The 56,192-nt window shown below is 71.7% G+C and carries 52 protein-coding genes and 2 pseudogenes (2 of these 54 cut by a window edge); 32 read left to right on the top strand and 22 right to left on the bottom strand.

All coding sequences use genetic code 11. From position 1 onward, the window contains the following. A protein-coding gene (locus ACIP4X_RS09010; RefSeq protein WP_358734064.1) for a D-alanyl-D-alanine carboxypeptidase crosses the window boundary here: on the bottom strand, positions 1-139 show its beginning. The gene continues 1,121 nt to the left of window position 1, outside the view; only the first 139 of its 1,260 coding nucleotides appear in the window; the start codon lies at positions 137-139; its stop codon lies off the left edge, out of view. 91 nt (positions 140-230) lie between these two features. Between ACIP4X_RS09010 and ACIP4X_RS09005 the strand changes: the two genes are divergently transcribed. From ACIP4X_RS09005 to ACIP4X_RS08995, 3 genes are all read left to right on the top strand, one after another. After that, positions 231-470: an SCO4848 family membrane protein gene (locus tag ACIP4X_RS09005; RefSeq protein WP_358734066.1), complete on the top strand. Its 240-nt coding sequence runs from the start codon at positions 231-233 to the stop codon at positions 468-470. Positions 471-548: 78 nt separating this feature from the next. Beyond that, a complete protein-coding gene (locus ACIP4X_RS09000) occupies positions 549-1,919 on the top strand; it encodes a metallophosphoesterase (RefSeq protein WP_391456148.1) in 1,371 nt (456 codons plus the stop codon). Between the two features lie 169 nt (positions 1,920-2,088). After that, positions 2,089-3,645: an ABC transporter substrate-binding protein gene (locus ACIP4X_RS08995; RefSeq protein ID WP_358734070.1), complete on the top strand. Its 1,557-nt coding sequence runs from the start codon at positions 2,089-2,091 to the stop codon at positions 3,643-3,645. 3 nt (positions 3,646-3,648) lie between these two features. On the opposite strand, the gene ACIP4X_RS08990 is transcribed toward ACIP4X_RS08995, so the two are convergent. Both ACIP4X_RS08990 and ACIP4X_RS08985 read right to left on the bottom strand, forming a co-directional pair. Further along, positions 3,649-5,100: an ATP-binding protein gene (locus ACIP4X_RS08990; protein ID WP_391456150.1), complete on the bottom strand. Its 1,452-nt coding sequence runs from the start codon at positions 5,098-5,100 to the stop codon at positions 3,649-3,651. Then, positions 5,097-5,837: a response regulator transcription factor gene (locus ACIP4X_RS08985; RefSeq protein ID WP_358734074.1), complete on the bottom strand. Its 741-nt coding sequence runs from the start codon at positions 5,835-5,837 to the stop codon at positions 5,097-5,099. The genes ACIP4X_RS08990 and ACIP4X_RS08985 overlap by 4 nt, the downstream gene beginning before the upstream one ends. Positions 5,838-5,995: 158 nt before the next feature. Here ACIP4X_RS08985 and ACIP4X_RS08980 point away from each other — a divergent pair, with 158 nt between their 5' ends. Next, entirely contained in the window at positions 5,996-8,428 is a 2,433-nt protein-coding gene (locus tag ACIP4X_RS08980) for an MMPL family transporter (RefSeq protein WP_391456270.1), read from the top strand. Positions 8,429-8,488: 60 nt separating this feature from the next. Here ACIP4X_RS08980 and ACIP4X_RS08975 read toward each other — a convergent pair whose 3' ends face one another. The 4 genes from ACIP4X_RS08975 to ACIP4X_RS08960 form a co-directional block, all read right to left on the bottom strand. Beyond that, entirely contained in the window at positions 8,489-9,229 is a 741-nt protein-coding gene (locus tag ACIP4X_RS08975) for a TetR family transcriptional regulator (RefSeq protein WP_358734076.1), read from the bottom strand. A gap of 9 nt (positions 9,230-9,238) precedes the next feature. After that, positions 9,239-9,733 (bottom strand): DCC1-like thiol-disulfide oxidoreductase family protein, encoded by a 495-nt coding sequence (locus ACIP4X_RS08970; RefSeq protein ID WP_358734112.1) that lies wholly within the window; start codon positions 9,731-9,733, stop codon positions 9,239-9,241. Between the two features lie 5 nt (positions 9,734-9,738). Beyond that, on the bottom strand, positions 9,739-10,146 hold the full coding sequence (locus ACIP4X_RS08965) for a hypothetical protein (protein WP_391456153.1): 408 nt from the start codon (positions 10,144-10,146) through the stop codon (positions 9,739-9,741). 101 nt (positions 10,147-10,247) lie between these two features. Beyond that, entirely contained in the window at positions 10,248-10,655 is a 408-nt protein-coding gene (locus ACIP4X_RS08960) for a VOC family protein (protein WP_391456155.1), read from the bottom strand. A gap of 200 nt (positions 10,656-10,855) precedes the next feature. On the opposite strand from ACIP4X_RS08960, the gene ACIP4X_RS08955 reads away from it, so the two are divergent. The 3 genes from ACIP4X_RS08955 to ACIP4X_RS08945 all read left to right on the top strand — a co-directional run bounded on the left by ACIP4X_RS08955 (position 10,856) and on the right by ACIP4X_RS08945 (position 12,253). After that, positions 10,856-11,329 (top strand): TM2 domain-containing protein, encoded by a 474-nt coding sequence (locus ACIP4X_RS08955; RefSeq protein WP_358734114.1) that lies wholly within the window; start codon positions 10,856-10,858, stop codon positions 11,327-11,329. Next, positions 11,322-11,735 carry a DUF2752 domain-containing protein gene (locus tag ACIP4X_RS08950; RefSeq protein WP_391456157.1) on the top strand — a complete coding sequence of 138 codons (414 nt, stop codon included), beginning with the start codon at positions 11,322-11,324 and terminating at the stop codon, positions 11,733-11,735. The genes ACIP4X_RS08955 and ACIP4X_RS08950 overlap by 8 nt, the downstream gene beginning before the upstream one ends. A gap of 254 nt (positions 11,736-11,989) precedes the next feature. Beyond that, complete coding sequence (locus ACIP4X_RS08945; RefSeq protein WP_358734083.1) at positions 11,990-12,253, top strand: TM2 domain-containing protein; 264 nt, start codon at positions 11,990-11,992, stop codon at positions 12,251-12,253. A gap of 93 nt (positions 12,254-12,346) precedes the next feature. Here ACIP4X_RS08945 and ACIP4X_RS08940 read toward each other — a convergent pair whose 3' ends face one another. From ACIP4X_RS08940 to ACIP4X_RS08920, 5 genes are all read right to left on the bottom strand, one after another. Beyond that, the gene (locus ACIP4X_RS08940; protein WP_141359142.1) at positions 12,347-13,108 is read right to left on the bottom strand and encodes a succinate dehydrogenase iron-sulfur subunit; all 762 of its coding nucleotides are present in this window, start codon (positions 13,106-13,108) and stop codon (positions 12,347-12,349) included. Next, positions 13,108-14,862, bottom strand: coding sequence for a succinate dehydrogenase flavoprotein subunit (gene sdhA / locus ACIP4X_RS08935; RefSeq protein ID WP_358734085.1), 1,755 nt, complete (start codon positions 14,860-14,862; stop codon positions 13,108-13,110). The genes ACIP4X_RS08940 and sdhA overlap by 1 nt, the downstream gene beginning before the upstream one ends. A 25-nt stretch (positions 14,863-14,887) precedes the next feature. Beyond that, positions 14,888-15,370, bottom strand: a complete 483-nt coding sequence (locus ACIP4X_RS08930; protein ID WP_141359140.1) for a succinate dehydrogenase hydrophobic membrane anchor subunit — start codon at positions 15,368-15,370, stop codon at positions 14,888-14,890. Positions 15,371-15,375: 5 nt separating this feature from the next. Then, positions 15,376-15,756: a succinate dehydrogenase, cytochrome b556 subunit gene (sdhC, locus tag ACIP4X_RS08925; RefSeq protein WP_358734087.1), complete on the bottom strand. Its 381-nt coding sequence runs from the start codon at positions 15,754-15,756 to the stop codon at positions 15,376-15,378. Between the two features lie 149 nt (positions 15,757-15,905). Continuing rightward, positions 15,906-16,493: a 2-oxo-4-hydroxy-4-carboxy-5-ureidoimidazoline decarboxylase gene (locus ACIP4X_RS08920; protein WP_391456162.1), complete on the bottom strand. Its 588-nt coding sequence runs from the start codon at positions 16,491-16,493 to the stop codon at positions 15,906-15,908. Between the two features lie 96 nt (positions 16,494-16,589). Here ACIP4X_RS08920 and ACIP4X_RS08915 point away from each other — a divergent pair, with 96 nt between their 5' ends. From ACIP4X_RS08915 to ACIP4X_RS08890, 6 genes are all read left to right on the top strand, one after another. Beyond that, positions 16,590-18,209, top strand: a complete 1,620-nt coding sequence (locus ACIP4X_RS08915; protein WP_401347478.1) for a glycoside hydrolase family 20 protein — start codon at positions 16,590-16,592, stop codon at positions 18,207-18,209. A 210-nt stretch (positions 18,210-18,419) separates the two neighbouring features. After that, the gene (locus tag ACIP4X_RS08910; RefSeq protein ID WP_358734090.1) at positions 18,420-19,022 is read left to right on the top strand and encodes a hypothetical protein; all 603 of its coding nucleotides are present in this window, start codon (positions 18,420-18,422) and stop codon (positions 19,020-19,022) included. Positions 19,023-19,187: 165 nt separating this feature from the next. Beyond that, positions 19,188-19,583 (top strand): hypothetical protein, encoded by a 396-nt coding sequence (locus tag ACIP4X_RS08905; protein WP_358734092.1) that lies wholly within the window; start codon positions 19,188-19,190, stop codon positions 19,581-19,583. Positions 19,584-19,713: 130 nt separating this feature from the next. Beyond that, entirely contained in the window at positions 19,714-20,310 is a 597-nt protein-coding gene (locus ACIP4X_RS08900; RefSeq protein ID WP_358734094.1) for an RNA polymerase sigma factor, read from the top strand. A 331-nt stretch (positions 20,311-20,641) separates the two neighbouring features. Next, a complete protein-coding gene (locus ACIP4X_RS08895) occupies positions 20,642-21,304 on the top strand; it encodes an RNA polymerase sigma factor (RefSeq protein ID WP_401347475.1) in 663 nt (220 codons plus the stop codon). Then, positions 21,304-22,578, top strand: a complete 1,275-nt coding sequence (locus ACIP4X_RS08890) for an extensin (RefSeq protein ID WP_401347472.1) — start codon at positions 21,304-21,306, stop codon at positions 22,576-22,578. The genes ACIP4X_RS08895 and ACIP4X_RS08890 overlap by 1 nt, the downstream gene beginning before the upstream one ends. A 173-nt stretch (positions 22,579-22,751) precedes the next feature. On the opposite strand, the gene ACIP4X_RS08885 is transcribed toward ACIP4X_RS08890, so the two are convergent. Continuing rightward, the gene (locus ACIP4X_RS08885; RefSeq protein ID WP_401347469.1) at positions 22,752-23,603 is read right to left on the bottom strand and encodes a L,D-transpeptidase family protein; all 852 of its coding nucleotides are present in this window, start codon (positions 23,601-23,603) and stop codon (positions 22,752-22,754) included. Positions 23,604-23,761: 158 nt separating this feature from the next. Here ACIP4X_RS08885 and ACIP4X_RS08880 point away from each other — a divergent pair, with 158 nt between their 5' ends. Further along, positions 23,762-25,342, top strand: a complete 1,581-nt coding sequence (locus ACIP4X_RS08880) for a methylmalonyl-CoA mutase (protein ID WP_401347466.1) — start codon at positions 23,762-23,764, stop codon at positions 25,340-25,342. A 99-nt stretch (positions 25,343-25,441) separates the two neighbouring features. Beyond that, the gene (leuE, locus tag ACIP4X_RS08875) at positions 25,442-26,095 is read left to right on the top strand and encodes a leucine efflux protein LeuE (RefSeq protein ID WP_358735909.1); all 654 of its coding nucleotides are present in this window, start codon (positions 25,442-25,444) and stop codon (positions 26,093-26,095) included. An 80-nt stretch (positions 26,096-26,175) separates the two neighbouring features. On the opposite strand, the pseudogene ACIP4X_RS08870 reads toward leuE, so the two are convergent. After that, positions 26,176-26,397 (bottom strand): annotated as a pseudogene (locus ACIP4X_RS08870) (hypothetical protein); the annotation flags it as partial. 218 nt (positions 26,398-26,615) lie between these two features. Here ACIP4X_RS08870 and ACIP4X_RS08865 point away from each other — a divergent pair. From ACIP4X_RS08865 to ACIP4X_RS08855, 3 genes are read left to right on the top strand one after another with little or no spacing between them, the layout of a single operon-like run. Beyond that, the gene (locus ACIP4X_RS08865; RefSeq protein WP_401347464.1) at positions 26,616-28,112 is read left to right on the top strand and encodes a glycosyltransferase family 29 protein; all 1,497 of its coding nucleotides are present in this window, start codon (positions 26,616-26,618) and stop codon (positions 28,110-28,112) included. Continuing rightward, positions 28,109-30,472, top strand: coding sequence for a glycosyltransferase (locus ACIP4X_RS08860; RefSeq protein WP_401347461.1), 2,364 nt, complete (start codon positions 28,109-28,111; stop codon positions 30,470-30,472). Before ACIP4X_RS08865 ends, ACIP4X_RS08860 begins: the two co-directional genes overlap by 4 nt. A gap of 3 nt (positions 30,473-30,475) precedes the next feature. Next, complete coding sequence (locus tag ACIP4X_RS08855; RefSeq protein WP_401347459.1) at positions 30,476-32,245, top strand: hypothetical protein; 1,770 nt, start codon at positions 30,476-30,478, stop codon at positions 32,243-32,245. A 105-nt stretch (positions 32,246-32,350) separates the two neighbouring features. On the opposite strand, the gene ACIP4X_RS08850 is transcribed toward ACIP4X_RS08855, so the two are convergent. The 5 genes from ACIP4X_RS08850 to ACIP4X_RS08830 all read right to left on the bottom strand — a co-directional run bounded on the left by ACIP4X_RS08850 (position 32,351) and on the right by ACIP4X_RS08830 (position 37,577). Then, positions 32,351-33,619 carry an NAD(P)/FAD-dependent oxidoreductase gene (locus ACIP4X_RS08850; RefSeq protein WP_401347457.1) on the bottom strand — a complete coding sequence of 423 codons (1,269 nt, stop codon included), beginning with the start codon at positions 33,617-33,619 and terminating at the stop codon, positions 32,351-32,353. Then, positions 33,616-34,062 (bottom strand): GtrA family protein, encoded by a 447-nt coding sequence (locus ACIP4X_RS08845; RefSeq protein WP_358735916.1) that lies wholly within the window; start codon positions 34,060-34,062, stop codon positions 33,616-33,618. The genes ACIP4X_RS08850 and ACIP4X_RS08845 overlap by 4 nt, the downstream gene beginning before the upstream one ends. Continuing rightward, positions 34,052-35,095 carry a glycosyltransferase family 2 protein gene (locus ACIP4X_RS08840; RefSeq protein WP_401347455.1) on the bottom strand — a complete coding sequence of 348 codons (1,044 nt, stop codon included), beginning with the start codon at positions 35,093-35,095 and terminating at the stop codon, positions 34,052-34,054. Before ACIP4X_RS08840 ends, ACIP4X_RS08845 begins: the two co-directional genes overlap by 11 nt. 149 nt (positions 35,096-35,244) lie before the next feature. After that, positions 35,245-36,600: an alpha-2,8-polysialyltransferase family protein gene (locus ACIP4X_RS08835; protein WP_401347454.1), complete on the bottom strand. Its 1,356-nt coding sequence runs from the start codon at positions 36,598-36,600 to the stop codon at positions 35,245-35,247. After that, positions 36,600-37,577 (bottom strand): glycosyltransferase family 2 protein, encoded by a 978-nt coding sequence (locus ACIP4X_RS08830; protein WP_358735922.1) that lies wholly within the window; start codon positions 37,575-37,577, stop codon positions 36,600-36,602. The genes ACIP4X_RS08835 and ACIP4X_RS08830 overlap by 1 nt, the downstream gene beginning before the upstream one ends. Before the next feature lie 199 nt (positions 37,578-37,776). On the opposite strand from ACIP4X_RS08830, the gene ACIP4X_RS08825 reads away from it, so the two are divergent. The 13 genes from ACIP4X_RS08825 (at position 37,777) to ACIP4X_RS08765 (ending at position 53,396) form a co-directional block, all read left to right on the top strand. Beyond that, positions 37,777-39,117, top strand: coding sequence for a DUF6716 putative glycosyltransferase (locus tag ACIP4X_RS08825; RefSeq protein ID WP_358735924.1), 1,341 nt, complete (start codon positions 37,777-37,779; stop codon positions 39,115-39,117). Between the two features lie 32 nt (positions 39,118-39,149). After that, positions 39,150-40,418 carry a cytidylyltransferase domain-containing protein gene (locus ACIP4X_RS08820; protein WP_401347452.1) on the top strand — a complete coding sequence of 423 codons (1,269 nt, stop codon included), beginning with the start codon at positions 39,150-39,152 and terminating at the stop codon, positions 40,416-40,418. A 14-nt stretch (positions 40,419-40,432) separates the two neighbouring features. Next, on the top strand, positions 40,433-41,371 hold the full coding sequence (locus ACIP4X_RS08815) for an N-acetylneuraminate synthase family protein (protein WP_358735927.1): 939 nt from the start codon (positions 40,433-40,435) through the stop codon (positions 41,369-41,371). Between the two features lie 34 nt (positions 41,372-41,405). Continuing rightward, entirely contained in the window at positions 41,406-42,506 is a 1,101-nt protein-coding gene (locus ACIP4X_RS08810) for a hypothetical protein (protein WP_358735929.1), read from the top strand. A gap of 344 nt (positions 42,507-42,850) precedes the next feature. Further along, a complete protein-coding gene (locus tag ACIP4X_RS08805) occupies positions 42,851-44,089 on the top strand; it encodes an amidohydrolase (RefSeq protein WP_401347762.1) in 1,239 nt (412 codons plus the stop codon). A gap of 272 nt (positions 44,090-44,361) precedes the next feature. Beyond that, positions 44,362-45,396: a BMP family ABC transporter substrate-binding protein gene (locus ACIP4X_RS08800; protein ID WP_358735931.1), complete on the top strand. Its 1,035-nt coding sequence runs from the start codon at positions 44,362-44,364 to the stop codon at positions 45,394-45,396. 302 nt (positions 45,397-45,698) lie between these two features. Next, complete coding sequence (locus ACIP4X_RS08795; protein WP_358735933.1) at positions 45,699-46,745, top strand: BMP family ABC transporter substrate-binding protein; 1,047 nt, start codon at positions 45,699-45,701, stop codon at positions 46,743-46,745. Positions 46,746-46,969: 224 nt separating this feature from the next. Then, a complete protein-coding gene (locus tag ACIP4X_RS08790; RefSeq protein ID WP_358736031.1) occupies positions 46,970-48,565 on the top strand; it encodes an ABC transporter ATP-binding protein in 1,596 nt (531 codons plus the stop codon). Further along, positions 48,562-49,689 carry an ABC transporter permease gene (locus tag ACIP4X_RS08785; RefSeq protein WP_358735935.1) on the top strand — a complete coding sequence of 376 codons (1,128 nt, stop codon included), beginning with the start codon at positions 48,562-48,564 and terminating at the stop codon, positions 49,687-49,689. Before ACIP4X_RS08790 ends, ACIP4X_RS08785 begins: the two co-directional genes overlap by 4 nt. After that, a complete protein-coding gene (locus ACIP4X_RS08780) occupies positions 49,689-50,951 on the top strand; it encodes an ABC transporter permease (RefSeq protein WP_358735936.1) in 1,263 nt (420 codons plus the stop codon). The genes ACIP4X_RS08785 and ACIP4X_RS08780 overlap by 1 nt, the downstream gene beginning before the upstream one ends. Next, the gene (locus ACIP4X_RS08775; protein WP_358735938.1) at positions 50,948-51,349 is read left to right on the top strand and encodes a cytidine deaminase; all 402 of its coding nucleotides are present in this window, start codon (positions 50,948-50,950) and stop codon (positions 51,347-51,349) included. Before ACIP4X_RS08780 ends, ACIP4X_RS08775 begins: the two co-directional genes overlap by 4 nt. A gap of 80 nt (positions 51,350-51,429) precedes the next feature. Beyond that, a complete protein-coding gene (locus ACIP4X_RS08770; RefSeq protein ID WP_358735939.1) occupies positions 51,430-52,713 on the top strand; it encodes a thymidine phosphorylase in 1,284 nt (427 codons plus the stop codon). Between the two features lie 95 nt (positions 52,714-52,808). Continuing rightward, the gene (locus tag ACIP4X_RS08765; RefSeq protein WP_391456189.1) at positions 52,809-53,396 is read left to right on the top strand and encodes a Uma2 family endonuclease; all 588 of its coding nucleotides are present in this window, start codon (positions 52,809-52,811) and stop codon (positions 53,394-53,396) included. Between the two features lie 6 nt (positions 53,397-53,402). On the opposite strand, the pseudogene ACIP4X_RS08760 reads toward ACIP4X_RS08765, so the two are convergent. Then, a pseudogene (locus tag ACIP4X_RS08760) lies at positions 53,403-53,726 on the bottom strand (AEC family transporter); the annotation flags it as partial. Between the two features lie 146 nt (positions 53,727-53,872). Between ACIP4X_RS08760 and ACIP4X_RS08755 the strand changes: the two are divergent. Next, entirely contained in the window at positions 53,873-54,259 is a 387-nt protein-coding gene (locus ACIP4X_RS08755; protein ID WP_391456191.1) for an STAS domain-containing protein, read from the top strand. Here the strand turns inward: ACIP4X_RS08755 and ACIP4X_RS08750 are convergent. Continuing rightward, entirely contained in the window at positions 54,152-55,159 is a 1,008-nt protein-coding gene (locus tag ACIP4X_RS08750) for an RNA polymerase subunit sigma-70 (RefSeq protein WP_391456193.1), read from the bottom strand. The two genes, ACIP4X_RS08755 and ACIP4X_RS08750, sit on opposite strands and share 108 nt — an antisense overlap. Before the next feature lie 186 nt (positions 55,160-55,345). Next, a protein-coding gene (locus tag ACIP4X_RS08745) for an MFS transporter (protein ID WP_391456195.1) crosses the window boundary here: on the bottom strand, positions 55,346-56,192 show its 3' portion. 428 nt of this gene lie beyond the right edge of the window; only the last 847 of its 1,275 coding nucleotides appear in the window; its start codon lies off the right edge, out of view — the gene reads right to left on this strand; the stop codon is at positions 55,346-55,348.

The raw sequence follows: 56,192 nt of genomic DNA, 5'->3' as shown, positions 1-56,192 counted from the left end.
CGACGGTGGACATCCCGGCCGGGGGAGTGGCCGAGGGGACCGGTGCGGCGAGAGCGGCGGGTGCGGTCAGCGAGGCGGACAGCAGGGCGGCGGAGGTGATCACCAGTGATCGGCTGATGATCTTATTGGGTGCGGGCACGGTCGGAAACGTACCGGGCGCGGGCAGTGACGTGCCGCCCGCCCTCCCACCCCGGACGCGGAGCCGGGTTCCGGACGGCGATACTGGACGTATGAAGCTCAGCCGCCCCGTCTCCTGGTTCCTGCTCGCCTTCGGGGTGTGGAGTTGGTTCATCTGGGTCACTTTCGTTAAAAATCTCATCAAGGACGGCAGCGGTCTGGCGTTCGACCACGGGCACCCGACGGCGTACTTCTGGGTGCATCTGGCGCTCGCCGTCGTCTCCTTCGTATTGGGGACGGTCATCGGGGGCATCGGGTTGCGCGGACTGCGCGCACTGCGCCGGACGTCATAGCGTTCCGGACAGCTCCACGAGGCCTTCCGCGTGGGCGGGGGCCGGCGCACCAGGCATCAGGCGGAAGGAACGGACGGCATGGTGGTCGTCTTCGTGCTCGTGGCGCTGCTCGTGATCGGCGTGGTGGTGGCGGCCAACTGGTATCTGTGGCGCCGCCTGTTCCGCGACACCACCCGGGGACCCGGTCCGGTTCGCCGCGCGGGCGCGGTCCTGATCGCGGGCGGCTGGGTCCTGGCCGTCGGGGCCCTCGTCACCGAACAGGCCGGCGCCCCCTTCTGGCTCCAGCGCACCCTGGCCTGGCCCGGCTTCCTCTGGCTCGCCCTGGCGCTGTACCTGCTCCTGGCCACCCTGGCAACGGAACCCCTCCGCCCCCTCCTGCACCGCCTCCTGCCGACCGGCCCCCGGCCGCCCGCCCCGGCACCCGCCGCTCCGGAGTCCGCCCACGAGTCGGACCGGAACAGCCCGCTGTCCGCCGTACAGGCACCCGCCGCCACGCCGCAGTCCACCGGCGGGCCGGTGCCCGCCCCGGGTCCGGGCGGCCCGGTGCCTGCCGCGCCGGCCCCCACTCTCGCGCCGGAGTCCGCTGACGAGCCGGCGTCGTCCGCCGTCGAGGCCCTGCGGGTTTCCAGTCGGCGGGTGTTCGTGTCGCGGGTTGTCGGGGGCGGTGCCGCCGCGGTGGCTCTCGGGACCGTCGGGTACGGGACCTACGGGGTGCTGCGCGGGCCGCGGGTGAAGCGGGTCACCGTGCCGCTGGCGAAACTGCCGCGGGCGGCGCACGGGTACCGGATCGCCGTCGTCAGCGACATCCACCTCGGACCCGTCCTCGGGCGCGGCTTCGCGCAGAAGGTCGTCGACACGGTCAACGCGACCCAGCCCGACCTCATCGCCGTCGTCGGGGACCTGGTGGACGGCAGCGTGAAGGACCTCGGGCCGGCGGCGGCACCGCTGGCCGGGCTCCGGGCGCGGCACGGCGCGTACTTCGTCACCGGCAACCACGAGTACTTCTCCGGCGCCGAGCAGTGGGTGCGGGAGGTGCGCCGCCTCGGCCTGCTCCCCCTGGAGAACGCGCGCACCGAGCTGCCCGCCTTCGACCTGGCCGGCGTCAACGACGTACGGGGCGAGAGCGAGGGGCAGGGCCCCGACTTCGAGCGGGCGCTCGGCGACCGGGACACGGCACGCGCGTGCGTACTGCTCGCCCACCAGCCGGTGCAGATCCACGAGGCCGTCCGGCACGGCGTGGACCTCCAGCTCTCCGGTCACACCCACGGCGGCCAGCTCTGGCCCGGCAGCATCCTCGCGGCCGCCGCCAACCCGACCGTCGCGGGCCTGGAGCGCTACGGCGACACCCAGCTGTACGTCAGCCGCGGCGCGGGCGCCTGGGGCCCGCCCACACGGGTCGGCGCCCCCTCCGACATCACCGTCGTCCAGCTCGCCTCCAGGCAGGCGTAGAGACCGCGGAACCCACCCCGAAACGCTCGAACAACAAGTCTTCGTAACTTCTTCTCATTCTCCCCAGACCCGGCTTCCCCCTGGCGAAATGCGTGTGATTAGGTAACGGGCGCCACTCAGGTGTGTGGCATATGCAGAAGGGCCCAAAAGGGGTCTGGGGAGGGTACGGATGCGATCGGTTCGCATACGGATCCTCACGACGCTGGTCGTGCTGGCGGTCGTGGGGGTGGGCGGCTGGCAGTTGCTGCCGTCGAAGAACGACAAGGGCAACGCGATCGTCGTGGGCACGACGGACGCGGTCACATCCCTGGACCCGGCGGGAGCGTACGACGCGGGCTCCTGGGCACTGTTCAGCAACGTGTTCCAGTCCCTGCTGACCTTCGAACCGGGTGGTGTCACACCCGTGCCGGACGCGGCCAAGGACTGCAACTTCACCGGCGGCGGACTCACCGTCTACCGCTGCGAACTGCGCGAGGGCATCAAGTTCCCCAGCGGGCGCACGATGACCGGCGAGGACGTGAAGTTCTCCTTCGACCGGATCAAGAAGGTCGACTCCGACGTCGGCCCCTCCTCGCTGCTGTCGACCCTCGCCTCGGTGGACGCCGACGGCCTGATCGTCACCTTCCACCTGTCGACCCCGGACGCCACGTTCCCGCTGAAGGTGGCCACGGGCGCCGGCTCCATCGTCGACCACACCCGCTACCCGGCCAACGGGCTGCGCACCGGCACCGCAGCCGACGGCACCGGCCCGTACCGGCTCAAGGGGTACGCCAAGGACAAGAGCGCGGACCTCGAACCGAACGACTCCTACAACGGCGCCATCAGCAGCACCGGGCGACCGGTCGAGCTGCGCTACTTCGAGAGCCCGGCCGAGCTGGAGAAGGCCTGGACGGGCAAGCAGATCGACGTCGCCACGCGCAACCTGCCGCCGAAGCTCCTCGCCGGACTCAACCCCAGCGACCCCAAGATGCGCGTGTCGGTGTCCGACAGCTCCGAGGTCCGCAACCTGTACCTCAACACCCGCGCCTCCTCGCCGCTGCACGACGTCCGCGTCCGGCAGGCCATCGCCTGGCTGATCAACCGCGAGAAGCTGGCCGGCGGCGTGTACGACGGGACCGTGGACGCGCTGTACTCGCTGATCCCGGCCGGTATCACGGGCCACAACACGTCCTTCTTCGACGCCTACCCGACGCAGAACGCCCAGAAGGCCCGCGAGCTGCTGACCGAGGCCGGCGTGTCCGTCCCGGTGCGCTTCACCTACGGCTACGGCCAGGGCCGCGGCGCCGCCGGCGAGGAGGCCGCGGAGCTCAAGCGGCAGCTCGAGGCGAGCGGCCTGTTCAAGGTCGACCTCAAGGGCTACGAGTGGGCCGACTTCCAGAAGCTCTGGGCGGGCGGCAAGCTCGACGCGTACGCGGTCGGCTGGGTGGCCGACTACCCGGACCCCGACACCTTCGGCTCCGCCCTCGTCGGCACCGGCAGCACCATGAACACCGGCTACAGCAGCAAGGCCGTCGACGGCCTCATCCGGGACACCCAGCGGTTCGCCGACCGGGGCCGCAGCGCCGCGGACTTCCGCAACCTCCAGGCGAACGTCGCCGCCGATGTGCCGATGATCCCGCTGTGGCAGCGCAAGGAGTACGTGGTCAGCAGCGAGGACGTCGGCGGCGGCCAGTACCTGTCGGACGGCACGGGCAGCTTCCGGCTCTGGAAGCTCGACTGGATCTGACCGCTACGAACGGGCCTGCGCGGGCAGCGTGACCGTCACCGCGAACCCCTCCCCGGGTTCGGTGCTGACGGCCACCTGCCCGCCGTGCGCTTCGGCCACCCCCTGCACGATGGCCATGCCGAGGCCGCTGCCCGCACCACCGCCCGCGCGGAAGAAGCGGTCGAAGACGCGCGCCGCGTCCTCCTCCGCCAGCCCGGGCCCCTTGTCCCGGACACACAGCCGTACGACACCGTCGGCCCGCTCCGCCGTCAGCCGCACCGGGACGTCTGCGGGCGTGTGGACGCGCACGTTGGCCACCAGGTTGCCGAGCACCTGCCGCAGCCCCGACTCGTCGGCGCGCACGAGCAGCACGCCCTCGGCGCCGACCGTCACGGGCCGCTCCGGCTGCTGCGCGCGCAGGTCCTCGGCGGCGTCCCGCACCAGCCGCACGACGTCGACGTTCCGCAGCCGCAGCTGGGGCCGCTGGTCCAGGCGGGCCAGGGTGAGCAGTTCGTCGACGAGCCGCCCCATGCGGTCCGCCTCGGCGTTCATCCGGTCCCAGGCGCGCCTGCGTTCGCCGGGCTCGGTCAGCATCCCCTTGTCGTAGAGCTGGAGGTAGCCGCGTATCGCCGACAGCGGGGTGCGCAGCTCGTGCGAGGCGTCGGCGACGAAGCGACGCAGCTGGGCGGCGCTGCGTTCGCGCGTGCGGTACGCCGACTCCACCTGGTGCAGCATGGAGTTCAGCGCGACGCGCAGCTGTTCCACCTCCTGGGTGGGATGGTGACTCGAGGGCACGCGCCGGGTCAGATCGCCCTCGGCGATGGCCGACGAGGTCTCCACCATGTCCTCCAGCGGGCGCATCCGCAGCCGCACGCTGAACATCGTCAGGCAGGCGAGGAGCGCCAGCAGCAGCGTGCCGACGCCCAGGTCCAGCCTGAGGGCCTTGGCGATGCCCTGGTGCAGCGCGTCGGTCGAGGTGGCGAACAGGAGGTAGTTGCCGTCGGTCAGACGGGCGGAGGTCGCCCGGTAGGTGGCGCCGTGCAGCGTCACCTCGTGCGGTGCGCGGTCGGCGGCGAGCGCGCGCGGGTCGCCGATCGCGGCGGCCAGCGACCGCTGGGCGTCGGTCGGCACGAAACCGGCGATGGGCATGGCCTCGCCCCCGCTGCCGACGGCGGTGAACACGGACTCCGGGCGCGGCCTGTTGACGGTGGGCTGTACGAAGTGGTCCCGGATGAGGGTCAGCGCGGCCAGCGAGTCGATCTGCCGCATGGTGAGCCGTGAGTCCACCACGGAGTCACGGGTCTTGATCAGCTGGTTGTCGATCTGGCCGAGCAGGTAGTGCCGCATGCCCACCAGGCTCGCGGCGGTCGCCACCACGATCCCCACGGCGAGCAGTGCGACGTTCGTCAGGGTCAGCTTGCCGCGCAGGGAGTGGAGTCCGTGCCGACGCCGCGGACGCGGTCTGCGCGGTTTCATGCCAGCCCGTATCCCACGCCCCGCCGGGTCGTGATCAACGGCGGTCCGAGCAGGTCCAGTTTGCGGCGCAGATAGCTGATGTAGGTCTCGACGACGGTCGACTCGGGCGGTGTGTGCTCGTACTGCCAGACGTGCCTGAGGAGTTGCTCCTTGGGCACGATCCGGCCGCCGTTGCGCACCAGGAAGCGCAGCAGCGCGTACTCGGTCGGGGTGAGCTCGACCGTACGGCCCGCGCGGTGCGCCGAGTAGGTCGTCTCGTCCAGCTCCAGGTCGCCGTAGCGCAGTCGCGGGCGCTGCGGGAGGACGTCGGCGATGGGGGCGCCCCCGCGCGAGTCCGTTCGAGCGTGGGGGAGGGTGCGGCGCAGTACGGCCCGTACCCGGGCGACGACCTCGTCGATGTTGAACGGCTTGGTGATGTAGTCGTCGCCGAAGCCGAGCGCGCCGACGATCTCCGCGGGCGCGTCCCGCGCGGTGACGAAGACCAGCGCCAGGCCGGGGCAGCGGGTGCGCAGTTCGCGGCCCAGCCTTCGGCCGTCCCCGTCCGGCAGCATCACGTCCAGCAGGGCCACGTCGGGCCGGGTGCGCTCGGCGAGCGCGCACGCCTCGCGGACGGTGCCCGCGGTCATCACCTGGAAGCGGTGGTAGCGCAGGGCGATGGCGAGGACGTCCGCGATGGACTCCTCGTCCTCGACGACGAGGACCGTCGCCCCTTCGTGCGCTGCCTCGTTGACGGTCATGTCCCCAGTATCCGGGGGCGGGACCGGCGGCGGGGCCGCCGGTGCTTTGGAGTTCCTTGAGAGTTGTGGCGGGAGGCGCCCGTCCGCGCCCGCCGCTGCGGATGCTGGTGTCCCAGGACCCGGGGGACCCGGATGAAGGAGCGGAGAGAGTGACGACATTGGCGCGGTGGTGCTACCGGCACCGGCTGCTGGTCCTGCTGCTGTGGGTGGTGGCGCTGATCGGGGCGGGCGTGGGGGCGTCCGCCGGGGGCACGGCCTACGCGAACGTCTTCTCCCTGCCGGACACGGACTCCAAGTCCGCGTTCGACCTGATGGAGAAGGCGTTCCCGAAGGCCGCGGGCGACACCGACACGGTGGTGTGGAAGGTCGACGGCGGATCGGTCCGGGACGCGTCGGTGCGCGCCCGGATCGAGCCCGCCCTGGAGAAGATCGGCCGGATGCCCGGGGTCGGCGCGGTCAGCAGCCCCTACGCCGGCGCCCGGGGCGCGACGCAGATCAGCGCGGACGGGACGATCGCGTACGCGCAGCTCACCTTCACCGAGCGGGCGAACGAGGTGCCCAAGCAGCTCGTGCAGGACGTGGTCGACACCGCGCGGACGGCCGAACGCGGCGGTCTGCGGGTCGAGTTGGGCGGTCAGGCGATCAACCGGATCCAGGGGCCGCCCACGGGTCTGTCCGAGCTGGTCGGTCTCGCGGCGGCGGCGCTCGTGCTGTTCCTCGCCTTCGGCTCGCTCTTCGCGATGCTCCTGCCGATCGCCGTGGCGGTCTTCGGCGTCGGCATCGGGCTGTTCTCCACCCAGTTGATCAGTCATGTCACGGACGTGCCCGACATCGCGCCGCTGCTCGCCTCGCTGATCGGCCTCGGGGTCGGCATCGACTACGCGCTGTTCATCGTCACCCGGCACCGGCGGGGTCTGCTGCGCGGTCTGGAACCGGAGGAGTCGGCGGCGGTCGCCCTCAACACCTCGGGCCGCGCGGTGCTGTTCGCGGGCGGCACGGTGTGCATCGCGCTCGCCGGGATGCTGGTGACGAACCTGCGCTTCCTGGACGGTGTGGTCATCGGCACCTCGCTCACGGTGGTGCTGAGCGTGCTCGCGGCGGTCACGCTGCTGCCGGCGCTGCTCGGCTTCCTCGGGCCGCGGGTGCTCAGCCGGCGTCAGCGGCGGCGGCTCGCGGCCGAGGGCCCCGCCCGTCAGGAGCGGGCGAGTTCGCTCGCGGCCCGCTGGTCGGCCACGGTGCAGAGGCGTCCCGCCTGGATCGCGGCCCTCGCGCTGGTCGTCATGGTCCTCCTCGCGCTGCCGGTGCTGTCGCTGCGGCTGGGCGCCACCGACCAGGGCAACGACGACGCCTCGACGACGACCCGCAGGGCGTACGACCTGCTGGCCGAGGGCTTCGGGCCGGGCTTCAACGGGCCGCTCCAGGTGGTCTCGGCCGACGGCGACACCACCGCGCTGGTCAAGGGCATCGCCGGGACCCGCGGGGTGGCCCGGGTGGTACCGCTGCCGCCCGCGCACGGCGTCACCGTCATCCAGGTCGTGCCGACCACCTCGCCGCAGTCCGAGCAGACGGACCGGCTCATCGACACCCTGCGCGACGAGGTGATCCCCGGGGCGGGCGCGCGGGCGCACGTCGGCGGTGTCACGGCGGTCTCGAAGGACTTCGCGTCCGTCACGGGCGACCGGCTGCCGTACTTCGTCGTGACCATCGTCGGCCTCGGCTTCCTGCTCCTGCTGGTCGCCTTCCGGTCGCTGCTGGTGCCGCTGACGGCGGCCGTGATGAACCTGGTCGCCGCCGCCGCGTCGTTCGGCGTCCTGGTGGCGATCTACCAGTGGGGCTGGGGCCTGGAGTTGCTGGGCCTCGGCAAGGAGGGGCCGATCCAGGCGTTCCTGCCGGTCATCATGCTGTCCCTGCTGTTCGGCCTGTCGATGGACTACCAGGTCTTCCTGGTGAGCCGGATGCACGAGGAGTGGGTGCACACGCGGGACAACGCGCGCGCGGTCCGGGTGGGTCTCGCGGAGACCAGCCGGGTCATCAACTCCGCGGCCCTGATCATGGTCTGCGTCTTCCTCGCCTTCGTCCTGAGCGGGAACCAGGGCGCGGCGATGGCGGGCGTGGGCCTCGCGGCGGCGGTCGCGCTGGACGCGTTCGTGCTGCGGACGGCGCTGGTGCCGGCGGCGATGCATCTGTTCGGCCGGGCCAACTGGTGGCTGCCGGCCTGGCTGGAACGCCGTCTGCCGCATCTGGCGGTGGAGCCGGCGGAGGAGCCCGAGGAGGCGCATGTGCCGCGACCGGGCCCCGCGTCGGTGGTCCACGGCTTCATCCGCACCGAGGAGGGCGAGCCGGTCCACGGCGCGTCCGTGACCCTGCTGTCCAAGGGCGGCCGCCAACTGGACCGGGTGACGTCCCTGGCCGACGGCTCCTACATCGTCGCGGTCCCGGGCCCGGGCACCTACCTGCTCGCCGCCACGGCCTCCCCCCACGGCTCCCGCGCCCACCACGTCGTCGTGGCCGACGGCCCCCTGGCCCACGACGTGGAACTGACGGAGGAGGAGGTGGACGCGGTCAAGCAGCCGTCTCCTCCCCGGCCTTGAGGATCCCGCCGGCATCGGGGAGGCCTAGGCCCACGATGCCGGCGGGAAGGGCGGAGGTGATCAGTCCCGCGCCCTGCGCGCCGGGTCCGGCATCATCCTCGTCATTCCCGGCAGGAAGTCCGTGAACAGGTCGTGCACCTCGTGGACCAGGGGGCGCAGGATCCGGAAGCGGGCCAGGGCCACCCCGCGGGCGGTGAGCCGGGCGCCGCGTTCGGCCAGGCGGTAGCTGCGTTCGCGGCCCTCCGTGCGGTCGAAGATCCAGTACAGGACGAGCCCCATCTGGGAGAGCCACATCAGCTCGGGCAGTACCTCCCTGAGGTCCGCCGGGACCTTGGTCCGCGCGCCGTGCAGCACCTCCTTGTGGACGTCGATGGCCTCCGCGCGCGCGTGCTCCGACTCGGCGGAGAAGGGGCTGAGCGGGCTGTCGGGGTCGGCGGCGTTCTTGAAGAACTGCACCGCGAACTCGTGGTACGGCGTGGCGATGTCCAGCCACGCCGTCAGCACGCCCGCCAGCCGTGCCTCCAGGTCGCTCTCCCGGGCCAGGACCTCCCGGACCGCCTCCCGGTGCTCGGCGGCGATCCGGTCGTAGAACCCCTGGATCAGGTGTTCCTTGCCCTCGAAGTAGTAGTACGCGTTGCCGACGGAGACCCCGGCCTCCTTGGCGATGGCCCGCATGGTCGTCTTGTCGTAGCCGCGCTCCTGGAACAGCCGCATGGCCGTCTCCAGGATGAGCGCGCGGGTCTGCTCGGACTTGCTGGCGGGCACGCCGTCACCGGGGCCGTCGTCGTTCTTCGGGGGCACGCACAGAGCCTAGCCAGTGGCGCACGCGCCGCCGTCGCAGCCGGGTGGGTCGTAGGTCCAGCCGAGGCGGGGGTCGTAGGACCAGCCGTCCCCGCGCTGGTACGCGCCCCCGCCCCACTGCCCGCCGCGCCACTTGGCGGCGGCGAGTACCGCGCCCCTGGCGAGCCGTGCGCCCGTCGGGGTGCTGAGCCGGTGGGCGAGCGGACGGTGCTCACGCAGGGCCCACAGGACGACGATCCAGGCGGCGGCGCCCCGGTAGACCTGGCCCGAGTCGCCGACGACGGTGACCTCGTCCAGGGTGGCGCCGTGGTCGAGGCCCGGGAAACGCCGTGCGGCCTGCTCGGAGCCGGCCGGGAGGAGTTCCAGGGGCACCAACTGCCGCTGCCCGACGAGCCAGTCGCGCACGGTCGTGCACAGCGCGCACTCGGCGTCGTACAGGACGGTGAGCCCGCGGACCGGGACGCCCTTCGAGGCGTCCCGGTCCCGGCCGGCGGCGGCCGGCATCGCGCTCACGCCCCGGCCGAGGGGGCGGCCCAGTCCTGCGGCGCGACCGGCGGCACCTGCTCGCGCTCCAGCACCCCGCGGCGGCGGATCCGGTTGAGGACGTACACGTTGCCCAGGTGCATCGCGCCGAGCACCAGCAGCACCACGCCGAGCTTCGTCGACAGTGCCTCGAAGACGCCGCGCGCGTCGTCGATGCGCTGGTCGCCGCTCAGGTACAGCGCGACGAAGCCGAGGTTCACGAGGTAGAAGCCGACCACCAGCAGGTGGTTGACGGCGTCGGCGAGCCTGTCGTCGCCGTGCAGCACGTCGGCGAGGAAGATCCGCCCGTTCCTGCTGAGCGTCCGGGCCACCCAGACGGTCAGGGCGATGCTGACGAGCAGATAGATGACGTAGGCGATGACCGTGCGGTCCATGCCCCCCACCCCTTCTTTTGAACGTGTTCAAAATGCTGGCGTGAGAGACTGTAGACCTGTTTTTGAACGTGTTCAACACGCTTGGCGCAGAAGGGTTCCGCCTACGGCCTGCGGCCCAGCTCCGGCCGCTTGCCGTAGTCGGTGAAGCCGAGGACGTTGCCCCACGGGTCGGCGATCTCGACGGTCCAGCCGGTCGCCACGGCGAAGGGCTCGTCGAGCAGCTCGATCCCGGCCCTCGTGAGCGCGCGCGCCGCCGTCCGTGCGTCCGGCACCTCCAGCCACACCCGCGGCGAGGGCCACGGCGGCGGACGGTGCCCGAACTCCTCCTCGCGCAGCAGGATTCCCGGTGTCTCGCCCCCGGCCTTCAGCAGTGCGATGCCGGCCTCCTGGAGGTGGAACGCCACCGCGAACCCGGCCCGCTCGTAGAACCCCACGGTCTCGCTCAGATCCCCGACGGGCAGCAGCACGTTGTCGAACCCGAGCAGCTCGTACGACTCGTCATCTGACATGCCGTCAGATTAGGTGGGCGATCCGCCCGGACCGGGAGGCCGAGCGCGGAGCTGGTGCCGGGTCACTCGTTCGGGCCGGAGGGGCGGAGGGCCGGGCGGCTCGGCGGCCCGGCGGCCGGGCGGTACCCCGATGTTTCGCTTCGGCCGGTCTTCCTGCAATATGACCGTCAGTTCGCAGGAAGTCGATGAGTGGAGCCACCGTGTCCGAGCAGCCGCAGCAGCCGCAGCAGCCCAAACAGGCCCCGGGATACGGATATCCCAACCAGCAGCCCGGCGCCTACCCGCCGCCTCCCGGTGGCTACCCGCCTCCCGGTGGCTACCCGCCCCCCGGTGGTTATCCGCCCCCCGGCGCGTACCCGCCGCCTCCCGGGGGCGGCTACGCGCCTCCCGGTGGCTACCCGCCGCCCCCGGGGATGCAGTACGACCCCAACGCCCCCTACGGCTACGACCCCTACGGCCGCCCCTACTCCGACAAGTCGAAGATCGTCGCCGGTGTCCTCCAGCTCGCCCTGGGCACTCTCGGCATCGGCCGCTTCTACATGGGCCACGTCGGGATCGGCATCGCCCAGCTCCTCACCTGCGGCGGCTTCGGCATCTGGTCCCTGATCGACGGCATCATGCTGCTGACGGGCAACGACAACACCGACGCCCAGGGCCGGATCCTGCGTGGCTGACACGGCGCCCGGCGCGGTGCGCGGCCGGTTGCTGCGGCACCCGGCCACGGCTCCGCTCGCGGTGCTGTGCGCCGGGGTGACGGGCGCCGCGTACCTCTATGTCACCGACCCGCACCAGCCGGGCCACCTGCTGCCCCAGTGCCCCTTCCGGTACGTCACCGGGCTGCTCTGCCCCGCCTGCGGCGGCACGCGCATGGTGTACGACCTGATGCACGGCCGCTTCATCCAGGCCTGGCTGGACAACAGGATGCTCCTGCTCGCCGCGCCGTTCGCGCTGGCGCTGCTCGCCAAGTGGGCTCTGGAGGGACTGCGCGGGCGCCGCTGGCACCCCCGGCTCAGCACCCGGGCGCAGGCGGCGGTGCTGCTGGTGGCGGTGGCGTGGACCGTGGTCCGCAACGTCTTCTGAAGAACCGTTCCGGGCCCAAATGCTTCCAAGGTGTCCGTATCTGATCACGGTACGGGAACGTTCCTTCGAATCCCCTCCCGTGCCGCCCTACAGGATCTTTATGCTCCCAGAGCGCAGGGGGACGGCCGCATCCGGTCGACGCGCGTCGACGCACACGGAGTCGCGCACGGATGCCGGGTGACAGGGCAGCCGGGCTCCCCGGCGCCGGAGGTTCCCACTCCGGTTGTTGTCACCACTCCCCAGGAGCACCAGTCATGACTGTCCCCACCCCTGACGCCCCCTACGGCTACGACCCGCAGGGCCGCCCGTACTCCGACAAGTCGAAGATCGTCGCCGGCATCCTCCAGCTCTTCCTCGGAGGCCTGGGCATCGGCCGCTTCTACGTCGGCTCCGTGGGTGTGGGCATCGCCCAGCTGCTGACCTGCGGCGGTCTGGGCCTCTGGTCCCTGATCGACGCCATCCTCTTCTTCACGAGCAACGACCGCACGGACGCGCAGGGTCGCGTCCTGCGCGGCTGACCGTCCGCGCACCCGGCGACGACGCCGGGCACAGCACGCCGAGGGCCCCGTTCCGTCCGGAACGGGGCCCTCGGCGTCGCGTGCGAAGGAAGGTCAGAAGCGGCGCGTGATCAGCGCCCGCTTCACCTCCGCGATCGCCTTCGTCACCTCGATGCCGCGCGGGCAGGCATCGGTGCAGTTGAAGGTGGTGCGGCAGCGCCAGACGCCGTCCTTGTCGTTGAGGATCTCCAGGCGCTGCTCACCGGCCTCGTCACGGCTGTCGAAGATGAACCGGTGGGCGTTGACGATGGCCGCCGGGCCGAAGTACTGGCCGTCGTTCCAGAAGACCGGGCAGGACGAGGTGCAGGCCGCGCACAGGATGCACTTCGTCGTGTCGTCGAAGCGGGCCCGGTCCTCCGCGGACTGCAGGCGCTCCCGCGTCGGCTCGTTGGTCTCCTTGGTGACCAGGAACGGCATGACGTCCCGGTACGCCTGGAAGAACGGCTCCATGTCCACGACCAGGTCCTTCAGGACCGTGAGGCCCTTGATGGGCTCGACCGTGATCGGCTTCTCGGGGTTGATGTCCTTGATCAGCGTCTTGCAGGCCAGACGGTTCTTGCCGTTGATCCGCATGGCGTCCGAGCCGCAGATGCCGTGCGCGCAGGAGCGACGGAAGGTCAGCGTGCCGTCGAGGTCCCACTTGATCTTGTGCAGACCGTCGAGGACGCGCTCCTTGGGGTCGATCTCCAGCTGGAAGTCTTCCCAGGTCGCCTCGGCCGAGACCTCCGGGTTGAACCGGCGGACGCGGAAGGTGACGGTGATGTAGGGAGAGGCGGCGGACTCCGCCTCCACCTTGTCCAGAACGGGGGTTGCCATCAGTACTTACGCTCCATCGGCTGGTAGCGGGTCTGGACGACCGGCTTGTAGTCGAGACGGACGGTTTCGGACCCGTCGGCGCCGACCTCGCGGTACGCCATGGTGTGGCGCATGAAGTTGACGTCGTCGCGGTTGGGGTAGTCCTCGCGGTAGTGACCGCCGCGGGACTCCTTGCGGGCCAGGGCGGAGATCGCCATGACCTCGGCCAGGTCCAGCAGGTTGCCCAGCTCGATGGCCTCCAGGAGGTCCGTGTTGAACCGCTTGCCCTTGTCCTGGATCGCCACGTTCCTGTAGCGCTCCCGGAGCTCGGCGATCTTCTCGACAGCCGTCTTGATCGTCTGCTCGGTGCGGAACACCATGACGTTGGCGTCCATGGTCTCCTGCAGCTCCCGGCGGATGTTCGCCACCCGCTCGGTGCCGGTGGAGGTCCGCAGCCGCTCGATCTGCTCGACCACGAGGGACTCGGGGTCCTCCGGCAGCTCCACGAAGTCGGCCTTCTCGGCGTACTCCGCGGCGGCGATGCCGGCCCGCTTGCCGAACACGTTGATGTCCAGCAGCGAGTTGGTGCCCAGGCGGTTGGCGCCGTGCACGGACACGCAGGCGACCTCGCCGGCCGCGTACAGACCCGGCACGACCGTGCTGTTGTCCGCGAGCACCTCGCCCTGGACGTTGGTCGGGATGCCGCCCATGGCGTAGTGCGCGGTCGGCTGGATCGGGATCGGGTCGGTGTACGGCTCGATGCCCAGGTAGGTCCGCGCGAACTCGGTGATGTCCGGCAGCTTGGCGTCCAGCTGCTCCGGCGGCAGGTGGGTCAGGTCCAGGTAGACGTGGTCGCCCTCGGGACCGCAGCCGCGGCCCTCGCGGATCTCCGTGTAGATGGAGCGGGAGACGACGTCGCGGGAGGCGAGGTCCTTCATGACCGGCGCGTACTTCTCCATGAAGCGCTCGCCGTCCTTGTTGCGCAGGATGCCGCCCTCACCGCGGGCGCCCTCGGTGAGCAGGATGCCCATGCGCCAGATGCCGGTCGGGTGGAACTGGAAGAACTCCATGTCCTCCAGCGGCAGCCCGCGCCGGTAGACGGCCGCCTGGCCGTCGCCGGTCAGGGTGTGCGCGTTCGACGTCACCCTGAAGAACTTGCCGGTGCCGCCCGAGGCGTAGATCACGGACTTCGCCTGGAAGACGTGGATCTCGCCGGTCGCCAGCTCGTACGCCACCACGCCGGCCGACCTCTTGACGCCGTCGACCTCGGTGATGAGCTGGTCCAGGACGTAGAACTCGTTGAAGAACTCCACGCCCTCCTTGACGCAGTTCTGGTACAGCGTCTGGAGGATCATGTGGCCGGTGCGGTCGGCCGCGTAGCAGGAGCGGCGGACCGGGGCCTCGCCGTGGTTGCGGGAGTGCCCGCCGAAGCGCCGCTGGTCGATCGTCCCGTTGGGCGTCCGGTTGAACGGCAGGCCCATCTTCTCCAGGTCGAGGACGGAGTCGATGGCCTCCTTCGCCAGGATCTCGGCGGCGTCCTGGTCGACCAGGTAGTCACCGCCCTTGATCGTGTCGAAGGTGTGCCACTCCCAGTTGTCCTCCTCCACGTTCGCCAGCGCGGCGGCCATGCCGCCCTGCGCCGCGCCCGTGTGGGAGCGGGTGGGGTAGAGCTTCGTCAGGACCGCGGTGCGGCTGCGCTTGGTCGCCTCGATGGCGGCACGCATACCGGCGCCACCGGCGCCGACGATGACGGTGTCGTACTTGTGGATCTTCATCAGGAAAATACCTCGGTCCCGGGGCCTAGCGGATGTTCGGGTCGAAGGTGAAGATCACCAGCGTGCCCAGCAGGATGGTCCACACCGTGGCGGTGTAGAGCAGTGCCTTCAGCCACAGGCGCGTGTTGGCGCGCTCCGCGTAGTCGTTGATGACCGTGCGCAGGCCGTTGCAGCCGTGCAGCATCGCCAGCCAGAGCATGGCGAGGTCCCAGACCTGCCACCAGGGCGAGGCCCAGCGGCCCGCCACGAAGGCGAAGCCGATCTTGGAGACGCCGCCGTCCAGGACGAGCTGGATCAGGAGGTGGCCGATGACGAGGACGACCAGGACGATGCCGGACAGCCGCATGAACAGCCAGCCGTACATCTCGAAGTTGCCGCGGGTCGACTTCGGCGTCTTCCGGGTGCGCTGACGCGGGGCCTCGATGAGGGGGGCGGGGTTGTCCACGCCGTAGACGGAGCCGCCCTCTACCGGGCCGATCCCGGAAGCGGTGGTTTCAGTGGTGGACATGTGCGTCAGCTCCCGAATACTGCACGAGCGGCGTGGCCGAGGACGGGGTAGATCGCCCCGATCATGAGCAGGATCCAGACGCCGACCACGGACCACAGCATCTGCTTCTGGTACCGGGCGCCCTTGGCCCAGAAGTCGACGGCGATGACACGCAGGCCGTTGAGAGCGTGGAAGAGGATGGCGGCGACCAGCCCGTACTCGAGTACGGCGACGATCGGCGTCTTGTAGGTGGCCACGACCTTGTCGTAGGCCTCCGGAGACACACGCACGAGTGCGGTGTCCAGCACATGGACGAACAGGAAGAAGAAGATGAGGACGCCGGTGACTCGATGAGCCACCCAGGACCACATTCCTTCCCGGCCGCGGTACAGCGTTCCAGCCGGCACGGAAGAACCCTCCGGGAGCGGGGACTAGGGCCGCGCCGGCTTCACTGTCGGTCGGGCCCGGCCGGGTACGGTCCACCGGCCCCCAGTATCGTACCGAGCTGCTGGCGGGGGCCTTACGGCGGGGTCCGCCCGTGTGATCGAGCGCGCTCTCAAAGGTGCACGGACGGCGCAGTGGCGGCGCCCAGCAGGCCCCGCAGGCGCCCGTGCGCGAGGCCCCGCAGCTCCTCGCGGGCGGCGACGCGCTCGTCCTCCGGATCGTTGGTCAGCCGGGACCGGATCGCCGGCAGGACCCGGTCCAGGGCCTCGTCCGGGGCGGTGCCGTCCAGGCAGATGACGAAGGTGTGGCCGAATCTCGCCTCATAGGCGGCGTAGCCGGCGCTCAGGGCGGTGGAGGCGGCCGCGTACGTGTGGGCGGGCAGCTTGGGCAGGGGTTCTTCCGCCAGCGCCCCGGCCAGCTCCTCGGGGCCCAGGTCGTACGTCGCCTCGTCCGCCGCGGCCAGGAGGGACGGCAGGTCCGGATAGGGGCGGTGGGTGGCGACGCGGTGGGCCCAGCGGGGGCTGTGCAGGCAGGTCAGGAGGGTCCTGTGGGCCTCGGCGGCGGGGGCGGCGTTGAAGCGCTCCAGGGTCTGCGCGGGCAGCGTGGGTCCTAGGTCGGCTGGGAGGTCGGCAGGGTGCCGGCGGAGGCGTCGGCAGAGGAATCCGTGAGAGATGTCCCGTACGTTATCGGGTGTGCGCATGACGTGTTCGACGGGTGGTTGAATTTCACTCGGACGGGAGAGTTTGAGAACGTGCGGTGGACACTCGCCGCGGTCATGGCCCGTTAGGTTGGCCGTGTGAGCAAGCACAGGCGCCGGGCCCCGGCACCCAAGCCGCGCCGCGCGCGGGCTGCCGTCGTGGGCACATTAGTCACCGTTGTCGTACTGGGCGTGGGAGTGGCCGCGTGGTCCTTCGGGGGCGACGGCTCCCCGTCGGGCGGCCCGGACGCGTCCTCCGGCCCGGCGAGTCTCGGCCCCACCCGCAGCTACCCGCTGTCGCAGGCGCCGCGGACCATCCCCGCCGTGCGCTCCCACACCGCGGCCCGCGGCCCCGGCTGGCGCCCGGAGTCCGGCTCCCGGGTCGTGGTGAGCGACGCGTCCCTGGCCGACGAGGGGAAACTGATCGCGGGCGAACTCGGTCTGGCCTACGCCGGCCGGCGCGACGACGACCGCCCGGGGGACCTGCGGCTGGCGCTGGGCAAGGGCGGCACGGACGGCGATCCCGAGTCGTACACCATGACCGTGCGCGACGGCCGCGTGCTCATCAGCGGGCCGGCCGACGCGGGGGTCTTCTACGGCACCCGCACCCTGAAGCAGGAGGTGCACGGCGGCGGCACGGCCCCCGAGGGGGTCGTGGAGGACGCGCCGGCCAAGCCGCGGCGCGGTTTCATGCTGGACGTCGCCCGCAAGCCGTTCACGGCCGGCTGGCTGGAGGACCGCATACGGGAGCTCGGCGACCTGAAGTTCAACGAGCTCGGCCTGCACTTCTCCGACGACCAGGGCTTCCGTATCGAGTCCGGCACGCACCCGGAGATCGTCTCCTCGGACCACCTGACCAAGGCGCAGGTCAAGCGGATGGTCGAGCTGGCCGCGAGCCGGCACATCACCGTCGTTCCCGAGATCGACTCGCCCGGCCACCTCAGCGCGGTGATCGCCGCCCACCCCGAGACGCAGCTGCGCAACGGGCAGGGCGTGGCGACGCGCGGCGCCATCGACATCTCCGAACCCCGCTCGGCCGCGATCCTCGACGACCTGTTCGACGAGTACGCGGGCCTCTTCCCCGGCGGCCTCTGGCACCTCGGCGGCGACGAGTACCAGGCGCTGACCGCACGCGACCCCCAGGCCGCCTACCCGCAGCTGGCCGCCGCCGCGCGCAAGGCCCACGGCTCCGGCGGCAACGTGGCCGACCTGACGACGGACTGGCTGAACGACCGCGCCGCCGCCGTCCGCGGACGCGACCGCACCCCGCGCGCCTGGAACGACGGCTTCTTCCGCAGCTCGTCGGTGACGCCCGCCCGGGACATCGAGGTCGCCTACTGGACGGGCAAGGAGTTCGGCGCCCGCCAGCCGGCCGAGTACCTCGACGCCGGACGCAAGGTGCTCAACTACAACGACGAGTTCCTCTACTACGTCCTCGGCGAGCCGCAGACCTTCGTCTACCCGGACGGCCGGCGGATCTACGAGCAGTGGAACCCGCGCGTGCTGCGCGGCACGGAGGCGGTGCCCGCCCGGTACGACGCGCAGATACTCGGCGGCTCGTTCGCCGTGTGGTGCGACCTGGCGAACTCCCAGACCCAGGACCAGGTGGCGGCCGGAATCCGGATGCCGCTGCGGGCGACCGTCCAGAAGCTGTGGGACCCGCGGAAACCGGAGATGCCCTGGACGGAGTTCAAGGAGCTTGCCGGCAAGCTGGGTTGACGCCGGATCAGGGAAGGCGCGGGCCCGGTGCCGACCGCGGTCCGGCCCGGCTTTCCGCGCGCCGGCCTGCCGTCCCGCTCATTGGCCGAAACCTTTCTTATGCCAACTCGCTCGACTCCGTGTGCGACCCGTGTGACACTACCGGCCGATCGCACGCAGTACGGGCAAGTGCGGGCTCCGTGGACGTCGGCGCCCCTTGAGGAGGCGTGGATGAGTCTGGTGGAACTGCTCGCGCAGGCCGACGAGCGCGGGCTGGCAGCCGGCGGACTGGCTTGTTTGGACCGGTGCGTGCCGCTGCTCGGCGGCGACGACGAGGTCCTGCGGCCGCTGTGGGGGAGCCTCGCCGAGGGCGGCGGCGCCTCCTCGGACGGCGACTGGGCCGAGCGGCTGGAGAAGGCGCGCGGCGCGCTGGAGGCGATGGACGGCGAGGACGACGAGGCCGTGCTGCTGGCCCGCCGGATGCTGTCCGCCGCGCCGGCCGCCCTGTCCGGCGCCGACGTGCGCGAGTGGGCGGACGCCTGCTCGGTCGCCTCGCTCCGGATCCACCAGCTCCTCGACCCGGCCGAGGACGGCACCCCCGCCGACACCCTCCCCGAGGCGCTCGACTCCGTCCGCGCCGCGGGGAACCCCGACCAGGGTCCCGCCGAGGGCATGTCCCCGCTGGTCGCCGGCGAGCTGCGGCGCCAGATCGCCGTCCTGGAGCTGGTCGCCGGGCACGGACGTGCCGGACTCCGGCAGGCCCTGGAGGTCTCCACGGAGGGGCGCCGCGTCCTGCGGGCTGTGGTGTCCCGCCGGGCCCGCAGCCGGGTGTGAGCCCGGGGCCACCGACGGACCGGGCGCGCGGCGGGCGTCTGTGAGCGTCCTGCGGGCACGCTGCGGTGGTCCTGCGCCGGTCCTGCGCCGGTTGTGGGGAAGTCGGCGCCCGCGGGTGACGAACCGCGGGCGGAGCGCGCTCTTTCCTATGTGACAGTCCAGCATGTGACGACTCATCAGCAGAGCAGGCCGCAGGCCGCCACCAAACCGGTGCGGTGGGCGGCGGACACCGTGACGGCGATGCGCGAGGGCGCTCGGCTGCGCCTGGACTACTCGGCGCAGAGCCTGTGGCGCGTCGACCGGACCATCGAGGAGATACGGCGCGAGGGCACGCCGCACGCCGCCGTGCGGAGCGTGCTGCGCGGCTTCGGGGCTTACACGGGCGAGGTGATCGTCCGTCAGGGCGGCGGGGCCGAGTGGTGGTCGAGCGGCGGTGAGCACTGGGTGCGCACCGCGGACGGACGGCTGTGGGACCCCATCGAGGAGGCCGGCCGCTGTTTCACGGGGCAGGGCTCGCTGCGGCTGCTGTGCCGGGACGCGATGGGGGCCGAGCGGATCTGAGCCGCGGACCGGTGGGCCGCTGACGAGCTGTGACACTTCTGTGGGAGCCGACGCTGATGACCGTGGGGGCGTGGACACGGCCGGTCGGCGGTGCGCACGCCTGGGGACTCGCTACGGACGAGGACGGTTCTTGGGCCACGGAGGGGAACCCCGCCGCGCGCAGGCGTACGACGGGGAGTTGGGTGCGGCCGTCGCGCGGGCCCAGGAGGGCGACGAGGAGTCCTTCTCCGTCGCGTACCGGCTGGTGCAGCCCGGACTGCTCGGGTATCTGCGCGGCCTCGTCGGCGACGACGCCGAGGACGTGGCCTCCGAGGCCTGGCTGGAGATCGCGCGCGACCTCGGCCGGTTCCGGGGCGACGGGGCGGGCTTCCGCGGCTGGACGGCGACCATCGCCCGGCACCGGGCGCTCGACCATCTGCGCCGGAAACGGGTGCGGCCCCGGGGCACCACGCTGGAGCAGGACGTCCTGGAGCTGCCCGGTCCGCACAGCACCCATGACCAGGCCCTGGAGGCCATGACCACCGAGCGCGCTCTCGACCTCGTCCGCCGGCTGCCCCGCGACCAGGCCGAGGCCGTACTGCTGCGGGTCGTGGTCGGTCTCGACGGCCCCGCCGCCGCGCGCGTCCTCGGCAAACGGCCGGGGGCGGTGCGCACCGCGGCCTACCGGGGGCTGAAACGACTGGCCCGGCAACTCGAGGAGGAGGCCCGGGGCCGGACGGGGGAGTGAGGGGCACCGAGGCAACGGCCGGGGCCGCCACCCCCCACAGGAGAGGCCCCGGCCGTCGCGCGGCACGGGCCGCGCGGCCCGTACTCCTTACAGCGCCGAGGGTGCGGTTTCTGTCACACCTCGCCCCGGCTCCGGTTGGTTGCACGTTGTACGGTCATGGACGGAAGGCGGTTTCAGGCCGTAACGTGCCTTTCGCGCCGAGGCGCGGCGGGCATGGACACCGCAACGATCTGCCGCCTCGAACACCGCAACCATCAACTGAGGAACCACGACGGCGAGAGCCCGGTCCGCGCCAGCGGGGCCGGTTCAGTCGCAAGGAAGGGCACCACGGGTGCTGGGGGACGAGGCGGAGCTGACCGCCGCGGTGCTTGCGGCGCAGGACGGGGACGAGACCGCGTTCCGGACTGTGTACCGTGCCGTGCACCCGCGGCTGCTCGGATACATACGCACGCTGGTCGGCGAACCGGACGCCGAGGACGTGGCGTCCGAGGCATGGCTCCAGATCGCCCGCGACCTGGAGCGGTTCAGCGGGGACGCCGACCGGTTCCGCGGCTGGGCCGCCCGGATAGCCCGCAACCGCGCCCTGGACCACATACGCATGCGCGGCCGCCGCCCCGCGATCGGCGGCGACGAGACGGAGCTGGCCGCCCGGGCGGCGGAGTCCGACACCGCGGGCGAGGCCATGGAGGCCCTGGCCACCGGCACCACCCTCTCCCTCATCGCCCGGCTGCCGCAGGACCAGGCCGAGGCCGTGGTGCTCCGGGTGGTCGTGGGTCTCGACGCGAAGACGGCTGCCGAGACGCTCGGCAAGCGCCCCGGCGCCGTGCGCACCGCCGCGCACCGCGGTCTGAAGCGGCTCGCGGAACTCCTCGGTGACGATCCGCAGTCCGCCCACGCGCTCGACGCGCTGCCGCCTCCGCGAGAACCGCGGGGACGCGCGGTGACGTCCGCCGGTGTGACGCATATGCGTGCCCGGACGCAGAAGGACATGTGATGGCCGAGGAGCAGCACAGGTGGCTGGACCGCGACACCGCGGAGCGTTTGCTGCGCGGGGAGCCACTGGACACCGTCGACATCACCTTCCGTGATCAGGCCGAACGGCTCGCCAAGGCGCTGGGCGCCCTGTCCGCCGAGCCGTCCCCGCTTCCTCCGGCCGTCCGCGCCTTCCAGGACCCGGCCGCCTTCTCCACCGCCTCCTCCTCGTCGGCCTCGGCGTGTCCCGCCGAGGCCGACGAGGCACTGCCCGGTGAGGCAGCCGCGCTGGCCGCCTTCCGCAAGGCGCGCGCCGAACGGCCCGACGAGCGGGCCGCGGAGGGCACCGACGCCTTCGGCGCGGCCCTCGCGGCGCACTCCCGTCCGCGTTCCGCGGTCTCCGACGACGTCGGGCTCGTCCGGATCGGCACGCACGCGCGTGGCGGTGCGGGAGGGCGTTCCCGGCGTGCCGGGCCGGGGCGCCGGCGCCGGCCGGTACGCCTCGCGCTGTCGGCCGCGCTGGCCGCGGGCGCGGTCGGCGGGGTCGCGGCGGCGGCCACCACCGGCGTGCTGCCGACGCCGTTCGGCGGCGACGAGCCCGCCCCCGGCACCTCCGTCTCCGTCCCGGCGACCCCGGACCACCCGCTGGTGTCGCCCTCGCCCGGCCGCACCACGGGCGGCGGTCCGGGCACGCCGACGCCCGGCGGCACCGCGACCGGCGCCGCCGGTCGCGACGCCGGGAGCACCGCCCGCGAGAGCGACGCCGTCCCCGGGCACGACGCCACCGCCACCGCAGGTTCCGGCGACGACCAGGGCGCCCCCGACCACTGGAACCTGCTGGTGTCGTCCTGCCGCGACCTGCGCGACGGCAAGAACCTGGACTCCGACCGCCGGCGCGACCTGGAGACGGCGGCCGGCGGCTCCGCGCGCGTGTGGTCGTACTGCCGGGGTGTCCTGAAGACGGTCGACGGCCGCTCCGGCGACACGGGCCGCGACGACCAGGGCGGGAACGAGGGCGGAGGCCGGAACGGCAGGAGCGGCGGGAAGAACCGGAGCGGCCAGGGCGACCAGGGTTCCCAGGACGACCAGGGCGACGACCAGGGCGGCGACAGAGCCGGGGACAGAGCCGGCCTCGGCGGCAACGGCCGCGGCCTCCGCAAGAACCTCACCCCGACGGCGTTCGCCCCGCCGCTCCCGGACGTCACCCGGTCGGACCCGGAACGGCACTCCCGCGACCGCCACCACTCTGACCTGCGGGTTCGTAGCGCAGAGGAAACTCTCGCCCCGAGGGTGTGACGTTTTCCGCGGCCGTGGCGCAGTAGTGAGTGAGCCGACTGGTCATCGGCCGCCGCACAGAGCCGGGGTTCCCCCCGTACCCACGGCTCGTGCATTTCGGCGCGGGCGGGACACGTTCCCCCGGTCCCGCCCGCGCCCCCGTCCTCTCCCTTGCTCGCCCCGCTCCTCGCGCGTCACCAGTGCACGACGACCCGGTCGCCGACCCGCACCTGCGCGAACAGCCGCGAGATCGCCGCCTCGTCACGTACGTTGACGCACCCGTGCGAGCCGCCCGCGTAGCCGCGCGCCGCGAAGTCGTAGGAGAAGTGCACGGCCTGGCCGCCGCTGAAGAACAGCGCGTAGGGCATGGGGGAGTCGTAGAGCGTCGAGACATGGTGCCGGGACTTCCAGTAGACCTGGAACACACCCTCGCGGGTGGGTGTGTACTCGCTTCCGAACCGCACCGCCATCGTCGAGAGCGTTCGACCGTCCACCATCCAGCGCAGCGTCCGGCTGGTCTTGTCGATGCACAGCACCCGGCCGGTCAGACAGCGCCCGTCCGGCGGTCCGGCCGGCTGCCCGCCCATCAGGTACAGCTCCCACCGGCCCGGCTCGTGCGTCATCGCCAGCAGGCGCTGCCAGGTGAGCGTGTCGGTCCGTCCCGTCCGCGGCAGCCCGCGCTTCCCCTGGAAACCCTGGACGGCCTGCTCGGTCAGGTCGTCGTAGGAGCCGGTGGGCCCGTCGAACAGCCAGCCGATCTGGCGCAGCCGGGCCTGGAGTTCCCGTACGTCACGGCCGCTGTCGCCGCGGGACCACAGGACCTGGGCGGTGGTGCGGACCGGGCGCGGGGTCCCGCCCGGTCTCGCGTCGCCGGGGTCGCCGGTGCGGGCACCGGGCTGCCGGGTGCCGTCCGGGACCTCGATGTGCACCGGCGTGCGCGGCCGGCCGTCCGGGCCCGTGGGCTGCACCGTGCAGCCGCTCAGGGCGGCCAGTGCCCCGGCCGCGGCGAGGGCGGCGCCCGCTCTCCTCATGCCTCCGGTACGCATGGCGCCCCCCCCCCGCTCTCCCGCCGGCGTCCGTCGCCGGTACACCGGAATGTCTCCCCGCGAGTGACGGACGGCGAACCACGGGGCAAGGTGGGGAGATGAACGAGCGGTCCGGCCCGTGGGACGGCTCCCCGGCAGGGAACGCGGAGGTACACACCATGACGCGCGAGTCGGAGTCGGGACTGCCCATCGAGCCGGTCTACGGACCGGACGCCCTGAAGGACTGGGACCCGGCCGAGAAGCTGGGCGAGCCGGGGGCCTACCCGTTCACCCGCGGTGTGTACCCCACCATGTACACGGGCCGCCCCTGGACCATGCGCCAGTACGCCGGCTTCGGCACGGCGGTGGAGTCCAACGCCCGCTACAGGCAGTTGATCGCCCACGGCACGACGGGCCTGTCCGTCGCCTTCGACCTGCCCACCCAGATGGGCCACGACTCCGACGCGCCGATCGCGCACGGCGAGGTCGGCAAGGTGGGCGTGGCCATCGACTCGATCGACGACATGCGGGTGCTGTTCGACGGGATCCCGCTGGACCGGGTGTCGACGTCGATGACGATCAACGCCCCCGCGGCGCTCCTGCTCCTGCTGTACCAGCTGGTGGCGGAGGAGCAGGGGGCGCGCGCCGACACGCTGACGGGCACGATCCAGAACGACGTGCTGAAGGAGTACATCGCGCGCGGGACGTACATCTTCCCGCCCAAGCCGTCCCTGCGGCTGACCGCGGACATCTTCAAGTACTGCAGGGCCGAGATCCCCAGGTGGAACACCATCTCGATCTCGGGCTACCACATGGCCGAGGCGGGTGCGTCCCCCGCGCAGGAGATCGCGTTCACCCTCGCCGACGGCATCGAGTACGTCCGCACGGCGGTCGCGGCCGGCATGGACGTCGACGACTTCGCCCCGCGCCTGTCGTTCTTCTTCGTCGCCCGGACGACGATCCTGGAGGAGGTCGCCAAGTTCCGCGCGGCCCGCCGGATCTGGGCACGCGTGATGAGGGAGGAGTTCGGCGCGAGGAACCCCAAGTCGCTGATGCTGCGCTTCCACACGCAGACGGCGGGGGTCCAGCTCACGGCGCAGCAGCCCGAGGTGAACCTGGTCCGGGTCGCCGTGCAGGGCCTGGCGGCGGTCCTCGGCGGCACCCAGTCGCTGCACACCAACTCCTTCGACGAGGCGATCGCGCTGCCCACCGACAAGAGCGCGCGCCTGGCCCTGCGCACCCAGCAGGTCCTGGCGTACGAGACGGACGTGACCGCGACGGTGGACCCCTTCGCCGGCTCCTACGTCATCGAGCGGATGACGGACGACGTGGAGGCGGCCGCCGTCGCGCTGATGCGGAGGGTCGAGGACCTCGGGGGCGCGGTCTCGGCGATCGAACACGGCTTCCAGAAGCAGGAGATCGAGCGCAGCGCCTACCGCATCGCCCAGGAGACCGACTCCGGCGAGCGGGTCGTCGTCGGCGTCAACCGCTTCGCACTCGACGAGGAGGAGCCCTACGAGCCGCTCCGCGTCGACCCGGCCATCGAGGCTCAGCAGGCCGAACGTCTGGCCGAGCTGCGCGCCGGGCGCGACCGGACGGCGGTGGACACGGCCCTGTCCGCCCTGAAGAAGGCCGCCGAGGGCGAGGACAACGTCCTCCACCCGATGAAGGAGGCCCTGAGGGCGCGGGCGACGGTGGGCGAGGTGTGCAACGCGCTGCGCGAGGTGTGGGGCAACTACGAGCCCAGCGAGGCCTTCTGAGCGACGGCGGCCCCCGCGGGGAGGGGGCCGCCGGGCCGCCCGTCTCGCCCGCCGGAACCCGGAGACGGAGTGCCGTACCCCCGTGCGACACTCCTTGCCATGTTCGGAGTCATCCACCTCCCGACCTACCTGGCCGGACTCGTCCTCATCGTCCTGCTCCCCGGGCCCAACTCGCTGTACGTGCTCTCCGTCGCCGCCCGGCGCGGCGTACGCGCCGGGTACACCGCCGCCGCGGGTGTCTGGTGCGGGGACACCGTGCTCATGACGCTGGGAGCGGCCGGGGCGGCCTCCCTGCTGAAGGCGAACCCCGTGCTGTTCGGGATCGTGAAGTACGCCGGCGCCGGATATCTGACCTGGATCGCGATCGGCATGCTGCGGACCGGCTGGGGGATGTGGCGGACCCGTCGGGAGAAGGCCGCGCTGGAGGAGGACTCCGCGCCCGCGGCCGCCGGCGAGCGGCCGTTCCGCCGCGCCCTCGTCGTCAGCCTCGTCAATCCCAAGGCGATCCTGTTCGTCATCGCCTTCTTCGTGCAGTTCGTCGACCCGGCCTACGCCTATCCGGCGCTGTCCTTCGTCATCCTCGGCGCCTTCCTCCAGTTCGCCAGCGTCCTCTACCTCAGCGCGCTGATATTCGGCGGCATGAAGCTTGCCGCGGCCTTCCGCCGCCGCAAGCGCCTGTCGGCGTCGGCGACCTCCGCGGCCGGCGTGCTGTTCCTCGGCTTCGCGGTGAAGCTGACGCTGGCGAGCGCGTAGCCACCGGTCCGGCCCGCCCGGCCCTGGGCAGGGCCGGGACAGCGCCGCGCGCAGCCGCGGCGTCAGCCACCGCTCCCCCCTGGTGACGTCCCCCAGGTCCGGGTGACCTCGCCGTCCCGGCCGCCGTAGTGGTGGGCCGCCACCATCAGCGCGGCCACCAGCCGCAGCCCGTCCAGGGCGCGCAGCCGGGCCCCCGGAGCCTCGTCCCGCGGCCCGTCGTCCACAGTGCCCCGGTCGGGGCGGCGGCGGGCCGCGGACGTGTGGTGCCCACGGTTGATCCGGGCATGCCCCTCACCTCTCATGCCGCGCCGCGGGCCCGCGTGCGCCGAGGCCGGAGAAGAGCCGTCCGCCGGGACCCCGGGAGGCCTCCGCGAACGCTTCCGTGCGGCGCGTCGGTGTTTGTCTTCTGGTCCCGCCCGGTTCACCGACAGGTCGTATTGCTTTCTTAACGTTTTTGAACCTTGCCCCCAGGCCCTTGGCAATTCCATGCCGTTTTCCCACCGTTCAGAGCAGGAGCACCATGACGAGGGTTCGCAGCAGATGGTCACGTTCCCGGCCCGGGGGACCGGCGTCGGCGGAACCCGGTCTGCCCGGCGCCGAGGTCACCCCGACCGAGCTGGAGGACTGCCTGCGCGCATGTGCCGTCCACAGCGGCAAGGTCGTCGGCAGCCTTGACGGCCGCCGCGCGGCGCTGGCCGAACAACTCCGTCAGCTCCTCGCCCTGTGGGCCGGACAGCAGTCCGCACCGGCGGCGTCCACGGCGGGCAGCCTGCTGCGGCGCGGCACCAAGGCGTCCGGCGGCGCCATCGGCAACGACCTGCTCGACGCCCTCCTCGCCGTCGCCAACAAGGCACTGGACTGCGGCTACGACGACGAGCTGAACCTCGCGCTGCTCGTCAGCGACACCGTCCTGACCCAGCGCAAGAACTCCCGCGCCGGCTGGCGGCTGCGCGGCCGGCTGCTGGAGGCCATGGGGCTGCCGGTCGCCGCGGTCGAGGCCTACGAGCGCTACCTGGCCCTCACGAAGGACGACGGGTTCGGCACCTCGGCGCGGATCGCGGGCATCCGCACCTCCCAGGACCGGCGCGCGGAACTGCTCGCGCTGCTGGAGCGCGACGTCCCGGCCGCCGCCGCCTTCACCGAGCGGCCCGCGACCGACGTGTGGGCCGAGGGACTCCAGGCGCACGCCGACGGCGACTGGGACGGCGCGCAGGCCCGCCTGGTGGGCGCCCTGCTCGCCATGGACCGCACCGGCACCCCGGAGCAGGACTTCCTGGAAGCGCTCAGCCAGTACCTCGACCTGGTCACCCGCATCCACGTCCGGCCCACGGTCGAACTCACCGAGGTCATCGGCCTCTTCGCCGAGCAGCGCCGCAACCGCCTGCGCGGACCGGTGGCGGACCCGCTCTTCGGCGGGGTGGAGTGGATCACCCTCGGCGAGTTCCGCAACCAGATCGCCGGGAAGTCCATCTGCCTGATCGCCAACTCCGGATCGGTCGGCGAGAGTTCCCTGGGCTCCGAGATCGACGACTTCGACCTCGTCGTGCGCTTCAACTCGTACCGGATCGACCCCGCCCACACCGGCCGGCGCACGGACATCCACGTCACCATCCACAAGCACGGCTTCAACTGGGACCAGTCCGTGACCACCCGGCTGGTCTTCGGCGGGAACTCCAGCGACTGGAAGTACTCCCTGCGCCACCGGCTGGTGCCCGGCGCCCAGCGGTTCCTCGGGGACGAGTCGCTGCGCTGGCCCGCGCGCAACATCGGCGAACTCGGCACCGACGCCTTCCCCGGGATCCCCACCAGCGGCTTCAACATGCTCTGGCTGCTCGACTTCCTCGACGTCAGCCCCACCCTGGACCTGATCGGCTTCGACTTCTACGAGAGCGGCGCGTACCGCGTCGACGCCGCGATGAAGCTGCCCATCACGTCCGTCCACGAATACACCACTGAGAAGGCGTGGGTCATGGAACGGGCCCAGAGCGTCTCCGGCATGAGGATCTCCCTGCGATGACCGCGACCCCCATCTCCGCCCCCGGCCCCGTCGTCACCGCGGCCGGGGCCCCGGCACCGGCCGCCGACGCGGGCTCCGCCCGCACGCTGACCGGCAAGCGCCGCATCGCCTTCGCCAGCTTCGTGGACGAGAACTACCTGCCCGGGTTCCTCGCCCTGCTGCGCTCGCTCGCGCTGTCCAACCCGGACGTGTGCGAGGACTTCATCGTCCTCCACGACGACCTGCGCCCCTCCTCCATAGCCCGGATACGCGCCCTGCACCCGCGGATCGTGCTGCGCCGCGTCGACGCCGACCACTACGACAGCTACGTCAAGGGCGACCAGGACAACTACCTGGTGCGCAAGGCGTACTTCATCCTCGACGTCTTCCGCATCCGCGACTACGACACCGTCATCACCCTCGACACGGACATGGTGGTCCTCGGCTCGCTGGCCGAACTGCTCACGCTGCGCGAGGGGTTCGCGGCTGTCCCGCAGTTCTTCTACGGCGAGTCCAAGCTCAACAGCGGCCTGCTGGTGATCCAGAAGGAGCAGCTGAGCGACGAGTTCTGCGCGAGGATCGACGAGATCGGCCGCGCCGGCACCTACGAGCTCGACAAGCACGACCAGGGCATCCTCAACGCCCTGCTCGACGGCGACTTCGTCCGCCTCGACCCGAAGTACAACTTCGTCAAGCGGCGTCTGTCCGGCGACCTCCCGGTGCCCGAGGACACGGCCGTCCTGCACTTCACCGGCCGGCACAAGCCGTGGCAGGGCGGCGAGTCGGGCTACGAGCTGGCGCAGGAGCGCTGGCGCGAGTTCGACATCGACGACGCCGAACTGCACGCCGCCTACCTCGGCCTGCCCGAGCCCCTGCACCGCGACCTGGTCGTGCACTACGGCACCCCGCACGTGGAGCGCACCGGCGACGTCGACACCGCCCGCCGGGTCGCCCTCGCGCACATCGGCGCCGGCGACTACCAGGCCGCCGTCGACATCATGGAGCGGGTGCACATCCCGGTCGACGAGGCCTGGCCGCACGAGGTCTACGGGCACGCCCTGATGAGCGTCTCCCGGTACGACGAGGCCAGGGCGCAGCTGCTGCTCGCCACCGCCGCCCCCAACCGCGCCGCCACCGCCTTCGCCCGGCTCGCCCAGATCGCCTGGGTCCACGGCGACGACGCCACCGCGCAGCGGTACGCCATGGCCGGCGTCGGCGTAGACCCCACCCACCGGGCCGCCCGGCTCTGGCAGAGCCGCACCCTCGGCGCCGTGCCCGCCCAGCAGCAGGGCAGCCCCGAGGACCAGCTCGCGCACGTCGCCTTCTACATGGACCGCCAGGGCAACGCGGGCGACAAGCTCCTCCCGGAGAGCGTCCGCCTCGCCTTCGGACCCGACACCACCTCCCGCCGCTGGCACTCGGTGCACGCCCACCGGCTGTTCGACGAGGCCGCCCTCGAGCGGGTCAACGCCCGCCGCGGCCTGGTCATCGGCGGCGGCGGACTGTTCATCCCGGACACCATGCCCAACGGCAACAGCGCCTGGCAGTGGAACGTCCCGGACGCGTTGCTCAGCCGCATCGACGTGCCCATCGCGGTCTTCGCCGTCGGCTTCAACGCCTTCGACGGCCAGTCCTACCGGGCCGAGCGGTTCCGCACCTCGCTGCGGCTCCTCGTGGAGCGGTCGGCCTTCTTCGGGCTGCGCAACCACGGCTCGATCGAGAAGGTGCGCGCCATGCTCCCGTCGCACCTGCACGACAAGGTGCGCTTCCAGCCCTGCCCCACCACGGTCACCCGCCGGCTCGTCGCCGACTGGCAGGACCCGGCCGGACGGGACGACACCATCCTGATCAACGCCGCCTACGACCGCGCCGGGCTGCGCTTCGGCCACGACTACGCCTACTTCCTGCGGCAGATGGCCGAGGCGGTCGAGGGCCTGCGCGAGCTGGCCGAGGTGAAGTGCGTGGCGCACTCGCTGGACGACGAGAAGATCGCCTTCGACCTGCGCCGCGAGTACGGCATCTCGATGCCCGTCATCCCGATGTACGACTTCGAGAACGACGCGATCCGCGACCTGTACGCCCGCACCAAGCTGGTGATCGGCATGCGCGGGCACGCCGGCATGATCCCGTTCGGCTGCGGCACGCCCGTGATCAGCCTGATCTCGCACCCGAAGATGGCGTACTTCCTGAACGACATCGAACGGCCCGAGTGGGGCGTGTCCGTGCACGACCGCCACCTCGGCGCACGGCTCGTGGAACGCGCCCGGGACCTGCTCGCCGACCACGACGCGACCGTCGCCGACGTGCACGGCCGGCAGCAGGAGCTGTGGAAGGTCACCGAGGCCAACGCCGCCGATCTGCGCGCCATCCTGGGCGGCTGATCCGTGGCGACCGCACCGGCCGAGGGGGACGGCGGTACGGACGCCGCCCCCTGGCCCTCGAAGGGCGTTCGCCGGTCACCCCTGTGGTGGCCGGCGTTCGCCGTGCCCGCTCTGGCGGCCGTGGTGTACACCGTGGCCACCCGGCGGCTGACCGGCGACATCCACTACGTCCTCGGGGCGCTGCGGACCGGCGGGGACGCCGGCTACTCGCCGTCCGAGGTGTTCACGCACCGGCCGTTCTTCTACCGGTGGTTCATCGCCGGCCTCGACCGGATCGCCTTCGGCGGCACGGGCCTGCGCGAAACGCTGCTGGAGGCGGCCGGAGCGCTGCTCGCGGCCGCGGCCGCCGCCGCCCTGTACACGGCGCTGCTGCGCCGGGTCACCGCGCGGGAGGCGGCGCTCACGGCGGGGGCCACGGGACTGGCCCTGGCACTGGCCCCCCGCACCGACTTCCTCCAGCCGGAGTGGGCGGCGGTGGTGCTGACCGTGTTCGGCGTCGCCGCGGCGCTCGGCCCGGCCCGGCCGTGGCCCGCGGCCCTGCTCGCGGGACTGCCGCTGGGGCTCGCGGTGATGATGAAGTACTCCACCGCCGCCACGGCCGCCATCGGGGTGCTCCTCGTGTACGCCGCCGACCGGGGGCGGGCCGTGCGGATCGCCCTGGTCGCCGTGCCCACCGCGGTGGCCCTGTTCGGCCTGAGCGTGATTGCCGGGTCCCACGAGTGGCAGTGGACGCGGGACATGCCGCAGATCAACCAGTCGGCCCTGAGCCGCACCGGGATCCACCCGTCGTTCGTCCTCACCCGCTCCGTGGAGTACCTGGCCGACCGGGCCGTGCTCAGTCCCGTACTGCTGCTCCTGCCCGGAGCGCTGCTGCTGATCCTGGGCCGGATGCGCGGGCGGGCGCGGCGTGCCGAACTGCTCGCGGTCGCCGCCTCCGTGGGCCTCGGCGCCCTGGCCGTCGTGGTCGTGCAGGGCAACTGGTTCCTGTACCACGCGGCGCAGCTGCCCGTGCTCGCCGCCGCCCTGTGGGGCCTGGCGGTGGGCGGCGCGCGCCGCCCGCCGCCCCGGTTGTTCTGCGCCGTGTCACTGGTCTGCGGGGCGCTGCCCGTGCTGTACGCCCGGGCCCCGGAGGGGGTGCAGCGGCCCGGGGTCGTCTGGGCGGCCGGTGCCCTCGCCCTGCTCGCGGCCCTCGTGGACGCGCTGCTGGAGGCGCGGGGCTCCCGAAGCCGAAGCGCACAAGGAACCCGTCCGGCGCCGGCAGAGCGGCGGTACGGGGTGTGGCACGTCTCGGCGGCCCTGGCCGCGGTGGTGTGCCTGGCCGCGAGCATCTGGCCCGGCTCCCCGCACCTGGCGATGGACGGCCGGGTCACGATGACCAGCGCCTCCTATCTGCGCGGGATGCGGCACATCGAGGACGAGGCCGACCGGGTGCGGGCCGGGATGCCGGCCGGTGCCCCGGTGCTCTACCTCGCCTTCGGCGACACCACGTACTACGTCGGCCACCCGGCCCGGTGCCGCTACCCGATCGCCACGTTCCTCCAGCGCAGCCGCTTCCTGCCGGACGTCGCCGGGCTGCCGTCGTTCCGGGAGAACGCCGACTGCGTCGACCACGACCCGGCCCCTTACGCGGTGCTGGAGCGGGGCTGGTTCCGGCCCGGCAAGGTCGACGCGGACCTCGCGCGGCGCATCGCCGCCGTGTACGACTGCCCGCCCGCGAGCGCCGGGGGCAGCCTGGTCCTGTGCGTCCGCAGGAGTGGCGGCGGCACCCGGTAGGGCCCGCCTGCGGCCTGAGGAGCGGGGCCGCCCGGCAGGGCCTCCGGGCGGCCACGGCACACGACCGGCGCGCCGCCCGGGGCCCGGGCGGCGCTCGGCCTCCGCTCAGCGCAGCCCGAGGGAGGCGGTGACCTCGCGGGCCAGGGCCACGGAGTAGCTCTGGCCCCGGTCCTGCGGGTAGATCTGCGCCATCGTCACCAGCTTGACCCGGCTCATCGGCGTGTCGTGGCCGGGGATCAGCGCGCGGTACTCCGGGGTCACCACCGGCTGGGCGAAACCGGCCTTCGAGAAGTGCCAGTCCTTGATCCAGGACTCGTCGAACTCCGGGTTGATCCGCCGCAGATACGGCAGGAAGGAGGCCAGCAGCTCCTTGGGCTCCGTGGTGAACCGCCGGTCGTCGCGCTCCACGTAGTTGCCCACGTAGAGGATGTGCCGGCCGCCGTACACCGACGGGTCGATCATGCGGGTGTGCTCGACCACCGCGAGGAACGGGAAGCCGGGCTCGTTGATGTTGAGCCAGTAGTACGGGATCGCGCTGCGGTCCAGCTCCAGTACGAAGCAGGTCGCGCCCAGGTACTGGTTCCTCCACACGGCGTCGTCGGCCGGCAGCCCGGCGGCCTTGGCGAAGGCGGGCTGCGGTGTCGTGACGATCAGCTGCTCGAACTCGTAGCGGGAGCCGTCCGCGCAGCGCACCACGGCGGGCGCGTCCGGGCCGTCCTGCCCGATGGACTCGACCGCCTTGCCGAACTCCACCTTGCCGCCGCGCTCCTCGACGCCGTCCCGCAGCGCCGCGTAGACCCGCTCGAACCCGCCGTCCACATAGCCGAGTTCGAAGGTGCGGCAGTGGATGCGGGCCCACAGCCAGGCCATCGACACCTGCTCGGCCCGGTCGCCGAACTTGCCCCGCAGCAGCGGCTCCCAGATCGCCTCGGTCGCCCGGCGCCCCGCCCAGCGGCGCAGCCAGGCCAGGGCGGTGCGGTCGTTGTACCGCTCACCGCGCCGGACGACCTTCAGCAGGGCGGAGGAGCCGGCGAAGCGCACGGCGTCCAGCGGGGAGAACTCCGGGAAGCGCAGCATGTCGAACGGGGTGGTGAAGTCGGTCAGCCGGCCCCCGCGGAAGATGCCCGTGGTGGGCTTGTGGAAGCGCAGCGCGTCGCCGAGCCCCAGCTCCTCGATCAGGGAGATCATGGCGCGGTCGCTGCGGAAGATGTGGTGGTAGTAGCGCTCCAGCGGAACGCCACCCACCTCCAACGACGCGGCCAGACCGCCCAGTTCGCCGGCCGCCTCCAGGACGGTGACCTGGTGGCCGGCGCGTACGGCGTCCCAGGCGGCGGTCAGGCCGGTGGCACCCGCGCCGATGATGCCGAGGTTCATGCGAAGCTCCACTTTCTGTTGAGCACGAACTGGAGCGCCAGGACCAGGGGCAGCGAGCCCGCCTTGACGATGTCGGCGTCGATCCCCAGCGCGTCGGTGAAGACGAGGAAGAGCAGGTTCGTCAGGACGATCCCGGCCAGCCCCACGACGTAGAAGCGCAGGAAGCGCACCACGATCCGGTCGCGCCGGTCGAAGGTGAACAGCGCGTTGAGGACGAAGTTGTTGGCGATGCCCAGGGTGGTGCTGAGCACGTTGGCGAACTGCTCGTCCATGCCCGCGGTGTTGTGCAGGAGCAGGAAGGCCACGAGGTCGAGTACGACGCCGCTGCCGCCGATCAGGGTGTAGCTCAGCAGCTGGCGCAGAGTGCGGGACCGGCCCTGGGCCGGTTCTGCGGGCGCCCGGCCGGAGGACGTGTCGGGCGCGGCCGAGGTCTCAGAGGCCACCGGTACCGTCCCGCTCGTCCTCGCGGGCGCCGATCACCTCGCGCACCAGGTACAGCGGGCGTGCCTGCACCTCGCCGTAGATGCGCCCTATGTAGCTGCCGAGCACTCCGAGGAACAGCATCTGGGTGCCGCCGAGGAAGAGCACCACCACCATCAGCATCGTCCAGCCGGAGACGGTGATGTCGGGCCGGAAGAACTTCATCGCCAGCGCGTAGACGATGCCGGCCAGCGACAGCAGCAGCACCAGGAAGCCCAGCCGGGTGATCATCCGCAGCGGCACCGTGGAGAAGCTGGTCACCCCGTCGATCGCCAGCCGGGCCATCTTGCGCAGCGGGTACTTGGTCTCGCCCGCGAAACGCTCGTCGCGGTCGAACGCCACCTCGGTCTGCCGGAAGCCCATCGAGGCCACGATGCCGCGCACGAAGCGGTTGCGCTCGCGGTACCGGCGCAGCTCGTCGGCGACCCGCCGGTCGAGGAGCCGGAAGTCCCCGGTGTCCAGGGGGATGTCCACCTCGGCGCAGGACCGCAGGACGCGGTAGTACAGGTGGGCCGTGGCCCGCTTGAACGCGGTGTCCTGGCGGCTGCGGCGGCGGGCGTGCACGATCTCGGCGCCCTCGCGCCAGGCGTCGACCAGTTCCAGGCTGACCCGCGGCGGGTCCTGGAGGTCGGTGTCCATCACGATCACCGCGTCGCCCGCGGCGAGGTCGAGGCCCGCGGTGATGGCGATCTGGTGCCCGAAGTTGCGGGCGAAGTCGACCACCCGGACGTGCCCGTCGCCGGCCGCCAGCTCCTGGAGGATGCCGAGCGAGGCGTCCGAGGAGCCGTCGTTGACGTAGACCAGCTCGTAGTCGAGGTCCGGGCGCTCGGCGAGGGCGGCGGTCAGCGCGGTGTGGAAGGCGGCGATGCCGTCCTGCTCGTTGTAGACCGGCAGGACGTACGAGATCAGCGGCCGTCGGCCCGGCAGCGGCTCGGGCCGGGCGGGCCGGACGGGAGCCGCGGCCCGCGCCCGCGGGCGGATGTCCTGTTGGGTCATCCTCCGCCCGCCAGGCCGAAGTCCGTTGAAAGCAAGCACGATTGACGCATTGGTGGAAACTAAGGAAGCCGCGTGAACCGCAGCCGAACGGTCCACGTCCAGCAGCCGTCGTCCCGTTTTCCCTTCGGAGACGCCGGAAGGCCGCCTCCTCAGAGCTTCTTCTTCAAGGCGCGCGCCCGCCGGACCACCCGGCGCGCCGTGGCGCTGCGGGGCAGGAACGCCAGCCGCTCCGGGATGCCGCCCGGCAGGCCCAGCGAGGTGAGGCGGCGGCGCTTGAAGTACCGCTGGATGCGCGGTCCGAAGTGCTGGGAGAGGAAGCGCTCGGCTGCCGGGCGCAGACCCGGGTGGATCTGCGGCTGCATGACGAAGCCGACGGTGGTGACAAGGCCGGTCAGCAGGTCGGCGGAGAGAGCGGCCTCCCCCTGGCCGTCCTCCTTCCCGTCCGCCAGGTCCGGCAGTTCCGCCAGGTCCGGCAGCAGCGCGTCGGCCAGCACGACGGGGACGCGGTTGCTGTTCTGGTACGGGGTCAGGCGGTCCAGGAGGAGACCCGTCCCCACCCGGGCGACCGGCAGGCCGTGGAACGCGGAGGCGGTGAACAGCGCGGTCGAGAAGCATCCGACCACCAGCGCGGGCCGGGCCTTCTCGAACAGCACCTCGGCGAGGACGGGCAGGTCGAGGACGGTGAGGTCCGCGCCGAGCCGTTCGGCCTCGGTCTCCAGCGCCCGGCTGTAGCGGGCCGGAGCGGTCGGGTGCGGCTTGAAGACGACCGAGCGGTGCCCGCGGGCCACCGCGCCCCGCAGCATCCGCACGTGCAGGTCCTCCTCCTCCTCGACGGAGAGGATGTCCAGCGCGGACAGGTACTGGCCGAGCAGGACGGCGGCGTGCTCGGGGAGCGGCGGAAGCCGCGGCACGGCGTCGCCGATCCGGCTCAGCACCTTCATGAACGCGTCGGTCGCCACGGCCTGCGCCGGCACGTCGAACTCGGTCAGCAGCAGCGGGGTCAGGCCGGGGACCAGGTCCAGGTGGAGCAGCCGCCGTACGCGCGTGCCGACCAGCGGGTCGATCTTGTTGCGCGTGGGGCCGTAGCTCATCAGCCCGTCGGCGTAGACGTCGATGGGCGCCTCGGCGAACGACTGGGCGATGGCCAGCGCCGGGTTGACCTGGAGGGACTCCATCACCAGGGCCACGCGGTCGTCGCCCAGGTCCCACAGCAGCCGCAGATGGCGCTCGAACAGCGGGAAGTCGTCGGGGCGCGGCGACCAGGCCCCCGGGTGGAAGGGGCTGATGGCCTCGTTCCAGGACAGCACGCCGTCGAAGTGCTCCCGCAGCGGTTCGAAGCCCGGCATCTCGTCGACGGCCGGGGTGATCTCCGGCGTCGCGGCGTTGTTGCACACCAGCAGCAGGCGCCGGTCCGCCTCAGGGAAGCAGTCGGACTCGATCGCGGCGGCCAGGGTGGCGGCGCCGTACAGCGTCGAGGCGCAGAAGATCTGCGTGGTGCGGGGCATCAGGAGGCCGCCTTCGCTGCGGAGACCCGGCGGCGCAGTCGGCGCAGCCTGGACGAACGGTTCAGGTCCATGGTGTCGAGGACGTCGGTGAGCAGCTCCTGCGGCAGCCGCTTGATCGCCGCGGCGCTCATGGTCCGCAGCTGCCTGGCCACCGACGGCTCGAACTTGTCGATCTCCGACAGATGGTGGGCGATGATCGCGCAGTAGGTGCGCACCGCCTTCGGCAGCAGCCGGTCGGCCTCGGGGTCGGCCGCGGTCTCCTCGATCACCTGGTCGAAGGCGCGGATGAAGTCGAGCTGGCGCACATCGCCGATCTGCGTGAGGGAACCGGCCACCCCGCGCCGGTAGAAGACGCCCAGCAGACCCACCACGGCGAAGGACTCCGCCTCCCGGTGCAGCCGCCAGATCCACGGCCGGTCCTCGGCGGTGCGCAGACCGTCGGTGAAGTGCAGCAGCCCCCGGTCGACCAGCCGGCGGTGGTAGACGCCCGCCCAGGCGTAGGGGTAGTCCACGGAGGTGGTGCGGTCGGCGGGCAGGATCGCCCGCCGCGGGTCCATCACCTCGCCCCGCCGGCCGTGCGGGACACGCTGGATCGTGCGGGCCCGCGCGGTGCACTGCACATGGTCGGTCCGGACGAAGTCGCAGCCCAGGTCCTCGATCGCGGCGACCAGCCGCGGGTAGTGGCCGGGGGCCAGCCAGTCGTCGCCGTCCAGGAAGGTCAGGTACTCGCCGCGCGCCCGGTCGATGCCGGTGTTGCGCGCGGTCGCGAGCCCGCCGTTCTTCTCGTGTCTGACGTACACCGCCCCCGGCAACTCGCGTTCCGCGCGGGCGAGAATGTCCGGCGTCTCGTCGCGCGAGCAGTCGTCCACGAGAATGAATTCGAAGTCCTCGCGGGCGTTCGCGCGCAGGCTCTTCAAAGTGTCGGACGCGTATTGCCGGACGTTGTAGAACGGCACGATGACGGAGAGCTTGACCACGCAGGTGACGTTAGGGCGCGGCCCCTCCCTCCGTCTTTACCACCACCTTGAGCTTGGGTGAACGACGTGTGGCGGCGCCGTGAACCAGCCGCTGTTTCGGGCCGCCGACGGCCTGGTTCGCCATTCGGCGATGTGCTGTTAACCCTTTGTTGCGTTCGGGTTGGGCGGTTCCTAGAAATGCCTTCCTACGGTCTTCGGCGTGCCAGCCAGTGCGAAGAAGACCCGGCGAGTAGCCGTTCTCGCGGATTCCGACACCCGGTGGAAATGGGGTGCGCTCACGGCGAACCGCTTGGTTTCCGCCGGTGTTTCCCCCGACTCGGGTGAACCGGACATCCGCCTCGACGGCTATCTGCTGCGGGGCCGTGCCACCCCCACCGCCCGCCAGCTCGAGGAGGTCGGCGTCCGCGCGGACCGTCTGAGCGAGGTCACCGCCGCCGAGTTCCTGCGCGAGATGGCGCGGGAGCCGTACGACGTCCTCGTGCTCGCCCTCGTCGGCGGCGGGGTCCAGGCCATGCTGCACGGACTGGCGCACGCCTGGCAGGGACGCACCGAGCGGCCCGTGGTCGTCACCGGCTACGTCGGCGTCGTCTACGAGAAGCTCACCGACGGTCTGCTGCTGCGGCACGGTGCCGACCTCGTCCTCGCCAACTCCCGTCAGGACGCGGAACGTTTCCGGGCCGTGTACGAGGGCGTGGGCGCCGACGCCTCGTCGGTGACCGAGGTGGCGCTGCCGTTCCTCGGCGGCGCCGCGCACTCCCCGGACCGGAAGGAGGGCGACCCCTACACGGTCGTCTTCGCCGCGCAGCCCTCCGTGCCGCAGAGCCGCCAGGACCGCGCCTACCTGCTGGACCGGCTGATCCGGCACGCCCGCCGGCACCCCGGGCGCGAGGTGCTGCTCAAGCTCCGCTCCAAGCCGGGCGAGCACACCACGCACATCGAGGAACTGCCGTACCAGAAGCTGGCCCAGCGCAAGGACCTGCCCGCCAACCTGCGGCTGGTGTACGGGAACATGGGCGAGGTCCTGGACCGCACCGACCTGCTGGTCACGGTGAGTTCGACGGCCGCCCTGGAATCCCTTCACCGGCGCATCCCCACCGTCGTCCTGACCGACCTCGGAGTGCGGGAGGCGTACGGCAACCACCACTTCGTTGGCTCCGGCTGCCTGGCCTCCTGGGACCAGCTCGACGACGGGTACGAGCCCGAACCGGACCCGTGGTGGGTGGCCCGCCAGGGCGTCGCCACCGGAGGCACGTACGAGGCGGCCTTCGACAGGGCCCGCCACCGCGTCGACGAACTGCTCGGCGCCGGTGAACTCCCCCCGCTGAAGCCCTACTACACGCCCGTCACCGCCCCCGGCTATCTGCCCGGCGTCCTCGCCCGCCACCATCTCGCCCCCGACGGCGGTCCGTTGCCGGGCGCGCCCACCGCCGACCGGGCGCCCGGCCCGGTGCGCCGGATCTTCCGCCACGCCGCCCGTGGCGCCTACCGCCACGGCGTGCAGCGCGTGGCGCCCGTGATCCGGCGGATGGGGGAGCTGTGAGCGACCGCATCCCACCCCAAGGAGTGCAGCCCATGACCGACGTCCACCCGGACGCGGGCCCCGGCGCCCCGGCGCGCCGCGTGCTCGCGGTGATACCCGCGCGCGGCGGCTCCAAGGGCGTACCCGCGAAGAACCTCGCCCCCGTCGGCGGAGTCCCGCTGGTCGCCCGTGCCGTGCGCGAGTGCCGGGCGGCCCGCCTGGTGACCGACGTGGTGGTCTCCACCGACGACCAGGCCATCGCGGCCGCCGCCCGCCAGGCCGGCGCCGAGGTGGTGCTGCGGCCCGCCGCCATCGCCGGTGACACCGCCACCTCCGAGGCCGCCGTGCTGCACGCCATGGACGCGCACGAGGCACTGCACGGCGCCCCGGTGGACGTGGTGCTGCTCGTGCAGTGCACCAGCCCGTTCCTGACGAGCGAGGACGTCGACGGGGTCGCGGGCGCGGTCGTCGAGGACGGCGCCGACACCGCGGTGACCGTGGCGCCCTTCCACGGCTTCGTCTGGCGCGACGCCGCCGACGACCCGGTCACCGACGGCACGCCGTCGGACGAGGCCACCGAGGGCGGTTACGGCGTCAACCACGACAAGTCCTTCCGCCCGCGCCGCCAGGACCGCCCCCAGGACCTGCTGGAGACCGGCGCCGCCTACGCCATGGCGGCGTCCGGGTTCCGCACGCACCGGCACCGCTTCTTCGGCCGTACCGAACTGGTCCGCACCGACCCGGCGCAGGTGCTGGAGATCGACGACCCGCACGACCTGGCGCGGGCGCGGGCGCTGGCCCCGCTGTTCGACGCCGGCCGGCCGGGCGCGCTGCCGACCGCCGCCGACGTGGACGCGGTCGTACTCGACTTCGACGGCACCCAGACCGACGACAGGGTGCTGATCGACTCCGACGGACGGGAGTTCGTCTCCGTGCACCGCGGGGACGGCCTCGGCATCGCGGCGCTGCGCGACAGCGGCCTGAGCATGCTGATCCTGTCCACGGAGCAGAACCCGGTCGTCGCCGCCCGCGCCCGCAAGCTCAGGCTTCCGGTGCTGCACGGCATCGATCGCAAGGACCTCGCACTGAAGCAGTGGTGCGAGGAGCAGGGCATCGCGCCCGAGCGCGTGCTCTACGTCGGCAACGACGTCAACGACCTCCCGTGCTTCTCCCTCGTGGGATGGCCCGTGGCGGTCGCGAGCGCCCACGACGTCGTACGCGGCGCCGCACGCGCGGTCACCACCGTCCCCGGTGGCGACGGCGCGATCCGAGAGATCGCCAGCTGGATCCTCGGCCCCTCTCTCGATTCCCTCACCAAGTAAGGACATCTCCTGCCATGAGCACCAACTCCCGCATCCGCACCCTCGGTTCGCGTGAGGCCGGCCCCGGCCGCCCGGTCTACGTCACCGGCGAGATCGGCATCAACCACAACGGCGACATCGAGAACGCCTTCAAGCTGATCGACGCCGCCGCCGAGGCCGGCTGCGACGCCGTCAAGTTCCAGAAGCGCACGCCCGAGATCTGCACCCCGCGCGACCAGTGGGACATCGAGCGCGACACCCCCTGGGGCCGGATGACCTACATCGACTACCGCCACCGCGTGGAGTTCGGTGAGGACGAGTACCGCCAGATCGACGAGTACTGCCGGGAGAAGGGCATCGCCTGGTTCGCCTCCCCGTGGGACACCGAGGCCGTCGCCTTCCTGGAGAAGTTCGACGTGCCCGCCCACAAGGTGGCCTCCGCGTCCCTGACCGACGACGAGCTGCTGCGCGCCCTGCGCGCCACCGGCCGCACGATCATCCTCTCCACCGGCATGTCCACGCCGAAGCAGATACGCCACGCGGTGGAGGTGCTGGGCTCGGACAACATCCTGCTGTGCCACGCCACGTCGACGTACCCGGCGAAGGCCGAGGAGCTGAACCTGCGCGTGATCAACACCCTGGAGAAGGAGTACCCGAACGTCCCGATCGGCTACTCCGGCCACGAGACGGGCCTGCAGACCACGCTGGCCGCGGTCGCCCTTGGCGCCGTCTTCGTCGAGCGCCACATCACCCTGGACCGCGCCATGTGGGGCTCCGACCAGGCCGCCTCCGTCGAGCCGCAGGGCCTGCAGCGCCTGGTCCGCGACATCCGCACCATCGAGGCCTCCCTCGGTGACGGCGTGAAGAAGGTCTACGACTCCGAGCGCGGCCCGATGAAGAAGCTGCGCCGCGTCAACGGCGTCGTCGCCGAGGCGGAGATCGCCGCCGCCGCGGGCGAGCCGGTCGCGGTGTGAGCCCCAGCCCCTTACCACGGACGGTCCCGCGCCGATGAGCCCCCACACCCTCGCCTTCGTCGAGAGCCCGGTACAACTGCTGAACGTGCTGGAGTGGGCTCACGCCCGCGGTCGCACGACCGACCGTGCCCCCGATCCGGGCGGGACCGCTTCCGGCGCCCGCCCGGAGTCGGGGCTCACCCTCGTCGTACTGTCGCCGACCGACCCGATGAGCCGCGGCCAGCTGCGGCGGATGGCCCAGCTCGCCCGGGACGAGGGCCACGAGGTGCGCTGGGAGGAGGCGCGCGGCGGAGCCGGGGCGCCGCTGCGGACCATCGGCGGCCTCGCCGGACCGCTCCGGCGCGCCGAGCGGGTCGTGATGGGGGACCCGTTCTCCCGGTATGTGCAGCTGCTGCTGACGATCACCCGGGCGCGGGAGCTCGTGGTCGTCGACGACGGCACGGCCACGATGGAGTTCGTCGGCCAGCTCGCCCGCGGCGAGCGGCTGGTGCGCTGGCACCGCAAGGGCGGCCGCCGCGGCCCGCGGGACCTCGTCCTCGGCCCGGTGTCGGCCGTCGCCCGGCGTCGGCTCACCCCTCGCGGGGAGCGCCGCAGGGTGGAGGTGTTCTCGTCCATGCCGATCGACGAGACCCCGCGGGGCGTGACCGTCACCGCGAACCGCTTCGCCTGGACCCGCGCCCGCTTCGGCCCGCCCACCGTCACCGCGGGCGCCGACCTGGTCGGCACGTCCCTGGTGGAGACGGGCGTCGTCGACGCCGACCGGTACGTGGACGCCGTACGGGTCCTGGCCAAGGCGCACGGGGCGGTCCGCTACTTCGCCCACCGGCGCGAGAGCACCGAGAAGCTGCACCGGCTGGCCGTGGAGACGGGTCTGCAGGTCGTCCGTCCCGAACTTCCGCTGGAGCTGATCGCCCGCCGGGGCCCGATCGGCCGTACGATCCTCAGCTTCCCCTCCACCGTCGTCCACACCCTGCCGCTCGCCCTGGCCGGCACGGAGGTGCGCGTCACGGTCTGCGACATCGACCCGAGCTGGCTGACGGCGCACGCCTCCCCGCGGGCCCAGGGCTTCCTCTCCGGTGTGACCGGCACCGCACGTGACGTGCATCGCCTCGCCCGTACGGCCCAGGCCGGCTGAAACGGCCCTCCGGGGCCTTCCCGGGCGGCTCCGAGGGGTCCTGGAGGCGACGGGAGCCGCACGGACGGCCGTCCGCCAGGTGAACATCGCGGGCGTGCTTGCCGTGGGACGTGGTATGCGTGGAGAAAAGAACAAATGGGGCGGGGTGCCAGGGGCGTGACGTGAGCCACTCTCCCCGGAGCTCCGTGATCCGCTCGGCCGGCGAAGGCGGGCGAGTTTACCCATCCCAGTCGATACGTATGCGCCGGGCGGTCTCTTTTCCTTCCCCTAACGGATTGAACTTTTGTTGATCGAGGGTCAGTTGACCACCCCGGCGTCCTACCCTTCAGAGGGTGAAGCAACTGATGTCCCCAGAGTCCGAGGCCGATCTCCCCGCTGATGCCACGGCGGAAGCCGCCCTTCCCGGCACGCTGCCGGAGGCGCTGTACGCCGAGCTCGTCGCGTTCCGGCGCGACCTGCACATGCACCCCGAGCTCGGCAACCAGGAGTTCCGTACCACCGCCGCGATCAAGGAGCGGCTGGAGAAGGACGGGCTCGCGCCGCGGGTCCTGCCGGCCGGCACCGGGCTCGTCTGCGACATCGGGGGCGATCCCGGAGGCGGGGGGCCGGGTGTGCTCGCCCTGCGCGCCGACATCGACGCCCTGCCCATCCCCGACACCAAGAGCGAGAGCCCGTACCGCTCCACCGTGCCCGACCGCGCCCACGCCTGCGGGCACGACGTGCACACCTCCGTCGTCCTCGGCACCGGACTGGTCCTCGCGGACCTGCACCGGCGGGGGCTGCTGCCCCGGCCCGTGCGGCTGATCTTCCAGCCCGCGGAGGAGGTGCTGCCCGGCGGCGCCGCCGAGGTCATCAAGAGCGGCGCGCTGGACGGAGTGAGCCGGATCGTCGCCGTGCACTGCGACCCCCGGGTCGACGCCGGCCGGATCGGACTGCGCCAGGGACCCATCACCTCCGCCTGCGACCGGCTGGAGGTCATGCTGGACGGCCCCGGCGGGCACACCGCGCGACCGCACCTGACCACGGACCTCGTCACCGCCGCCGCCCGGGTGGTCACCGACGTGCCCGCGCTCGTCGGCCGGCGGGTCGACACCCGCGCCGGGCTCGCCGTGACCTGGGGGCGGATCGAGTCCGGGCACGCCCCGAACGTGGTCCCGCAGCACGCCGAACTCGCCGGAACGGTCCGCTGCCTGGACATCCGCGCCTGGCGGCAGGCGCCGGACATCGTGGTCGCCGCGATCGACGAGGTCGCCAACCTGCACAAGGCCAAGTCCGAGATCAACTACGTGCGCGGGGTGCCGCCGGTCGTCAACGAACCGGTGGTGACCGAACTGCTGCGCGAGGCGATGACCGCCCGGCGCGGCGCCGCCACCGTGGAGGACACCGAGCAGAGCCTCGGCGGCGAGGACTTCTCCTGGTACCTGGAGCACGTGCCCGGCGCGATGGCCCGGCTCGGGGTGCGCACCCCGGGCGAGCGGACCGTGCGCGACCTGCACCAGGGGGACTTCGACGCCGACGAGTCCGCCATCAGGGTGGGCGTGGAACTGTTCACGGCCGCCGCCCTGCTGCACCCGACGCACTGATCCAGCCGGCGAAGGGGCGCCCGGAAGGTGCCCCTTCCTCCGGCCCTGTCACCCGTCCCCGTCCCGGGACCCGCGAACCACCCGCTGTCGGCACGGTTCGGTAACGGCCGGGATCAACCCCGTTTCCCTCCGCCTCTACGCGCGTTACTGTGCGCCGGAATCGCCACCAGAGGCGGCTCATGGGGAAAGCGGGCCGGCGACGGTGCCGTGGGCAAGAAGGGGTGCTTGCTGTGCGTCTGAACTCATCGAGGACCAGGTTCTCCCGAGCCGCGGTGACCGTAGCGGTCATCGCTCTCGCGGCCGCCGGGTGCGGCAAGTCCAGCAACGACTCGTCCGGCGGCGGCGGTTCCGACACGTCCGGCGCGTACTCGGGCAAGGGCATAGGCCTGGCGTACGACATCGGCGGCAAGGGCGACCAGTCCTTCAACGACGCCGCTTTCGCCGGTTTCCAGAAGGCCGAGAGCGAGTTCAAGATCGGCGGCCGCGACGTCGACCCGAACGACAGCGAGTCCGACGCCGACAAGATCCAGCGCCTCGAACAGCTCGCCAAGGCCGGTTACAACCCGATCATCGGGGTCGGCTTCGTGTACGGCCCGGCGGTCAAGACGGTCTCCGCCAAGTTCCCGAAGACGACCTTCGGCATCATCGACGACGAGACCGTCAAGGCCGACAACGTCGCCGACATGGTCTTCCATGAGGAGCAGGCCTCCTACCTCGCCGGTGTCGCCGCCGCCAAGACCACCAAGAAGAACCACATCGGGTTCATCGGCGGTGTGGACATCCCGCTCATCCACAAGTTTGAGGCGGGCTTCGTCCAGGGCGCCCAGTCGGTCAACCCGAAGATCAAGATCGAGAAGCAGTACCTGACGCAGACCCCGCAGGAGGGCGGCTTCTCCAGCCCCGACAAGGGCGAGAGCGCCACCAACGGCCAGATCGACGCCGGCGCCGACGTCATCTACCACGCGGCCGGCCTGTCCGGCCAGGGCGTCATCAAGTCCGCCGCCGCGCACAAGGTGTGGGCGATCGGCGTCGACTCCGACCAGTACCAGCAGAGCTCCCTGGCCAAGTACAAGGAGTGGATCCTCGGCTCGGCCCTGAAGAACGTCGGCGGCGCGGTCTACGAGCTGACCAAGTCCGTCGTCGACGGCAAGCCGCTGAACGGCGAGGTGCGCGGCGACCTGAAGTCGGGCGGCGTGGGCTTCGCCGACTCCAACCCGAAGTACCAGGCCATGAAGGACGTCGTCGCCGCCGTCGACAAGGCCAAGCAGGACATCATCGACGGCAAGGTCACCGTCAACACGCAGTGACCGCGCCGTCGGGCCCGGAACACCGACGGGAAGGCCCCGGACCGTACCGGTCCGGGGCCTTCCCGCGTCCCGGTGCCGGTGTGCGGCGCCCCTGCCCGCCGTGCCGGGGCGCCCCTGGCCGTCGGCTCGGGGACCGTAGGCGTTCCCGGTCTGGCGGACCCGCGCCGGGCCAGATTGGAACCGAAGGATCAAAACGGTCGGATAACACTCTGGCAAGGAAGGTTTTCCGCCATGTCTACGCGCGTTACGCTGCGGCGGAACCAGCGCCTGGTATGGGCGCTTGCACGAAGGAGTCTCGTTCCATGCGCCGGGTGTCCCGTATAGCGGTTGCAAGTGTCGCAACCGCAGCCCTCGCCGTCACTGTTTCCGCATGTGGCAGCAGCTCGTCCAGCTCGTCGTCCGGTGGCGACAAGAGCCTCGGTCTCGCCCTCGCCTACGACGTCGGCGGCAAGGGTGACCAGTCCTTCAACGACGCCGCGACGGCCGGCATGGACAAGGCCGACCAGGAGTTCGGTTACAAGAGCACGGCTGTCGAGCCGCAGGACGGCGAGTCGGACGCGGACAAGGTACAGCGCCTGGAGACCCTCGCCAAGCAGGGCTACAACCCGGTGATCGGCGTCGGCTTCGCCTACGCCCCGGCCGTCAAGGCCGCCGCCGCCAAGTTCCCGAAGACCACCTTCGGCATCGTCGACGACAACCAGATCTCCGCGAGCAACGTCACGGACCTGGTCTTCCACGAGGAGCAGGCCTCCTACCTGGCCGGTGTCGCCGCCGCCAAGACGACCAAGACGAACACCGTCGGTTTCATCGGCGGCGTGGACGTTCCGCTGATCCACAAGTTCGAGGCGGGCTTCAAGCAGGGCGTGGCGGACACCAAGAAGGGTGTCACGGTCAAGTCGCAGTACCTGACGCAGACCGCGCAGGAGGGCGGCTTCTCCAGCCCCGACAAGGGTGAGAACGCCGCCAACGGCCAGATCGACGCCGGTGCCGACGTCGTCTACGCCGCCGCGGGTCTGTCCGGCCAGGGCGTGATCAAGGCCGCCTCCGAGCACAAGATCTGGGCCATCGGCGTCGACTCCGACCAGTACAAGCAGGGCGCGCTGGCCAAGTACAAGGACTCGATCCTCACCTCGGCCATGAAGGACGTCTCCGGCGCGGTCTACAACCTGGCCAAGTCCGTCAAGGACGGCAAGCCCGAGACCGGTGAGGTGCGCGCCAGCCTGGCCACCGGCGGTGTGAGCCTCTCCGACTCCAACCCCGTCTTCAAGAAGAACGCCGACCTCCAGAAGGCGATCAAGAAGGCCGAGGAAGCCATCAAGAGCGGCTCGATCACGGTCAAGGACTCCTGACCGAACGACCGCGGGCCCCTCGTAGGGATGGCCTGAATGACGCTGCGGCGGCAGCGTCACGGCGGCGGAACGGGGTGTGGAAGCGCACAGCGACTCACACCCCGTTCACGCGGCAGAATGCTCGGAACGGATCGAGGACAAGTCAAGGTCGATCGGGTCCGGGCACTATTTAAAGCAGGGGCGCTACGCGCGTAGAGCGGCCCCTTTCCCCAAGGAGAGTCGCCATCGACGCGTCCAGCAGCCCTCCGCTCACCGCCCAGCCGACCATCGCGGTAGAGCTCGCGGGCATCACCAAACGGTTCCCCGGAGTCGTGGCCAACCACGACATCCACCTGACGGTCCGTAAGGGAACCGTACACGCCCTCGTCGGCGAGAACGGTGCCGGCAAGTCCACCCTGATGAAGATCCTCTACGGCATGCAGAAGCCGGACGAGGGCACCATCGCGATCGACGGCGAGCAGGTGAGCTTCGGCAGCCCCGCCGACGCCATCGCCCGCGGCATCGGCATGGTCCACCAGCACTTCATGCTGGCCGACAACCTGACCGTGCTGGAGAACGTCGCCCTCGGCAGCGAGAAGCTGTACGGCATCGGCGGCGGCGCCCGCAGGAAGATCAAGGAGATCTCCGACCGCTACGGCCTCGGCGTCCGCCCCGACGCCCTGGTCGAGAACCTCGGCGTCGCCGACCGCCAGCGCGTGGAGATCCTCAAGGTCCTCTACCGCGGCGCCCGCACCCTCATTCTCGACGAGCCGACCGCCGTGCTCGTCCCGCAGGAGGTCGACGCGCTCTTCGACAACCTGCGCGAGCTCAAGGCCGAGGGCCTGTCGGTCATCTTCATCTCCCACAAGCTCGGCGAGGTCCTGTCGGTCGCGGACGACATCACCGTCATCCGCCGCGGCACCACCGTGGGCACGGCCGTCCCCGCCGAGACCACCTCGCGCCAGCTCGCCGAGATGATGGTCGGCAGCGAACTGCCCACCCCGGAGACCTCCGAGTCCACGGTCACCGACCGCGCGGTCCTCACCGTCGACAAGCTGCGACTGGAGGCCGAGGGCGGCCGGGCCGTCCTCGACGACATCAGCTTCACCATCCGCGCCGGCGAGGTCCTCGGCCTCGCGGGTGTGGAGGGCAACGGCCAGACCGAGCTGATCGAGGCCCTCATCGGCCTGAAGTCCGCCGACTCCGGCACGATCACCCTCGGGAACGAGGACGTCACCTCCTGGCCCACCCGCCGCCGCCGCGAGTCCGGCGTCGGCTACATCCCCGAGGACCGCCACCGGCACGGGCTCCTGCTGGAGGCCCCGCTGTGGGAGAACCGCATCCTCGGCCACGTCACCGAGCGCCCCAACGCCAAGGGCTTCTGGCTCGACCCCAAGGGCGCCCAGGAGGACACCCGCCGGATCGTCGAGGAGTACGACGTCCGCACCCCCGGCATCGACGTCACCGCCGCCTCCCTGTCCGGCGGCAACCAGCAGAAGCTGATCGTCGGCCGTGAGATGAGTCACAGCCCCAAGTTCCTGATCGCCGCCCACCCCACCCGCGGTGTGGACGTCGGCGCGCAGGCCGCGATCTGGGACCACATCCGTGAGGCCCGCCGCGAGGGCCTGGCCGTGCTGCTGATCTCCGCCGACCTGGACGAGTTGATCGGTCTGTCCGACACCCTGCGGGTGATCTACAACGGCCGCCTGGTCGCCGACGCCGACCCCGCCACCATCACCCCCGAGCAGCTGGGCTCGGCCATGACGGGTGCCGCGTCCGGCCACCTGGAAGACACCGAAACCACCGCGGAAGACGCCGGTCCGGAGGACGAGGCCCGATGAAGAAGTTCGACAAGGAGCGCGTGCTCCTCGCGGTGGCCGGCCCGGTCATCGCGCTCGTCGCGGCGATCCTGCTGACCTCGGTCGTGCTGATCGCCTCCGGCAAGAGCCCGATCGAGCCGTACACGCTGATGCTCGAGCAGGCGTCGTACTCCGACGTCCAGGTGCTGATCATCAACCAGGCGTCGATGTACTACCTGGCGGCGCTCGCGGTGGCCGTCGGCTTCCGCATGAACCTGTTCAACATCGGCGTCGACGGCCAGTACCGGCTCGCCGCGATGATGACCGCCGTCGTCGGCGCCCACCTGGCCCTGCCGTCCTTCCTGCAGATACCGACGCTGCTGCTCGTCGGCATGCTCACCGGCGCCTTCTGGGCCGGCATCGCGGGTCTGCTGAAGGTCACCCGGGGCGTGAGCGAGGTCGTCGCCACGATCATGCTCAACGCCATCGCCACCAGCCTCATCGGCTACCTCACCCTGACCGACATGTGGGGCGTGCAGGTCGGCAACAACATGACGACCGGCATCATGAAGGAGTCCGGCTGGGTCTCGGGCATCGACCTCGGCTCGGACGTCGGCCAGATCTACGGCCTGGTCTTCCTCGCCGTCGCCATGGGCGTCGTCTACTGGATCGTCCTCAACCGCACCCGCTTCGGCTTCGACCTGCGCGCCACCGGCGAGTCGGAGAGCGCCGCCGCCGCCTCCGGCGTGGACGCCAAGAAGATGGTGCTCACCGCCATGCTGATCTCCGGCGCGGTCGCGGGCCTGTCCGGCCTGCCGCTGCTGCTCGGCGACGCCCACACCTACAGCCTGAGCTTCCCGACCGGCCTCGGCTTCACCGGCATCACCATCGCCCTGCTCGGCCGCAACAACCCGGTCGGCATCGCCTTCGCCGCCCTCCTGATCGCCTTCCTCGACAAGGCCTCTCCCGCCCTCGACTACGCCATGCCGGTGGCGTACGAGAAGGAGATCGCCACGATCATGCAGGGCCTGATCGTCTTCGCGGTCGTCATCTCCTACGAGGCCGTACGCCAGTGGGGCCTGCGCCGCCAGCAGAAGCAGGTCGGCGCCGAGCTCGCCGCGGCCGCCGCCCAGAACAACGTCCAGAAGAAGGAGGTGGCGGCCTGATGTCCACCGCGACCATCGCCAAGCCGCAGGCCAAACAGCCCGGCAAGGGCAGCCGCCGTGTCTCCCTCCCGGTACTCCTGCTGATCATCGCCGGTGTGCTGGTCCTGACCTCGCTCGTCCGCATCGTCACCGGCGCGAACGGCATCACCTCGACCGGCCAGATGTCCACCGCGCTGCGCCTGGCCGTCCCGATCGGCCTCGCCGGCCTCGGCGGTCTGTGGGCCGAGCGGTCCGGCGTCGTCAACATCGGCCTCGAGGGCATGATGATCCTCGGCACCTGGTTCGGCGCCTGGGCCGGCTACCAGTGGGGCCCGTGGGCCGGTGTCGTCTTCGGCATCATCGGCGGCGCGCTCGGCGCCCTCCTGCACGCCATCGCCACGGTGACCTTCAACGTCAACCACATCGTCTCCGGTGTGGCGATCAACATCCTGGCCCTCGGCACCACCCGCTACCTGTCGAAGTTCACCTTCGAGGGCGTCCCGCAGGGCTCCTCCAAGCAGTCCCCGCCGATCGACTCGCTCGGCACCTTCGACATCCCGGGCCTGGCCGGCTGGCTGGACACCCTCAACGGCAAGCACTGGTTCCTGGTCTCCGACGTCGCCGGCCTGCTCGGCGGTCTGATCACCGGCCTGTCGCCGCTGACCGTCATCGCGGTCGCCCTGGTGCCGCTGTCCTGGTGGGTGCTGTGGCGCACCGCCTTCGGGCTGCGCCTGCGCTCCTGCGGCGAGAACCCGGTGGCCGCCGAGTCGCTCGGCGTCAACGTCTACAAGTACAAGTACATCGCTGTGATCATCTCCGGCGGCTTCGCCGGCCTGGGCGGCGCGTTCCTGTCCATCGTGGCCTCGAACGTCTACCTCGACGGCCAGACCGCCGGCCGCGGTTACATCGGTCTCGCGGCGATGATCTTCGGCAACTGGATGCCGGGCGGCCTCGCCCTCGGTGCCGGCCTGTTCGGCTACACCGACAGCCTGAACCTGCGCGGCGGCACGACCAACGTGCACGCGCTGATCCTGCTGCTTGCGATCCTGCTGGTGCTGGGCGCGGCCTACCTGGTCTGGAAGAAGAGGATGGTGCCCGCCCTCGTCACCGCCGTGGTCTCGGCGGGGATGTTCGCCTGGTACCTCGGTACCCACGAGGTGCCCAAGCAGGTCGTGACCGCCACGCCGTACATCGTCACCCTGCTGGTGCTGTCGCTGTCGGCACAGCACCTGCGGATGCCGAAGGCGGACGGTCAGCCGTACCGGAAGGGACAGGGCAAGTGAGCGCGGACACGACGGTCGACTGGGCGGGGCTGCGGCAGGAGGCGCGCGCGGCGATGACCCGCGCGTACGTCCCGTACTCGAACTACCCGGTCGGCGCCGCCGCCCTCGCCGACGACGGCCGGATCGTCACCGGCTGCAACGTCGAGAACGCCTCCTACGGGCTCGGCCTGTGCGCCGAGTGCGGTCTGGTCTCGCAGCTCGCGAACACCGGGGGCGGCCGGCTGACGCACTTCACGTGCGTGGACGGCAAGGGCGAGATCCTCGTCCCGTGCGGGCGCTGCCGCCAGCTGCTGTACGAGTTCGGCGGGCCGGAGCTGATCCTGGAGACCCCGGCGGGAATCCTGACGCTGTCCGAGATGCTGCCGCAGGCCTTCGGGCCGGACCACCTCACCAAGTAGGACCCGGGCGGCTTTCCCGAACCCCCTCGGGGCCGGGGAAGCCGCCCGCCCCCTTCGCACCCCGGAAGGAACCGAACCCCATGGCCATGGACGCCATCTCCGTCATCCGCACCAAGCGGGACCGCGGCGAACTCAGCGACGAGCAGATCGACTGGGTGATCGACGCGTACACCCGCGGGGAGGTCGCCGACGAGCAGATGTCCGCGCTCGCGATGGCCATCCTCCTCAACGGCATGAACCGGGGGGAGATCGCCCGCTGGACCGCCGCGATGATCGCCTCCGGCGAGCGCATGGACTTCTCCTCGCTGTCCCGCCCCACCGCCGACAAGCACTCCACGGGCGGTGTCGGTGACAAGATCACGCTGCCGCTGGCCCCGCTGGTCGCGGCCTGCGGCGCGGCCGTTCCGCAGCTCTCGGGCCGCGGCCTCGGCCACACCGGCGGCACGCTGGACAAGCTGGAGTCGATCCCCGGCTGGCGGGCGCTGCTGTCCAACGAGGAGATGCTGTCCGTGCTGGACGGCGTCGGCGCGGTGATCTGCGCGGCGGGCGACGGCCTGGCCCCGGCGGACAAGAAGCTGTACGCCCTGCGCGACGTGACCGGCACGGTCGAGGCGATCCCGCTGATCGCCTCCTCCATCATGTCCAAGAAGATCGCCGAGGGCACGGGCTCGCTGGTCCTCGACGTGAAGGTGGGCACCGGCGCCTTCATGAAGACCCTCGACGACGCCCGTGAGCTGGCCTCCACGATGGTCGGCCTGGGCACCGACCACGGCGTGCGGACCGTCGCGCTCCTGACCGACATGTCGACCCCGCTCGGCCTGACGGCGGGCAACGCGCTGGAGGTCCGCGAGTCGGTCGAGGTCCTGGCCGGCGGCGGCCCCGCGGACGTGGTCGAACTGACGCTGGCCCTGGCGCGCGAGATGCTCGACGCGGCCGGCCTGAAGGACGCGGACCCGGCGAAGGCCCTGGCCGACGGCTCCGCCATGGACGTCTGGCGCCGCATGATCGCGGCCCAGGGCGGCGACCCCGACGCCCCCCTGCCCACCTCCCGCGAACAGCACGTGATCACGGCCCCGTCCTCCGGCGTCCTGACCCGCCTCGACGCCTACGGCGTCGGTGTCGCCGCCTGGCGCCTGGGCGCCGGCCGCGCCCGCAAGGAGGACCCGGTCCAGGCGGCCGCGGGCGTCGAGCTGCACGCCAAGCCCGGCGACCGGGTGACCGAGGGCCAGCCCCTCCTGACCCTCCACACCGACACCCCCGAGCGCTTCGAGTACGCGCTCGAGTCGGTCGAGGGCTCGTACGACATCGCGGCGCCCGGCACGGACTTCACCGCCTCGCCGGTGGTCCTGGAACGCATCGCCTGACCTGCGCCTTCTTCGTCTGGGTGAACGGGACCGGTGGACCTCCACCGGTCCCGTTCGGCATGCTGGGATCGGTGACGCACCGATAGGAGACCGCCATGAGCGCACTCACCGTCAGCCATGACCCCGAGCAGGGCTGGGACGACCTCGTCCGGTTCTGGGAGGAGATGGAATGGCCCGAGGGCGGCAGGGTGGAGATCATCGAGGGGATCGTCACCGTGTCACCGCCGCCGTCCGAAGAGCACAACGACACCGCGGAACTGCTTCACGAACGCCTGTACGGCGCACTTCCGCCCAACTGCGACTGGGGTGTCTATCAGACGCTCGGGCTGACGTGCCCGGAGACGGGCAGCTTGTTCGTCCCTGTTCTGTGTGTGGTGCCGAGAGTCGCCCTGCGCCGAGGAACGCGGGTGCCTGTCGGCGAGGCGGAACTGGTTGTCGAGGTCACGTCCCGGAGCAACGCCAATCACGACCGCACCAAGAAAGCCCACGGTTACGCCGTGGGAGGCGTGCCCTTCTACCTTCTCCTGGATCCCTGGCACTCGGGTCGTCCCACGGCGACGCTCTACGGTGAGCCGCAGGGGGGCGCGTATCGGGTACTCGCGTCAGTCGAGTACGGCGAGGAGCTGAAGCTGCCCGAGCCGTTCAAACTGGTTCTCGACACCGGCATGTTCCCCTGCGTCTGACGGACGTCACCCCAGCAGCGCCGCGACCACCACCAGCGTGGGAACCGACAGGATCGTCGACAGCAGGATGGACTCGCGGGCCAGGGACTCGCCGACGCGGTAGCGGCTCGCGCAGGTGAACAGGTTCTGTGCGGCGGGCAGGGCCGAGGCCACCACGACGTCCAGCAGAGGTGCCCCGCTCAGGTGGAAGACGCCCGCCGCCAGGGCCCAGGCTGCCAGGGGCTGGCCCGCCGACTTCAGGGCGACGGCGAGCAGCACCGGGTGGCGGTCGCTGCCCCGGCCGGGCGCCGCGCTGCCGCGCAGGGAGATGCCGTAGGCCAGCAGGACCGCCAACCCCCCGCACACGGCCTCCTCCGCGGGCAGGGGGCCGTCGCGTATCCAGGGCGGTGCTGATCCATGAGGCACACGGCCACCCTCCGGGAGGGCGTGGACCAGGTCAATGTGATCTTCTGTGGGCCTTCGGCTCCCGGTTCGCGATGAGTTGTGGCCGGCGGCGCGGTCTACAGACCGTGGATGCCAGGACACCTGCCGTGCTCGTGCTCGCCGGGCCCGTCACCCGGGAGGAGGTGGCGGGGCTGTGCGCGGACCTGCGGGCCCTGCTGGAGGGGACCGGGGCCGGAGTCATGGTGTGCGACGTCGGGGGGCTCGGACCGCCGGGGCTCGGCGTGGTCGACCTGCTGGCGCGGCTCCAGCTCACCGCCCGGCGGGCCGGGGGCCGCATACGGCTGCGCGACCCGGATCCGGCGCTGGACGCCCTACTCGGCCTGGTCGGTCTCTCCTTCGAGGTGGAGCGGCAGCCCGAACAGCGGGAACCACCGCTGGGTGTCGAGGAAGCAGTGGAACCCGGTGATCCGGCCCTCTGACATCTCCAGGACCTGCACCGCCCACGGGCTGAAGCCGCCCTTCTCCGGGTCCGGCTTGTACTGGGCGAAGCCGGGCAGCCCGTTGGCCCGCACCGGCAGCAGCCGGGAGCCCGCGCAGGCCGCGCCCAGCGTCGCCATGAAGCCCGTGATGTCCGACGGGCCCGTCAGCCACAGGTCGAACGGCGGCATCGTCATCACCGCGTCCTCGTGGAGCAGCGCGGTCAGCTCCGCCATGTCGTATCCCTCGAACGCCTTCACATAGCGCTCCAGGAGCCGTTGCTGGTCCTCGTCCAGCGGGTCCGACACGGCGGCCTCGGCGGCCCTGTCGCCCCGCTCGGCCAGCGTGGCGCGGGCGCGCTGCAGGGCGCTGTTGACCGAGGCGACCGATGTGCCCAGCAGCTCGGCGACCTCGCTCGCCCGCCAGGCCAGCACCTCGCGCAGGATCAGCACGGCCCGCTGCTTGGGCGGAAGCTGCTGCAGCGCGGCCATGAAGGCGAGCCGCACCGACTCCTTGGTGACGGCCGCCTCCGCCGGATCCTCCACCGGGGGCAGTATCCGGGCGTCCGGCATCGGCTCCAGCCAGGTGTGGTCCGGACTCGGGGACAGCGCCGCTCGGGACAGCGGCGTGGACTCGGTCAGGTCCATCGGCCGGGCCCGCTTGCTGCCCGCCGCCAGCATGTCCAGGCAGACGTTCGTCGCGATGCGGTAGAGCCACGAGCGCAGGCTGGAGCGCCCCTCGAACTTGTCGTAGCTCCTCCAGGCCCGCACGAGCGTGTCCTGGACCGCGTCCTCCGCCTCGAAGGACGAGCCGAGCATGCGGTAGCAGTAACCGGTCAGCTCGACCCGGCACTCCTCCAGCCGCTCGTCGAGACCCGCCGTCGCCGTCGTGCCGTTTCCCATCGTCCACTCGCCCCCGTGGCCGTCCCGTTTGTGCCCGTGCGCGTCATCGCGCCCAGCACTTCGGAAGCTACCGCAGCCCACTGACAACGACTCCTGGGCGGAAGAAGCCGCAGGTCGGGAGGGTGCGCGGCCATGAAGCCACGGCTAGGGCCGCCATCGGCCCGGTGTCCGGCCTTCGGCGCGCGGTTACGCCGGTACCGGCTCGCGGCGTGCCGCGGTCCTTGCCGCGTGGGAGCCGAGTGCAGTGATCGTCACGACGCCCAGGACGGCCAGCACGCCGACCCCGACCGTGCCCGGCCAGCCCTGCGCGTGGAAGGCCATGGCGCCCACCGTGCTGCCCACGCTGGAGCCCACGTAGTAGGCGGACTGGTAGAGCGCCGAGGCCTGCGCGCGGCCGTGCGTCGCCGTCCGGCTGACCGCCGAGGAGGCGACCGCGTGACCGGCGAAGAAGCCCGCGGTGATCAGGACCAGGCCCAGCAGGACCAGCGCGACCGAGTCCGCGAGGGAGACCAGCAGACCCGCCGCCGTCGTGGCGCCCGCCAGATACAGTGCGCCCCTGCGGCCCAGGCGGCCCACCAGCCGCCCCGCCGTCGACGCGGACACCGTGCCCACCAGGTACACCAGGAAGATCGAGCCGACGATGCCCTGCGGCAGGGAGAACGGCGCCTCGGTCAGGCGGTAGCCGATCGCCGTGTAGACCCCGCCGAACACCGTCATGAACAGCGCGCCGATCGCGTACAGGCGGCGCAGCAGTGGATCGGCGAGGTGGTCGCGGACCGAGCGCGCCAGCACCCGCGGGCGCAGCGAGCCCGCCCTGAAGTGCCGCGGCGCCGGAAGCAGCAGGCGGAAGGCCACCGCGCAGCCCACCGCGATCACTCCGATCACCCCGACGGCCACCCGCCAGCCCCACTCCTGGGCGACCCAGCCGGTGATGACCCGGCCACTCATGCCGCCCACGCTGTTGCCGGCCACGAACAGGCCGATCGCCGTGATCAGAGCACGCGGCCGGACCTCCTCCGCCAGATACGCCTGC

This window comes from Streptomyces sp. NPDC088817 (genome assembly GCF_044750345.1).
Classification (GTDB): domain Bacteria; phylum Actinomycetota; class Actinomycetes; order Streptomycetales; family Streptomycetaceae; genus Streptomyces.
Note: the sequence above shows the minus strand (reverse complement) of the source record. Positions and strands in the feature narration are given on the sequence as shown.

Bases quoted from the DNA above. Each gene is read 5' to 3' on its own strand.
- ACIP4X_RS09005 (WP_358734066.1), top strand. From the start codon at position 231: ATGAAGCTCAGCCGCCCCGTCTCCTGGTTCCTGCTCGCCTTCGGGGTG.
- ACIP4X_RS09000 (WP_391456148.1), top strand. From the start codon at position 549: ATGGTGGTCGTCTTCGTGCTCGTGGCGCTGCTCGTGATCGGCGTGGTG.
- ACIP4X_RS08995 (WP_358734070.1), top strand. From the start codon at position 2,089: ATGCGATCGGTTCGCATACGGATCCTCACGACGCTGGTCGTGCTGGCG.
- ACIP4X_RS08990 (WP_391456150.1), bottom strand. From the start codon at position 5,100: ATGAAACCGCGCAGACCGCGTCCGCGGCGTCGGCACGGACTCCACTCC.
- ACIP4X_RS08985 (WP_358734074.1), bottom strand. From the start codon at position 5,837: ATGACCGTCAACGAGGCAGCGCACGAAGGGGCGACGGTCCTCGTCGTC.
- ACIP4X_RS08970 (WP_358734112.1), bottom strand. From the start codon at position 9,733: ATGCCGGCCGCCGCCGGCCGGGACCGGGACGCCTCGAAGGGCGTCCCG.
- ACIP4X_RS08965 (WP_391456153.1), bottom strand. From the start codon at position 10,146: ATGGACCGCACGGTCATCGCCTACGTCATCTATCTGCTCGTCAGCATC.
- ACIP4X_RS08960 (WP_391456155.1), bottom strand. From the start codon at position 10,655: ATGTCAGATGACGAGTCGTACGAGCTGCTCGGGTTCGACAACGTGCTG.
- ACIP4X_RS08945 (WP_358734083.1), top strand. From the start codon at position 11,990: ATGACTGTCCCCACCCCTGACGCCCCCTACGGCTACGACCCGCAGGGC.
- ACIP4X_RS08940 (WP_141359142.1), bottom strand. From the start codon at position 13,108: ATGGCAACCCCCGTTCTGGACAAGGTGGAGGCGGAGTCCGCCGCCTCT.
- sdhA (WP_358734085.1), bottom strand. From the start codon at position 14,862: ATGAAGATCCACAAGTACGACACCGTCATCGTCGGCGCCGGTGGCGCC.
- ACIP4X_RS08930 (WP_141359140.1), bottom strand. From the start codon at position 15,370: ATGTCCACCACTGAAACCACCGCTTCCGGGATCGGCCCGGTAGAGGGC.
- ACIP4X_RS08920 (WP_391456162.1), bottom strand. From the start codon at position 16,493: ATGCGCACACCCGATAACGTACGGGACATCTCTCACGGATTCCTCTGC.
- ACIP4X_RS08910 (WP_358734090.1), top strand. From the start codon at position 18,420: ATGAGTCTGGTGGAACTGCTCGCGCAGGCCGACGAGCGCGGGCTGGCA.
- ACIP4X_RS08890 (WP_401347472.1), top strand. From the start codon at position 21,304: ATGGCCGAGGAGCAGCACAGGTGGCTGGACCGCGACACCGCGGAGCGT.
- ACIP4X_RS08885 (WP_401347469.1), bottom strand. From the start codon at position 23,603: ATGCGTACCGGAGGCATGAGGAGAGCGGGCGCCGCCCTCGCCGCGGCC.
- ACIP4X_RS08880 (WP_401347466.1), top strand. From the start codon at position 23,762: ATGACGCGCGAGTCGGAGTCGGGACTGCCCATCGAGCCGGTCTACGGA.
- leuE (WP_358735909.1), top strand. From the start codon at position 25,442: ATGTTCGGAGTCATCCACCTCCCGACCTACCTGGCCGGACTCGTCCTC.
- ACIP4X_RS08865 (WP_401347464.1), top strand. From the start codon at position 26,616: ATGACGAGGGTTCGCAGCAGATGGTCACGTTCCCGGCCCGGGGGACCG.
- ACIP4X_RS08860 (WP_401347461.1), top strand. From the start codon at position 28,109: ATGACCGCGACCCCCATCTCCGCCCCCGGCCCCGTCGTCACCGCGGCC.
- ACIP4X_RS08850 (WP_401347457.1), bottom strand. From the start codon at position 33,619: ATGAACCTCGGCATCATCGGCGCGGGTGCCACCGGCCTGACCGCCGCC.
- ACIP4X_RS08840 (WP_401347455.1), bottom strand. From the start codon at position 35,095: ATGACCCAACAGGACATCCGCCCGCGGGCGCGGGCCGCGGCTCCCGTC.
- ACIP4X_RS08835 (WP_401347454.1), bottom strand. From the start codon at position 36,600: ATGCCCCGCACCACGCAGATCTTCTGCGCCTCGACGCTGTACGGCGCC.
- ACIP4X_RS08820 (WP_401347452.1), top strand. From the start codon at position 39,150: ATGACCGACGTCCACCCGGACGCGGGCCCCGGCGCCCCGGCGCGCCGC.
- ACIP4X_RS08815 (WP_358735927.1), top strand. From the start codon at position 40,433: ATGAGCACCAACTCCCGCATCCGCACCCTCGGTTCGCGTGAGGCCGGC.
- ACIP4X_RS08810 (WP_358735929.1), top strand. From the start codon at position 41,406: ATGAGCCCCCACACCCTCGCCTTCGTCGAGAGCCCGGTACAACTGCTG.
- ACIP4X_RS08805 (WP_401347762.1), top strand. From the start codon at position 42,851: ATGTCCCCAGAGTCCGAGGCCGATCTCCCCGCTGATGCCACGGCGGAA.
- ACIP4X_RS08795 (WP_358735933.1), top strand. From the start codon at position 45,699: ATGCGCCGGGTGTCCCGTATAGCGGTTGCAAGTGTCGCAACCGCAGCC.
- ACIP4X_RS08785 (WP_358735935.1), top strand. From the start codon at position 48,562: ATGAAGAAGTTCGACAAGGAGCGCGTGCTCCTCGCGGTGGCCGGCCCG.
- ACIP4X_RS08780 (WP_358735936.1), top strand. From the start codon at position 49,689: ATGTCCACCGCGACCATCGCCAAGCCGCAGGCCAAACAGCCCGGCAAG.
- ACIP4X_RS08770 (WP_358735939.1), top strand. From the start codon at position 51,430: ATGGCCATGGACGCCATCTCCGTCATCCGCACCAAGCGGGACCGCGGC.
- ACIP4X_RS08765 (WP_391456189.1), top strand. From the start codon at position 52,809: ATGAGCGCACTCACCGTCAGCCATGACCCCGAGCAGGGCTGGGACGAC.
- ACIP4X_RS08755 (WP_391456191.1), top strand. From the start codon at position 53,873: ATGAGTTGTGGCCGGCGGCGCGGTCTACAGACCGTGGATGCCAGGACA.
- ACIP4X_RS08750 (WP_391456193.1), bottom strand. From the start codon at position 55,159: ATGGGAAACGGCACGACGGCGACGGCGGGTCTCGACGAGCGGCTGGAG.